Genomic DNA, 57,671 nt, shown 5'->3' on the forward strand with positions numbered 1-57,671 from the left:
ATAAGATGGGACGCTGTATGCGGTGAAAGTCGCACGTACAGTGTTAAGCGGGGGAAAAGATGGAGATAACTTCAAAGTCTTACCTATCGCAACGAATGATTTATACACAAGGAGCATGAAGAAGTAGCGCTCCTTGTGGGAAATGTAATCTATATTTTGTTTTGGGCTAAAATCTTAATATTCTCTGGAGGAATAATATCTTGAATTGTTTCTTTAAAGTCAATTTGAATCATTTCTTCAATATTGTCTAAGGAAACTTCAAAATTTGTACATTCCACAGTTTCAATATTTAATAAAGAATAATTTTCATTCTTTTTAAACACTAGATATTGTGTAGTATCTGTTTTCACTATACACCCTAACTGAATACCTAGTTTACGATTGTCTTCAAAATTCATAAATGTTTCTCCTTTTATATGTATTTCCGATAGATAGTTTACTACATAAATACATTAGTTCATATTGAGTACCCTTACATTAGTATTACAATTTTGTAAGGTTTCTGAGTATCTAGTGGACTAGTAATACAGAGAGTATAAAAAGGCTCAATTGAATATTTAATAAAATCCTTATTTAAAAACAAGAATCCCTAGAGTTAGGGCTCTAGGGATTCTTGTTTTGGTATATCTCACACGGTTTTATAAAAAGGATCGAACGTATTGAAGATAACATGTGAATGTTTCATAAATGTATCAAAAAAGTGAACAAAATTGCTATTGCAGAAATAGCAGAAATGAAGTTTCTAATAGTTAAGTACGTAAAAGGTGTTATTTCCAGTGGATAAAATGCGTGTGGGGCACCTAATCATTATTTTATCGGAGGAAAAGAATATGTTATGAACTTGGTTGAATGAAAAAATGAAAATTTTACTTTAAGCGAAGTTAATGAAATATATTTAGGGGTTATATCAATGATTGTTATCTCGATGGACACTTTAACTTTATAAAAGTCCTAGAAGAAAAACACAACTATGAGGAATAGTAAGCTATAAAAGTGAACAAAATCGTTATTTAAATAAAAGAAACCCCGATTGTCTGCGGGGCCTCTAAGGGTAATCGTCAAGTAATGACGTACTCGACTAATTAACCATATCATGAATTTTTTGGTAAAAACACTGGTAAATGTGTCCAAATATATGCGGCATCATTTTGAACAAAAACGCTATTTTATAAAAAAAGAACCCGCTAACTGCAACGAGTTCTAAAAAGGAGTTTAACTCAACTCTCAGGGAGTATTTCTTTTCTATAATGGTACAGACCTGATATCGATCCGAAAAGAAGTGAAATGGAAATTATCATGATGAGATACTGTCTTAAATAGATAGTATTTGTAGGCATCCATAGAATAAATATGGCTAATAAGACAAGTAGTGAAGTGCACATTGTATAAGATATTTGGTGCTTGAGTTTTAGTCTTTCTGTATCGTTGGTACCTATTTTCTTAAACGTTATAGAAAATAAGATAACAGACGCTAGAGAGAGAAGGGTTGTCATACCTACAAATAAATTAAAATGAAGAATATCACTAGATAGCCATGATTCTAGCCATTGGAAAATAACCATTTTATCATCCTTTCTTAAATGTCTAAAAAATCATTGTTGTTAATCTATGTATATATTAACATATTGTGGGTTTTGGAGGGGGGATAACAAAAATTTCATTTTGTAGTAATTTGAAACACCAAAAAGAGCACTAAATAAAGCGCTCTTTAAGGGAAAAGTGAGATATTGAAAAGTAAATTAGGGTTTTTGCTTCGAGATAATATATGAACATTTCATCATAATGTGACGATGAATCACAAAAGAGCAGCTAGCAAAAGCTAACTGCTCACCCAAGAAAAACAGAGGAAAGATAACCATGTGACTTTAGTATTTACGGAATATTGAGTTTTATTCAGGGGTAGATATATATTGTAAAAAAAATCAAGGTTAAACCCAATAAAAAATAAGCATTGCAGTAAAACAAGATAGAGTCGTCAACAAGGTAAACTTTGCTGCAACTTTCCATTGTTCACTTTTAATATTTGAAGAGGAAAAAATATATTTTCTAGCTCCAAAACCTAATAAACAACCTCCGCATACTAAAGTTAACAGTCCAATGAGAAATCGTGAAGTTGGAAAGCTAGTAGTAGGATCCATAGCGGTTAAAATCAACATTTTAAATGATAGATGGAGAACGAGTGTTAGAACAAAAAAGTAGCTAATAGCTAGTACCCATTTATTCATACTTTTCATAAAAGCGACCTCATTTCTTTGGGGTTAATAAAGTGAATTTTTTCTAATTGACTATATTATATCATCTGGGAACACTCGGCTTTGGGTATGTTTAAAACTTAATAAAATAATCCTTTGAATAGAAAGTGAGGTTAAAAGAATGGAAGAAAACTTAAAGCTATTAGGCGCAGATGGAATGTGGGGAATGGAGTTTAAAGGGAATAAGGTCAATGTGTATGACGATGAAGGATACGTATTGGAAAGTATGACAAAAAGGGAGCATGTTCAGGAAGCTATCGATTTCCTTGAAGAATGTAAAGAACAAATGGAATAGAAAGTGAGGTTAGGAGAAATGTCTAAATTAAAGAAAAAGAAAACCAGAAAAGCTATTGCTCGACGTGCGAAATCCTTTGAAAAATATAGAGTTAAAAACGCTTGGAGAAATATTTTTGTACAAGCTGGTATTTTAAAGTGAAAAGAAACTGAATATAGTCCGGCTAGAAAACTAGAGGACACCAATTTTTAGAGCAGCAATCAAGCTGTTTTAAGAAATGGTGTCCTCTTTATTTTTGAAAGGGGATGTAGAGAATGAAGAACTTAAAAGATCAAATACGTGAATGGAAAAAGCAATCTAAGGAAGTAAAGAAGAAACATAAGAAAAAGAAAGAAGAGAAGCTAACCACTCGTGAAATTGAAGATTTAATGGGGATTCATAGACCTTGTTATGAGCGTAGACGTGGGGCTTTAAGACAAAAGTAATTTAAAAATAAAAAGGAGTGGTCTTACATGACTAAACAATTATCTTTCTTACCGAAAATTGATAGAACGGCAACGCAGAAAAAATTAGAAGGTGTTCTCGAAAATGTACGTTTATATAGACAGTTTGGAATGATGCGTGAAGAAATGAAAGTCACTCCTTCTTATGAAATTAGATATCACGGACCTACAAATGATGTAGGAAATCCATTAGAAGATGTAGCGATGGCTAATATACAACAAAGTGAACGAGAAGAGTGGATTAAAAAAACGTCATTTCGTATTGATCAGTTCCTTAGTCGCTTGGGCAATGGGCGTGCAGGAAAGGATCAAAGAAACATCATCATTAAGCGTTATTTAGAAGATGAAGAGGTATGTGATTATATGGTTTATAACGAGATTGGCATGAGTGAGCGTACTTATCGACGCGTTAAGGCTAGAGTGTTTTATAAACTTGCTTTTGCTCTTAGATTAGAAGTTTACGAGACAGAAGAGACTGGAGGTAATGAATAATGAATTTTGTTCAGCCAATACGTGATCCAGAAGAAATACAGCAGCTAAAAGAGTATTTTAAGGAGAAGAGTGTACGAAATTATATTTTATTCATTATGGGAATCAATACAGGCCTGAGAATCTCTGATATTTTAAAATTGAAGGTAGGAGATGTCAAAGGGAGTCATATCTCTATGAGAGAAAAGAAAACAGGAAAACAAAAACGTATTCAAATTACTGTAGCATTAAAAAGAGAACTTAAATGGTTTATAGAAGAAAGAGAAAATCATGAGTATTTGTTGCAAAGTAGACAAGGGAGTAATCGTCCTATTGGTCGTAGCATGGCATATAAGATATTAAGTATAGCTGCAGCAGAGTTTGGGTTAGATGAAATAGGAACACATACGTTGAGAAAGACGTACGGGTATCACATGTACATGCAAACCAAAAACATAGCATTACTCATGGAGATATTCAATCACTCGTCAGAGAAGGTCACGTTACGTTATATAGGTGTAAACCAAGATGCAATGGATAAAGCAATGACTAGGTTTAAAATCTAATCATTGCTTTTTCTTTTTAAATGTATACAGTTACTCATAAATTTCGTACTGTGTAACTCAAAAGAGAAAGTTAAATGAAATCAATGATAGCAAGGGATTCAGCGAAGGGGTCAGTTACACACAATATAAGATATGGGTAAGTCAATTATTTGTATGTTAAGATTATGCTATAAAAAAAGAAAGTAGTGATTGTGATGAGTGAAAGATGTCCGGTTTGTCAAAACTCTATTGTGGAACAACAATTAGTGGGAGTGGGAGGAGGACGTGTAGAGCAATATAAATGTGAGAATTGTGGTACATTTTCCATGGCTGAAGAAGCGAGATTTGAATTAAATGTAGAGCAGAAGAGAAAACTTTCTGCAATTTTAAGAAAGAGAACCATTAGAGGGATGGGGAAAATAATGATTTTTCTTAATCGACCAGATAAAAATCTTTCAGAATTTCCGTATCCTATTTATCTTTTAGAGGATCTATTAAGTGAATATCCAGATAGTGCTTCTGATAGGTTGGATGAGTCATTAATAAACTTAGCTAAATTGTCCAAATTTCCAGGTGACCCAGTATATATTCGTGAATCAGATAAATCTATATTTTTTGTACAGAGTATTCACTTGTTGGAAATGAAATATATAGCGAACCAACTATTTCAGGACGAACTGATTGAGATATCTAAGCTATCGGCAGCAGATTTCCCTGCACATATTACAGTTACAGCGAAAGGGTGGAATCGCATTGCAGAATTAGAAAAAGGAAGAGAAGCGGATACTAAGCAGGTTTTTGTCGCGATGTCGTTTAGTCCAAAAATGGATAGTCCATATAAGAATGCAATCACAAAAGCTATAAAAGAGGCAGGATACCAGCCTATCAGAATTGATGAAGCGGAACATAATAATGATATAACTGATGAAATAATAGTCAAAATAAGACAAAGTAAATTTGTAATTGCAGATTTTACCGGACACAGAGGTGGAGTTTATTTCGAAGCTGGTTATGCGGTGGGACTAGGTAAGACTGTTATATGGACATGTAAAGATGACGATTTTAAAGATATTAATTTTGATACTAGACAATTTAGTCATATTAAGTGGTCAACAGAAAACGAATTATACCAAAAATTATTAAACAGAATTAAAGCAACAATTAATTAAAAACATGGCAGAGTCGTGACCGCTTTTTGGCAGTAAATGTGCCGGTTGTTTTGGAGTTAACGTGATATATTTGTATTGTGAGAAGTGGCGGAAAACACAACTCACAAAGATTCCTTTATATTTTGTCTAAACGATCTATAATGATGGCAGATAAAATCCGAAACCAGCAGATGGTAGTGATTGAATGATACCGTTATTAAGGAGAGCTTTTGCTCTTCTTTCAGTTACTTAATAGTGTTGTATGTGCAGGTTAATGTAACGACATTAGGTAGCTGAAAGAAGATTAAAACTTCATTTACCGTAATTGAAGTGTAAATAAATAATTGATCTTAAAGCATCCATTCGGGTGCTTTTTATTTTGGAGGAGGATGAAGGATGAGTGAACATAAATTAACAATAGAAAAGAAAGATAGCATTTACTTTAGACCAACATTCCCTCATAAGATTGACGGGAGCAAAATCAAATCGTTAGAAGATGTAATTAAGATTTTAAAGTTAATGGATATTCGTTTGGATGATAAAGCGGTAAAGGGTCTTGAGCATTTGATTGAAGAGGAGGAATAATTTTGAAAATGCCATTAACAAAGCATTGGTGCATGAACAAAGGTTGTGGATTTGAAGAAACTTCTCATAAGATACGTGATGGATGGCAATGCCCTAAATGCAATGGACCAATAAGGAATCAAGTTGTTAAGAAAGATAAGAGGTGAGGATAGTTCATGCGACCTCTAACAATACAAGAGATTAATAAACTATATGAGCAAGATAACATCATTAAGTTCTATAAGCATCCTTATTGGAGAAGGAGCATTAGGATTAAGGCATTAGAGAGAGACAACAGTGAGTGTCAGGAGTGCAAGCGCAAAGGTAAGTATAGCAAAGGTCGTAACGTCCATCATATCAAGGAGTTACGTGACAGACCAGACTTAGCATACATACTAAGCAACCTAGAAACGCTATGCATTCAATGCCATAACAAAGAACATAACAAAGAGAAGAACATAGTGAAGAAGCGATGCACGATAGTAGATGAAGAGAGGTGGTAAGTGTGGACAGCTTAACGATACAAGGTAACACATATGACTTGTCCATTATCAATAAGCTAATAGATGTTGGAATAGTTGAATCTACTGCATCTGAAGCCGAGATATACAAACGATTTAGAGAAGATATCTATACAACATACAAACAGATACGTCACATATGTAATCCAAGAGCATGTGAGAAGACTACACTTGAAACAGTAAAGAAAAGTCTACGTGAACATTGGTTAGAACATTATTTAAATATGAATTTAACAGAAGCTCACATTGTTATTGAATATGCTGAGCTATTCTTTGGTTTAGCTATAAAATAATTTAAGATAAATTTCCTGAGACACCCCCCGGGTAAAATATAGAAACAATTTTGCTGGGGGACCGAGCAACGCGGGGGGGAGATTTGTCTTTTTATTTTTTGCTTTTCACGCGCGGAACAGAAAAAAGTGCAAAAAAACATGTTATCTCGATGTCTAAATTAACAAATGAAAGTGTGGTGATACCGTGACAATCAAGAAAAAAAACTACGATTTGGCTTTTGAAGATTATAAAAATGGCATGTCATACGCTGATATTGCTACAAAATATGGCGTTGCTGAAACTACTGTCCGTGATACCTGGCGTAAGCGACATTGGAACGAAGCATTAAAAGAACATACTAACTTACGAGATAAGATCCGTGACGATTTACTAGGTCAAATGAGGTCAAACGGTGTCATTCACGGACATTTTCTTGATTTAGTCGAAGATTACATGGCAATGTGGGATATCAAAAACAATTTGATTGCTGATATCGAAGAACGTGGTGTATCTGTACTAGGTGCTAATGGATTTATGAAGAAAAACGATAGCATTAATGAGTTGAATAAGACTAATACGCAAATGTTAAAGATTCTTAATGAACTTGGACTTAAAGCGGTAAGTGAAGAGGTGGACGACGATGATGCAGAAGTCTAATCTTCCTTATAAATATCACCCGTACATTAGTGAGTATATGGAGTCTGTGGAAAGCGGGGCTATTCGTTCCTGTAATGAACAGAAACAATTAATGGCCTTAGTTCGAAAAACTTTAGATGATCCAAATGTTTATATTGATGTAAAAGCTATTGAGGATAGTGTTAAAATTCCAGAGCCATATTTCCCTTTCAAACTTTACGCTTGGCAAAGATTTGTTAATGCTTGCGTATATGGAGTTAGATACAAAGATAATGACCGTTTAATTTGGAATCAGATTTTAATTTTAATGGGTCGTGGTGGCGGTAAAAATGGTTATGGTGGTTGGCATAATTTTTATATGCTGTCCAAACAGTTCGGAATTGATAATTATCATATCGAATGGATAGCAACTTCTGAACAACAAGCAAAAACTACATTTCAAGATGTTCGGAATGTAATTGACAACCCTAAAAATAGTGTTTTGAAGAAGTCTTTCAATACAACTAAAGTGTTAATTGAACATAAAAAAAACAGATCACATTTAAAATACAATACTTCTAATGCTAGAACAAAAGATGGTTTGCGTCCTGGATCAGTTTGGTTCGATGAAATTCACGAATATGAAGACTATGCATCAATTAAAGTATTCCGTTCGGCGCTCGGTAAAGTTAAAGATGGCCGAACTTTCTATTTAACAACGGATGGATATGTCCGTGGCGGCGTTTTGGATGATTTGAAAGAAAAGGCACGAATGGTTCTAAGTGGAGAAGTTGAAAACAGTAAGATTTTCCCCTTCATCTGCAAATTAGACTCTGAAGAAGAAGTCGAAGATATTGCGAACTGGGAAAAAGCCAATCCTTCCATTCGAGATAACACAGAATTATTCGAAACGATGAAAGAGGAATGGGCTGATTGTCAGACAAACATCCCGATGCATGTTGAGTTTTTGACAAAAAGGATGAACATTCCAAAGCAGTTATTTCAACACAAGATTGCTACCTATGAGGATATTCTTGCTACAGATCAACCTTTACCTGATGATTTACACAAATATGAATGCATTGGTGGTGTGGATTACGCAGAATTACGCGACTTCTGCAGCGTCGGTTTGTTATTTAAGCGACAGGGGAAACGTTATTGGATTCAACACACTTTTATTTGGCATCAGGCATTAAAAATGCAGGATATTAATCAAGATATTATCGATATCGGTGTGGAAAAAGGACTCTTCACCATCGTCTACGATAAAGAAATCGAGCCAAAACGTGTTATCAATTGGTTTTTAGAAAAAGCGAAAACATACGACATTAAGCGTATCGCGATTGATAAATTCCGTTCTGTAGTCTTGAAACCTTTATTAGAAGAAGCTGGTTTTAACGAAAGAGTTGATATAGTGAGGCGTGGTCAGTATGTTCACGCGATGTTAGACCCATTAATCCAACATCTATTCATCAACAATAATATTGTTTTTCATGACGATCCTGTTATGCGTTGGTATTGTGGCAATATCTATGTGGATGAATTAGGAAATGGCTCAAAAGAATATAAAAAAATCGACCCTGTCAAAAGAAAAACTGACGGGTTTTTTGCATTCACACACGCCCTCAATTTCGATGGTGATCTTGAAAACTATGCAGTCGATTTAAACGATATGCAAGTATGGTCATTCTAAGAAAGGGGGTGAAAAAATGGGAATTCGTAATGTTTTAAAAACCTTTTTAGGTACAAGTGATAATGGAACGACTCCGGATGTTGATTGTGGCGTAATAACACTTAAAGCCGAAATTGCTTATAAAAAGTTATATGTTAACGCTGCTATTGATTTAATCGCTCGTAGTTTAGTAGCTTGTGACTTTGAATCTTATCGAAGCGGTAAGTTAAAGAGAAGTTTGAACTACTATCAATTGAATGTATCACCAAATAAAAACGAAAATGCTCATGAATTTTGGTGTAAGTTTGTTCATCAGTTAATTTACGAAAATGAAGCGTTAATTTTGCCTATAGGTGAAGAATTGTGGATAGCTGAATCGTTTCATCGTGAAACTACGAATGGTTTTAATGAGTATGTTTACAAAAATGTTTCGATTAACAATCATCTTTTAACAAAGGAATATAGAGAACAAGACGTTCTATATTTGAAGATTTCTGAAGAGTCGATAAACAGTGTTATTGACAGTCTTTATAACTCGTATGGATTACTACTTGCTAAAGCTATGTCTGATTATAAAGGCAATGGAAGAAGACGTTTCTTGATGAAAGGACAATTTATGAGCTCATTAACCGATGAAGCAGGAAAAGCGGCGCAAGAACTGTTCGAGGAAAAAATGAAAGGTTATTCTGATTCAGAAAAACAAACTGCTGTTTTATTCCTTCCTAATAACGTAACAATGGAAGATCAAAGCAAGGACCCACGTAATTTAGATACGAGGGACATTAAAAATCTTGCAAAAGATATGTTAGATTTCGTGGCAACTGCTTTCCATATTCCGCCCTCTTTATTAAGTGGAATAAGTGAAGGTGGTATTTCAACTTCTGGAAATCCAACAGGAGATTTAGATAATTTCATATTATTTGTTGTTCGTCCTATCGGTGACATGATTGCAAATGAATACAATAAGAAAATGTTTACACGTGACGAATATTTGAATAAAACATACGTTAAATTCAGCATGGACAACTTCAAATTGTTCGATCTTACTAAGTTTGCTAATTCGGTTGACAAGTTATTTGCAGTCGGTGGTATGAGCATAAACGATGTGTTAGAACGATTAGGAAAAGAACAAATAGAAGAAGATTGGGCTAACGAACGTTATGTTACTAAGAACTATGAGAGAGCAAGGATAAGTGGAACTATGGAAGGGGGTGAAAATGATGGAAATGGAAAAGATTCAACCGAAGTTCCTAATGATGGACAACAAACAGGACAATAATAAATCAGTTGTTTACATGTATGGAAACGTTGGTAAAGCCCCTTTCGGTGATATTTCATCTCAAGGCGTACGAGAAATGTTAGACGGCGTTACGAACGATATCGAAATCCATATCAATTCAAATGGTGGCGACGCATTCGAAGGTATTGCTATTTGCAACTACTTAAAAACCCACCCTTCAAATGTAACGGCTGTTATTGATGCTATGGGAGCTTCTTCCGCTTCTTTAATCGCTATGGGCGCTAACAAAATTGTAATGCCATCTAACGCTATTATGATGGTTCATAGGGCTTCAACGTACTCATACGGAAATGCTGATTCGCTAGAAAAACAAGCAAAAATGTTACGTGACGTAGATTCAGCTTTAATTCAATCATACAAGAATCGTTTTAATGGTGAGTTCTTTGAACTAGAAGCGCTATTAGACAATGAAACTTACATGACTGCCGAAAAAGCTAAATCTTACGGTCTTTGTGACGAGATTGTAGATTCAATAGAAAGTGTGGACAACGAAGAACCAGTTATTGAGGAACCTGAAGAAGAAGCACCTATCGAAAACGAAGGTGACAAACGTATTCAAAATGCTGAAAAATCAGCAAAATTTATGGCTTCATTATTAAAATCTATCAAACTATAGGAGGTACTTTACAATGGGTAAAGATTTAGAAACTAAAATTGACAATCAGAAAAATTTAAGCGAGGTTTTAGCGTCAGGGACACCTGAACAAGTAGATAACGCTTTAGTACAATTCGCACAAGGTATTCAAAATGAAATTTTAGATCAAGCATCTGTTCAATCTAGCGACCAAGCTGTTTTGGCCGCTCGTGGTGGGCGTGCTTTAACTAGCCAAGAAACAAAATATTACAATCAAGTAATCGCTGGTAACTCATTCGCTGGAACTGAAGCATTAGTGCCACCAACTGTTATCGAACGAGTATTTGAAGACTTAGTTCAATCTCACGAATTATTATCTAAGATTAACTTTGTAAACGTAGGCGCTTTAACTGAATGGATTCTTAAAAAGGGCGATATTCAAACAGCGTTCTGGGGCAAATTATGTGCTGCTCATAAAGAACTTTTGGATGAAGGGTTCGAAACAATTAACATCAGCCAATATAAATTATCTGCATTTATGCCAGTTTGTAAGGCGATGCTTGATTTAGGGCCAACTTGGTTAGACCGTTATGTTCGCACTGTATTAGTTGAGTCTTTAAAAATCGCTTTAGAACTAGCTATCGTTCGCGGTACTGGTAAAGATCAACCAATCGGTATGATGAAAGATTTATTAAATGTTACTAACGGAGAAAATGCTGATAAAGCTGTAACAGCTGTTCTGAAAGATCTTTCTCCTTACACATTAGGAAACATCATGGCTTTACTTACTCGTGATGGTAAACGTAACCCGGACAATGTAATGCTAATTGTGAATCCAGTTGATTACTGGGCTAAAATTTATGGTTACACTACACGTCCTAATGCTGATGGAACTTATGCTTACAATGTTCTTCCGATTCCAGGTTCAATCGTTAAATCTAACGCTGTTCCAAAAGGAAAAATGGTTGTAGGTATGGCGAAAGACTACTTCTTAGGATTAGGTGGAGCGCAACGTTTAGATGTGTACGATCAAACTCGCGCTATCGAAGATGAAGATTTATACATTGCTAAAATGTACGCTAACGGTCGTGCTGACCGCAATGATTCATTCTTAGTTTACGATATTGCTGGTTTAGTTGATCCGAACGCACCTGTTACTCCACCAGCTGCAAAATAAGGAGTGATAACGTATGGAAAATGAGCAATCAAAGGTGACTTTAGTGTCGCCTTTCGATTTGCTTGATGATGTGAAAGAAGCACTAGCAATCACATGGGACGAGGAAGACAATAACATCATAAAGCTGATAGATCGTTCTGTTTACTATATTAATGATTTAGTAGGCGTTGAACTTGATCTGAAAATCAACTTATCCGCACGTGAGTTAGTTATCAACCGCATCCGATACGAGTATAATAACGCTCTCGATCAATATGAATCTAACTTTTACCAACCACTATCACGACTGATTTTACACGCTGCCTTAAAAGAGAGGGAAGCTTAATGGCAATCGAACAACATAGAAAAACTTACAATGACGGGTTTGTAAGTGTCATAGAGAAGAAAACCATTCGAAATGCCACTAAGAAAGTAATTGGATATGAAAATGTCGAAATTATCAAACTTAGATTTGCAGAACTTTCTTGTCGTGAGATTGATATACAGCTAGTAAATAGTGTGGGTAAACAGTTAGATATGAAGATTGAAACGTTGTATGCTCCTATATTTAAGAAAAAAGATGTGGACAGCCTAACTCTCAAATTGCGTGGTGTTTCTTATAGCATCATTAAAGCTGATCGTTTTAAGAATAATATGTTCTTATACTTACAAAAGGTTGGTGGTCTTGATGACACTAAATGAATTAATTGAGAAATATAATATTAGACTGGTTGAACACCTAGAATCATTCTTCAGTGGCGCTCAAGTTTACCAGGACATTGTACAAGAAGATGAAGCTAATCTATCCACAATAAATCATGTGGTGTTCGAAACAGGTGGATTCGAAAGAACAGGCGCTAAAAATTACAGCCAAGAAGTTACTGTTTATTTCTTCTCGGAAAATAGAGAAGACTTGGACATTCTACAATTGGAATTCATGGGTAGCCTTGCTAAAACTGGCCATACTTGCAATAAATCGCTCAAAGATAAGATGAAAAAGAAAGATACTGAATTCTTTGTGGACGTACTCACATTTGAATTGACGAGGAACATCAAAATTGTCTGCTAAGTTCAGTGTTGATTCGTCACAATTCGAAGCCTATCAAAGAAATATTGAGCGATTGCCAAACGTTGCAGAGAGAGTTATTAACGAAGGATTAAAAAAGAAAGTATCGCCTATCATGGTTAATTCGATTCTTGGTTTAATCCCGATTTCGGATAGAAAGAAACTTCACGCCAAACTTTCGAAATCAATTCAAGGTACGTTGAAAGAAAACCTGACTTTAACTTTAAAACCAAAACCTAAATTTGCTTACTTAGTTTTTCCTGATTTGGGTGTTGGTAAAAGTAAGGGGAACAAGCCTGAAGATTTCATGTTACATGGTGTGGATAGAGAAACAAATAAATCTGTCGAAGAGCTTAATAAGGCCTTGATAGAAGAAATCAATAAAACTTTAGGAGGAAATTAAATGCCAACAACTACAATTGATGTGTTTGATGCCGTCGAGATTAAGAACGCAAGTTTACTTTTTAAAAGTGAAGCAACAACAAGTCCTTTTGGCTGCATCGGTAAATTAGATGCAGAAACGGAAATCAAATCAATCGCAAAAATTTGCGGCGGTGTAACTAAAAAGAAAAAATCTAAACCAACACAATTAACTGTTAAAATTTCGGGACACATGGAATTAAAAGTTGCTCGTAAAATTTTCGGACTTAAAAACGAAGGTTTAATTGCTGACGTGTATTCGTACGGTATTGAAAGTGTGGGTGAAGACTTCTCATTTGTTGCTGAAGAATACGATACATTCGAAGATAATAACCGTTTAATCGCATTCCCTAATTGCTCTGCCGCTACTGGATTTGTTAAGAGTATCGAAAATGGAGCGGACGAGTTAGCTGAATTCGAAGTAGAAATTACAGCTTTACCTGATACTTATGGCGAATTCTATTATGAAGGCATTAACTTGCCAGCTGATGTTCAAAATAAATGGTTAACTAAATTCGATCCTGCTGAACTACGTAAGGTTACACCATAATAAAAAAATATGAAAATACTTAGGGCGCTCTAGTTAGCGCTCTTTAATTTTGTCTAAAAGGAGAGATTTATAATGACAAACGAAATTACATTAGCCGATGGTGAAGTAGTAAAAATCAACCCTAATTTAACTGCGTGGACGCTATTTAATCTAGAAAAAGAGGGCATTATTGGAAAATCGTTTTTAAGTACTTTATTAGATACACGGGGCGGCGCAGGGAACGTTGATTTGTTAGATACATTCCGTGTTGTTTATGCAGCTTATCGTCAAGCGAACGTTTCTGATTACATGAATTTTGAATCATTCATGAAACAATATGAAGTTGATATGACAGAAGCGTTCAAAATCTTTGGGTCTGTATTAAAAAAGCAAAAAGATAAAAACAACATGGCAAAAGGGTTCCAACAAAAAGCGGGAAAAAAGGCTTAAAACTTCCTGAATTTGAGATTGAATACGTTGTAGATTTGTATAGTTTGTACGTGTTCATTTTTAAAATTCCGGAAAGAGATTTCTGGCATCTACCTTTACGTGACGTTCAAAGGATAGCTGAAAATAAGAGTGCTTACGAAGGTTGGAAAGCTTACCTTCAAGAGAAGGGGAGTGAAAAATAGTGGCCGGACCTTCAAAAGAAACCGTAATAAAGTTTAAGGCTGACACCGCCGAATATAAAAATAAGATAGAGCAAATGAATACGTCTAATAAAGCGTTAAAGCAAGATTTAAAACTATTGCAGACGGAAATGAAGTTAACTGGAACAAATACGGAGAAATTAGCAACTTCATTATCTAGTTTGGAAAAACAATATGAACTAGCCAAAAAGAAGACTAAAGAAACTGCCGACCAACTCGAACGCACAAAAAAAGTGTGGGGAGAAAATTCTATAGAAACACAAAAGGCAGTTGCTGAATTACAACGTGCACAAATTGCCGAAGCCGAACTTTCTAATAAAATAAAAACAACTACCGAATCATTAAAACAAGCTAAGCAAGCGGAAGCGGAACGGAATAGTGAATCTGCGAAGTCAAAGCAAAAATTAAATGAATTACAACGTGCCGAATCTCTATTGGTTACAGAAACTAATAAATTGAAATCAGCTTTAGAAGAGGAACGTGTCGCGTTAGGTGATAGCATCTCTGAATCTGAAAAATTAGGCGTAAAACAAAGGCACTTACAACAACAACTAGAAATGAGTGCGCGATCAGTTGAAAATCTCGAACAACAATTAGAAGCTGCAAAAAGCGCATATGGAAAAAATTCAGCAGAAGTTAACAAATTAGAAACCAAGTTAAATGAAGCTAGAACCGCTGAAATGCATTTAAAAAATGAAGTCGAACAAACGAGTACATCATTAAGAGAACAGGCAAATATAGCCGAAAAAACAGGTAATAAATTAAAAGAAGTTGGCAATAAGACAAAGGAAATCGGTTCTAATTTAACAAGCACTGTAACTCCTGCTGTAGCCGGTGTAATGGGTATTACGGCTAAATGGGCATCTGATTTCGATTCATCGCAACGTCAAATTCAAGCAGCTTTAGGCTTAACAGCTAAAGGCGCTGAAAACATGGGTGGAATCGCGAAAGATGTTTTTTCTAAAGGTTGGGGCGAAAGTTTAGACGAGGTTAACAAAGCTGTAATTAGAGTGTATCAGAATATGGAAGATGTTCCTCATGAAGACTTACAAGCTGTTACAGAAGATGTTCTTGCTTTATCTAAAACGTTTGATGTTGATTTGAACGAAACAACTCGCGGCGCTTCACAATTAATAAAACAATACGGCATGACCGGTGAAGAAGCGATGGACTTCATTGCTACCGGTATGCAAAACGGATTAGATGTATCAAACGAATTCACTGACAACCTAGCCGAATACGTGCCGTTATATAAGCAAGCGGGCTTTGCCTCTGATCAGATGTTAACAATTCTAAAAAATGGGACTCGTGATGGCGCCTACAATCTCGACTATGTAAACGACCTAGTTAAGGAATATGGAGTTCGTATTCAAGATGGTTCAAAAACTACTTCTGATGCGATGGGGCAAATGTCACAAAGTACCCAAGACATGTGGGAAGAGTTTAAGAAGGGTGAGCGCCCGGCGGCTGATGTTTTCTATAAGATCATTAATGAGTTAAAAGGCATGGACGATCAAGTAACAGCTACGCAACTAGGTGTTTCACTATTCGGGGTTCATTTCGAGGATTTAGGAAATGAAGTTGTTTACAGTATGGGCGATGCTACTAACGCCTTAGGGGAAACAGCTGGCACGATGGATAAACTAAAAAAAGTCCAAGAGGAATCATTTGGGCAACGCGCACAAAAGTTATACCGTGAATTTAAAATCGCATTAGAACCTATAGGTAAAGTTTTCTTAGAACTAGCTGAACAAGTATTACCAATTGTGGAGAAAGCTATTAAAACGATGTCTGAAGCGTTTTCTAATCTTTCACCTGAAACACAAAAAACAATAGGTGTTATAGCGGCTCTCGCTGTAGTTCTCGGACCAATACTCATGTTGTTAGGTCCGATAATAACAACTATAGGAGGTCTTGTGACGTCTTTAGGAGGTTTAGGTACAGCGTTAGGATTGACCACAGCAAGTGTTGGAGCTGCCGGAGTCGCTACAGGAGGTTTAGGCGCGGCGTTAGGGGCGGCGGCGCTAGCTATAGCCCCTTGGTTAGTTGGAGCGGCAGCGATTGGAGCAGCTGGATACGGGATATACAAAGCTTTAAACGAAGAGGCTATACCGGCTGTAGATTTATTCAAAGATCGCGTAAATATAGCGGCAGACGGAACAGTACAGAGTGTGGATAAAATATCCGAAAGTACTAAGAAAGTCGTTGGCTCTTACATGGAGATGTCTCAACAAGCCGGAACTACTGCCTTGGAAATGTTCGCGCAACAACAAGTGATCACGGATGAAAATCTTCCTGTTATTATTCAAAAATATGAAGATATGAAAAATCAAGTTGTTGGTAAATTCGAAGAAAAGAAGAACGCTGAAATTCAAAAAACACAAGAAGCTTTCGCGGGAATGAAAACAATAACTGCGGAAGAACAAGCTAATATATCAAAGATGTATACAGATCATTACGAAATGGAAAAAGCGAAAACTCAAGTTGCTAACGATAAAATTGTAGAAATTTGGAATAGAGCGAAAGAAGAAAAACGCGCTTTGACAGCTGACGAAAACAAACAAATCCAAGGATTACGCGAAGTCGCTGACCAACAGGCTATATCGGCGCTATCTAAAAACAAAACGGAACAAGAAGTTATTATGAACAATCTAAAGAATAGCAAAGAGAGAGTTACCGCTGAAATGTTGAGTGACGCTGTTACAAAGATGGAAAAAGAAAAGAATGAAGTTATTGATAAAGCAAAAAAAACTCGAGATGACAGAGTCCGAGCGGCTGAAGAAATGAAACGAGAATTAGGAAGCGCTGCCGAAGGAACAGCGAACAAAATGATTGACGAAGCTAACAAAGAATATAGAGAAGTTAAAAGCAAAGCCGAAGCAACAAAAAGAGAAGGTATAGATAAATTAAAAAATTCTTATAAAGACTTAGAAGATCAAGTGGATACGAGTTCAGGAAAAATTCTTAGCGCTTGGGATAAAGTGAAAAGATGGTGGAATAGTTGGAGTATCCTTCCGAAAACGATGACAGTAGAGAAAAAAGAAGTTGGACCTGCGAGTTTCGGGATAGGTACAGCTTCAGCTTCTTCGCGTAGTTTAGCCGCACCGCGATCTTTAGTCCCAGAAACCGTGAGTCGTTTTAGTATGTTCAGTAGCGAAGATATCAGCCCTTTGTATAGTCCTGGTATACTCCAAGGTCTTCCTGAACTAGCAGGAACAACTCTTTCAACATCTTATTCAACAAGAGAGAAAGAACAGAAACCTCAACCACAAGAAATTAAAAACGAAGTCACTTTCCACACTGTTGTTAAAAATGATAGAGATTTAGACAGAACGTTTGAAAAAGCAGACGAATGGTTCGCTAAGAGAGGACAAGCGTTAAATATCGGTAAAGGAGGTTCTACACGTGCATGATATCCGGATAAACGATAAATTAGGGCGGAACTACCATCTTTGCATGGTAGACCGTCCTAAAATACCGACTGCTAAAAAGAAGATTGAATTTATTGAAGTTGACGGGAGAGAAAATGGGGCGTTAACAAAAGATAAAGGTTACGAAGATGTTGATTTTACAGTTGAGTTTAATTTACTCGAAGATGAAAATATCAAACCTTTATTAAGAAAAATAAAAGCGTGGATAATGAATGCTAAGGTTGTTTCATTTACTGACGACTATGTTTATAGAAAGATAAAGTCAGTTGAAATTGGAGATATAGATAACGAAATAGAGGAATACGGAAAGTTTCAAGTTACATTTAAAGCTGATCCATATGAGTACGCTATTGAACAGCCAATTACAATAACAAATCCCGTTACGATTATGAATCAAGGCACATTACATTCTTTACCGAAATTAACGATTTACGGAACAGGAAATATAACAATACAGATTAACGGTATTTCTTTCCAAGTAAAAGACGTTAATCCGTTTGTTATTGTTGATTCTGATTTAATGGAATGTTACTACAATACAACTCCTATGAATGACAAAATGATTGGGAAGTTCCCTACATTTAAAGAAGGAGAAAATACAATATCGTGGACGGGGAGTGTATCTAAAATCGATATAGAAACAAGGTGGCGATACATTTGATTACACTTTATAAGCCTAACGAAACAAACTTTACTCACAACGGTATAGGCATTCTTGATAATAATATTTATGAAGCTGAAATTGAGGAAATTTTAAACGGAGTTTATACACTAAGTTTTAAATATCCTCTTTTTTCTCCACACGGATTAGATATCATTGGGCAGTCATTAATTAAAGCGCCAACACCAGATGGGGATCAATTGTTCCGTGTAGCAAATCCGCATCCAACTGATGGTGAAGTACAAGTGTTTTGTTATCACATTTTCTATGATTTAGTAGATAACTTTATCGAGGATACAAACATCGTTGGTAAATCAGGTATGGGTGCTTTAGATCAAGTTAAAGGCGCTCTACAATATCCAACTATTTTTGATTTTTATAGCGATATTGAGAACATTGCGAACGCACGATTAGTTAGAAAAAACCCTGTAGAATTTTTATTGGATAACGGACAGGATAACTCATTCTTAAATCGTTGGGGCGGCGAATTACTACGCGACAATTTCAACGTTCGAATGTTAGCTAGACGCGGTAGGGATCGTGGTGTTGTAATCCAACATAAAAAGGATTTAATAGGATACGAAGCTGATATTGATTGGCAATCAGTAATTACAAAGATAATGCCACAAGGTGCAAATGAACTACTATTACCAGAAAAGTATGTTACTAGTCCACTGGTTAATAAGTATGTGAATCCTAAAATTAGAAAAATTGAGTTCCCGGAAGTTAAAGCAAAGCAAGGAGACGCTATAAACGATGATGATGCTTTACCATTGCCGGAAGCTTTAAATAAATTACGTGGACTTGCATTAGGGATGTTCAACAGTCAACATGTGGATCAACCACCGGCGACTTATAAAGTTAAATTCCAGGAGTTATCTCAAACGGAAGAATATAAAGATTTAGCTGTATTGCAACGTGTTTATATGGGCGATACAGTAACCGTTCAACATTTAGATGAAGGTATCGACATTAAAGCGAAAGTTGTATCTTACAAATACGATCCATTGAACGAAGAATATATTGATGTCACATTAGGAAACTATAAAGAGTCATTCACGGATGTTTCTAACAAAATAGATAGAATGCAAGATAATCTAAACGGTTTAGAAACTAGTTTTTTAGAAAAAGCAAAAGAACGCGCTACAGATTTAATTAATAGCGGGTTCGGTGGTTATGTTCGTGTCTATCCAGAAAGAATCCTAATCATGGATACAGATAAAGAATCGACAGCTAGAAAAGTATGGCAATGGAATATTAATGGTTTAGGTTATTCTAAAACTGGCATTAACGGACCATACGGACTAGCAATGACAATGGACGGTTCGATTGTAGCTGATTTTATAACGACAGGTAAATTAAATGCATCAATGGTTCAAACTGGTTTCAATGAATTTGGAAGCATCATCAAATTATTACCGGAGGGTTTAGAATCACGCGTTAATGGAAAAAGACGAATGCAATTAGATAATGTGGGAAGGCTTAATATATTTGATAATAATGAAACTATGATAGGTTTTCTCGGTTATCAAGGTAAGGCGAATAATCCGTCAATGAAAGGTGTATCTGTCGCGATACGTCCGAATAGATTTTTAAGTCTATCCGTTTACAATGAAGATACAGATTTCTATAATCCATATTTTGAAATTGTAGATAACCCTAATTTGTATGGTATGGCAGGGAATCACTTGTGGAAAGATTTAATGTTTAATAGGACAAAAGCTGTTTTTAATGATAGCGGCGACGGTGTAGCCCGTAATTTTATTCAAGAATTAACGTATATAGATAACACCAAAAGATTGGCGTTAATTTTTGATCAAGGCATCGACTTCGCGCGATTGAATGGAGACGCCAAAATAACTGTATCGGGTATTAGAGATGATTACTCTTATTCTCACGGTAGATTTTACGCTAATGGCGGCGTCGCACTTGATGGAATGGGAACAAACATCGTTAATAATGGTATTTTTAAAACAACTGGTTCTTCATTAGCAATAAGTAGCGCAACAAAAGTTATGTTAGCTTATACGGTTAACGGGAGTTTTTATGAAGTTTTCAGTGTAGCCGCTAAAAATAACTTAGATGCATTCGGTGAGTTGAACATGCATAACTGGTCGATTGTTAATACTTCTTTGAATAGAACTGTAGTTAATAACAATATAGATCAACCGGTGACTTTCGCTAGATCACTGTCATTAGCAAAAGTTAATGCAACTAAGAATATGTCTAGTGTAATGAGCTCTTCCGAAACTTTTACCCACATTGGAGAAGATGCAACTACGGATGGACAAGTTAAGATTGACTTGCCTATTTTCTTCCAAAACGAAACAAGCGATTATCATGTTTTTATTAGCAAATACGGTCGTGGTGACATCTGGGTTTCTGAACGTAATGCAAAATATTTCATTGTGGAAAGCGATAATGATATTTCATTCTCTTATGAAATTAAGATTGTAAAAGAAGAAGAATTATCAATACGACCTATGTTAGCTCGATCTGTAAAAAGAAGATCGAGTATCTTTGACATGGCTGGTGATATGCCAGAAGAAGTAACTGTGGACAATGAAATTAAAATTGATGAATCTGAGTACAAAGGAGTGGAATAGGTTATGAAAACCAGATTAATCCTTGATATCAACAAAACACAATACGCACAATTAAACTCCCTTGTCACTGGAAGGGTAGGTGATAAAGCTAGCAATACCGTTGATGTATATGTTGTTGACGGTTTTATTCCATATAATTTAACTGGAAGTGACGTATATTTCGAATGTGCTAAACCTGACAATACTTCCGTTAGAGATAAGAACGGAATCACTATGATAGATGCAGCTAAAGGGCATTTCGAATACACATTCCCAACACAAACTTTTGCATCTGTGGGGAAATCTAAACAAGCGTATTTCACTGTGGAGAAGAATGCAACTATAAAAGCTACAACTCAAGACTTTATTATTATTTCGTTACCAGATGCTTTAACTAATAGAATTCCATCTAAAACTTATATTTCTCAATTAGATCAATTAATTAAACAGTTAGAACAAATGCAATTAGATGTGTTGAATAGTGAAGCGTATAAAGAAGCTCATGACGCAAAGGAATTCGCTGAACAAGCTAAAATGATTTCCGAAAGTGTACAAGAACAATTGAATCAAATTGTTATAAATGGTTCGATTGATCCAGAGACAAAGCAAGCTAGAGTGGACGCTGAAGGAAAAGTTCACCCTAATTTAAAAGCGCGCATTGATTCTGATAGTGTGAAACTTGAATCTTTGATAAAAAAAACTGATTTTGAAATTTCGATAGAACAATACTCTCATCATGCGATAAGAGACAATGGAGGTAAAATCATTGATTGGCAACCGGCAATCATGAAAGCTATATCTGATTCCCCTGAAGGGACAACTATTAAGTTTTCGGGGAAAGATTATAATATTGCGCAAAATATAAATGTAGGTAATAAAAGTTTGTATCTAAAAGGGACTGGTAAAAAAACAAGATTTGTTTTGAATTCTACAGCTTTAACTGAGCCACTTTTAAAAATAGGATACACTTCGAATGAAGGGAATAAAGTACCATTAACAGCAAACGCTAATAAAGGGGACGATACTATAACAGTATCTTCTACTACAAACATTAGAACGGGTGACTATTTATTAATAGTATCAGATGAACCTTTCTCTGCTGCTCCTGACAAGGCTAACAGGTACAAGGGAGAGATTTTAAGAGTTCGAAGTACAACTACTACGACGATAGAATTCTATTCTAGGTTACAAGATAACTATAACTCGGCAACAGGTGGTGGTTATAAGAAGATTTCAATTGTTGATGGATTTTGTATTGAAAAAATATCTTTCTATAATCCTAATCCAAATCAAACGCTCACTCCTTTTTTATCAGTAAATAATACAGCTAATGTTGTAATCAGAGATATTCATATGAAAAACGGCGACGAATACGGTTGTGGCTTTAATAACGTTGTCGGTGGGGTAATTGACAACTTAGTTTGTGAGGACTTCATCAACAATGAAACAAGCTTACGGTATGGTTATGGTATAAATATTTTCCGTGCTACACAAAACATTTCTGTTTCAAATTGTCATTTTAAGCGTTGCAGACATGGTTTTACTGTTGATAATGAAGTGAATAATTACGGAGTTCCTAGACATATTGTTGTATCTAATTGCACAAGTGTAGATGGTTCGCAAGCTAACTTTGATACACATCAATGTGGTGAATTTATTACCTTCGTGAATTGTTCAGTTCAAGGAGCGAAAGTTGGATCTGATCCTTATGGAGGGACTTATAAAGATTCAATCGGTTTCCAAATACGATCCCAAAACACCAGATTAATTGGTTGTGAAGTAAATGGATCTGATGATGGAATATGGATAGATACTTTTGCAAATGGAATAAATATTAATAATTGTAGAATAGTCGATGTAAAAGGTGTAGGAATATATATAAAAGAGAATTTCACATCCAGTAACGGAAATGTAAAAGATGTAGTAATTCAAGGAACGACGATAATAAATTCCGGTGATCATGGAATACTTGTAAACGCAAGTTCTAAGAATATCACCATACAAGGTTGTTTCTTGGATGGTGCTAGTAAGGTATCATCTGGTAAACATGGTATTTACGTAGGTTCAAATGTAAATGTTGTTCGAATCAGTAATAACATTATAGTAGATACGTCTGCTACTCCTACCACTAGATACGGCATATATTTAGCTAGTGGTGCTACTAATTGTTATGTATTAATGAATTACATTAATAACATGGTAACTGGTCGTGTGCAGAATTTAGGGACAAGTAATTTCATCACCGAACTAGATAACAATGGTAATCTAGTTACTCCTAACATCTTTATAAACGGATACCTACAATTAGGTAAAGTAGCATCATTACCAGCGGCATCATCAATATATCGTGGATATAAAGTGAGAGTTGAAGGTGGTTCTGGTGTTGCAGACAAAGAATATATATGTATGAAAACAGCTGCAGATACTTATATTTGGGTACAAGCGACAACGGGATAATGAATATAACTATATAATATTTTTTAATATATTCCTTGCTGGGTTACCTACAGAAGTAGCGTTTTCTGGAACGTTTTTTAGTACCACGGCATTCGCACCAATTTTAGATTTGTCACCTATTTCAATATTACCGATTACTTTTGCACCTGAACAAATAACAACACCGTTACCTATTTTGGGTGGAGTATTGCCTTTCGTGTGTACAGACCCAATCGTTACTTGATGAAAAATAGTTACGTTTTCACCAATTATTGCATCAGGATGAATTATAATACCATTGATGCAATGTGGCAGTTTAAGTCCTTTGCCGATTTTACATTTAGCCGGAAGTTCTCCACTGCCAATAATTCGGACGAATATGGTATCAGATATCAAATAAAAAAACCATAGTATTTGACGGACAAGAGGAATTTTAACTTTATAGAATGTCCAATTTCCAAAACGATATGTAATTAATACTAATAGCGTGATTGGATTTCTATTATTCCTTTGAATATCAGTTATTAAATTTGACATGTGTACCCCCCAATATAATTAAATTAGTTATATTTTAATATATAGTAGTGTGAAAAGGTAATGTTTTTCTTAAAAAATGTGGATTTTACAATAAAACGAAGCGTGCTTATAGCATGCTTTTTTATTTTGAAAGGAGATGAACCGATGCAAGAAATTCAAGATTTAAAGCAAGAGATCCTCCAAATTAAGTCAGATCAAAAAGATATAAAGAATGACATTCGAAACTTAGAGTCTCGTACTTTGGGGAATGAAAAGGACATCATCAACATTAATAAACAGTTAGATAAAATCAGTGCCAATACTACATGGATTCTCCGAATCATCATTGGTGCGATTGTAACAGCACTAATTGGATTGTTATTGAAAGGAGGTGTATAAGATATGCCACTTACAAAAGAAAATATTCTAAAACGTTTGCGCAACTGGAAAACATGGGTTGCGCTCTTTTCATGCTTTGGACTGATTTTATCAGTGTTCGGAGTAACTGGATTTGAAGGTAATTTAGAAAAAGTACAGCAAGCTGTTTATTTATTTGGTATTGCGCTAGGTATTTGGACTAGTCATGGAGACGTTACTGATCAAAATGAAAAAGGAGATGTTGAATAATGGGACAAATTATCGATATTTCGAAATGGAATGCAGGTTCAATAAAATGGGATGTAATCGGTCCACAATTAGATTTATGTATTTGCCGTGTGCAATACGGTTCTAATATGATAGATCAATATTATAATGGATATGTAAAAGAATTAGAAAAACGAAATATCCCCCACGCCGCTTATGCATATGGTTGTTTTGTAAGTGTAAATGATGCGATCAAAGAAGCAGATGATTTTATGGCTCGTGTTAGTCCTAATGCTAAATTCTTAGTTTTAGATACTGAAGACGATACATTGAAATCATGTGGAGAGCAAAAGATAGCGGAAGCATCACAAGCCTTCATTAATCGTTGTAAGTCTAAAGGGTGGAAAGTTGGTTTTTATGTAAGTCACCACATGTACAATAAATACGGATTAAACAATGTAAAAGCTGATTTCCTTTGGATTCCGCGATATGGCGGGCCGAAACCTGCTTACAAATGTGATATTTGGCAATACGCAGACGGAGAAACAGGCGGATGGCTTGATGGAATTGGAAAGGTTGATTTAAATTCTTTAGTTGGTGATAAACCTTTATCTTGGTTTATCGGAAATGAGCAACCCGTTTCTAATGGCGGATATCAATATGTTAAATCTGGTGAATTCGGTACTAACTTAATTGAAGAAGCTATCCAAGCGATGAACGAAAGAGGAACAAAGGGGAAAGTGGTTGTTAATCCATTAACAGGTCTTGCTCATATTGAAACAGAGGTTTTACCTAATCCAGAATTAGACAAGATTACCTGGTGGATGGATACTAGACCTGGTGGTAAATGGTGGTATGAATATATTAAAGTGAATTAATCATTTTTTTAACAAAAGAATAGTTTTATGAACAAAAATTATTATCTGGTTCTATATGTAGATAATTATATATTGATTTTCATCTTTACAGATGTTAGTGTAAAGGTACCGTTTCTTATTTATCTATGAACCAGTATCTGTAGAACGAATAGATTAATTTGAAAAAAATCCCCTTTTGCACCTATATGCAGAAGGGGATTTTTGTTTTTATGAGATTTAAAATTTACTTTTAGATAATGCCTTTAATATAGGATTTATAATTTTAATCAACAAACGAAATGCGTTAAATATTGAACGAACGACCTTCATAAAGTTAGAGTTCTTTTTCATTTGGTATGTACCGTCCTTTAAATCTGATTATAGATCAGATATTTTTCTAACTTCTTTTTCCTTCGCTTTAAATTCCTTTTTATATTGCTTGAAATCTTGTTTATCCACTTTGAATTTTTCGCCAGTAGCAACATTCTTCACTAAGTATGTTTTAGTTATTGAGAAATAATAAATTAAAAATAATATACAAGATATTGAAAAAGTGGGGATGCCTAAGATTAATGCAATAATAAACAACGTTATATCTAATCCCGTAAACATGCGTTGCAAGACAATCCTCTTTCCAGCAATAGCTTCTGATTGCTGTAATTGTTGCATACGTTGTAAGGATGCGACTGTATCATAACTCATGAAATAACCTGATTGTTATATCGTTAGCTTACTTGATTAATATTCTTTGTCCACTTTTCGTAACTCTGACTGTGTAAGTCCATATGTCTCTGTTGTACAACCTGCTAACAACATAACAGGTAATGCTAAAGCTAACATTTTACGTTTTATTGTCACATAACCCTTTGAATACTTAGTTTTGTGCGTCTTTTATTTCATTTAACGTTAAAGCCATTGTATCTAAATACTCCATCATAGCATCTAAGTTTGCTTGGGCTTTTTCAGTATCATTTTCATTAAAAGCGATAAACGCTTGGTCTACTACCTGTTTGATTATTTTTGCATCGTCTCTTAACTGCACTTTGAAGTAATCGTAATCCTTAGGAGGTTCTATACTTGCTAACCTATCCATTCTTCCGCTGACTACACTTAATTGTCCCTTTAACTCTGATTTATTTGTTTGCATCGTTTTGTCTTTTTCAAGTAGTGATTTACTAGATTTTACTGCTGTTACTAACTCATTAGAAGTCTCCTCTACCTCTTCTTGATACTGTTCCAAAGGTGAATAGTGTCTAGACTCGTTATTTAACTTCTTATCTATATACGCTCGTTCTTCAGCTAGTGTTCTACCTCCTCCAATTACAGCTTCTTTTACTACTTCTTTGTTAGGTTCTTCTACCTTGTTTGATTTATCATCACTTGCTCGTTCTTCAGCTAATGTTCTATTTGCCTTTTCTTCTTCACTTGCTACCTTTTTAGTTTCTTCTTTAACTTCTTCTTTGACCTTTTTATCTTTATCTTTCATTTCTGACTCTGTTTCTTTTAGTGCTTTATCTAGTTCTTCATCCACAGTCTTCATGAAATCTTCTTCTCGTAGCTTTACTGTCTCCGATTCCTTCTTATCCTTTGACTCTGCATCTTTTAGGTTGTCAGTCTTTTTATAATCTTCAACTTTTACATTATCAGTTTTCTTCTCTTCAGCATTATCTTTAGAACATCCTACTCCTGCTACTAATATAAGCGGAAATGCTAAATATATTAGTTTCTTTGCTTTCATAATTCAAACCCCTTTAATATTAATAGTGTTATTATTTAGTTCAAACATACAAGTAGAGCCTTTTATTTCTTTGGTGTATAGTTAATTGATCCGTCTGTTGTACTTGATGTACCTTTTCCAAATGAATTATGATCCTGCTTAATAACATCTTGTTTGTTCTTAATTGCTTCTTTCAATGCATTAGGATCCTTATCGTTCATATCGGCAAAGAACGGTTGCCATGTATACATACCGCTATCTATCCCATCTAATGCATCTTCTACTTCGTCTTTTACTTTCTTTTTATCATTTCTAGGGTCTTCATACTTCTTAAAAGCTTTCTCTACCTTAGGTAAATAGTCTCTTATAGTTTCTATACCTTCTTTGATAATGTATTCATAGTCTGTATACTTTTTAGGTATTTCAACTCTTTCTAAACTATCTAATTGATTATGAATTTTTATGATAGTGTCCTTCGGTTCACCTTCATATCTAGCTATTGAGAATGCATCAGACTCTTTCTTTAAAGTTCGTATTGAATATTTAAGGTCTATTAATAAATCGAACATATAGTCAGGAAATTCTGTTGAAGATATAGGTATCGTATGCTTTTTGTTAGTCTTATCATTACCTGACTTAGTTTCTTTCGCACTAGAATTTTCTTTTTCCTTATCTACCTCTGTCTTGCTTTCTGATTTCTTATCAGACTTTTTCCCGCTTCTTTGTTCTTCTTCATATTCCAATTTTGCTAATGCACCTCTAAGTTGCCTTTCTATTTCTTCGTCTTTATAATGCATTCTTTTCATATCTTCTATCATTTTATCTGCTTTAAACTCTTTGTCTACTTTTCGAAATTCTGCTTGTGTAAGTCCGTATGTTTCTGTTGTACAAGCTGATAATAACATGATAGGTAAAGCTAACGTTACGATTCTCTTTGCTTTCATTTTTACATTACCCCTTAGTCAGTTGAATGATTATATATATAATTACAAGTTACTCTAATACAACTTCTTTATAGCTTTCATATACATGTCTGACCCTTGATTTATTAAGCTGAAACCATCATTAACCTCAGATTTATTCATATTATCTAGGTAAACGTATACGTCTTCTATCCCGTCACGCATAATTTTCAACGAACGTAAAATAAGTTCATGGATATCTTTTTGCCCATCACCAGGTGTTAGAGCATTGAATTTGTTTGTTACGTTTGCTACATTAGCTAATGCGTCTCTGAAACGCTGTTTTGATGTACTTAGCGTACTATCTTCATTAATTATCTTAGACATTTCACCCATAGAGGTTTCTAACTCTTTAGTTAAATCCATAACTTCAGTCTTATAAGCTTTTGCTGCTGGGCTTTCTTTAGCAGTTTCTTGTTTGTCTGATGCATCTAGAGATGTACTATCTTTTAAATGGTCTTTAGATACCTCACAACCTCCACTTACAAGCATGAGTGCAAGTGCGAGATATACTAGTTTCATTGCTTTCATTTTAGTGTATTCTCCTTGTGATATTATTTGTTTCTCTAGTGAGGGCTCTCTTCATTACTTAAGCCAACTCATGTAAGGTGTCTACTTTTGATAATGTCAATTCAACACCTTCACGCATAGTTTCCATTTTATGGATTAATATTACCTAAAGCGATAACCGCAGAAATATATTCTTCATTTAATCCTTTTCGAATTATAGCCATACATGTCCCAGACTCATCACCTAAGAATGCTGTTTCAGGAACGCTATTTTTCAATATTTCACTAGTGAATGTAATGATTTCTCTTTCTGGATCTTGAGTATCTGTATAACGCTCTTTCTCTATAGCATCGACTGGAAGTATATTTTTCACTTCTGTCATGACATCGGATAATGAGCGGCTTTGTTTTCCTGATTGGGAAAATTGAAGGGTGATATTATTTGCTCTACCTTCTAAAAACATTGCTAAAATATAATCGTTTGCAAATCTAGCGATTGAAGCGGACCCTTTATTTGAACCGTATTCTTTTACAAAGTTTTCTTCTGTATCACCTAGACCAGCTTTAACAGAAATTTTATTTGATTGTGTGGCTGGTAATTGTTTATCTTTATCTGGTGTAGATTCTTTCTTTTCTTTTTGTTGTTTCTCTTTTTCTTCAGCTTCTTTTTCAGCTTTCTGGTATGCTTCATCCTGTTTGCTTTTTTCTTCAGCTGCCTTTTTCTCTTCTTTAGCTTGTTCTTCTTTTTCCTGTGCTTTTTTCTCTTGCTCGTTAGCTTTCTTCTCTTTTTCCTTTTCAACTTTTTCTTTTTCTTGGTTTTCTTTTAATACTTTTTCTTCAGCTCTTTTTTTATCAATTGCAACTCGTTCTTCTGGAGTTATCGACTTGCTAGCAAACAAACTTGCTAAAATAAACGAAATGAATAATACCGGCAAGAAAATTAATATAACTCGACCTCTTGTTTTTGTGTTGCCAAAACGAACGACCTTTCCTGGTTTGATCAGACCTATAATTAGTGCAATTACCGATAGTATTGACGCTAATAAAAACAAAAACATTAATGCAGTAAACAAATAAAAACCTCCTTATATATGTAAATCAAAATATAATTATAACAGGAATAAATGGTTGGGTTACATAATTATTGTAAAAAATCTAATGTATACTTTCTTAAGCTCGCATAAACCCACATTCAAAAAACTTGTCCATCAAGCTACTTACAATCCCTTTGGATGAGTTATTGTATTAATGAAGAGCCTGATAGACATGTATGGAAATGAAAATAAATTTACAGTCTGCGAAATGGATATATAATAGAAGAAAAAAGAAATATTTATATTGTCATCACCCTGTTGGCGTCAACCTAATGCGCCTAATGGCTACAAAAGACATCTACTTCGTACCATTCGGCCAAGATGCACCAGAGAAAAAACCGAACTCAATGGTAGCTCGTATGGAGTTACTTGAAGATACAGTATTAGAAGCGCTACAAGGAAAACAATTACAACCTGTTGTTGTAGAAAAATTCAGATATATGAGTTAAAAAACGAAAAAAACGTACGATTTTTGTTGAAACCATCATTCTTACTGTAGAATATGATAAAATTAACGTTATTAAGATTAGAGGGGGCATTGTAAGCTCCTTCTAATTCTAAGTTATAGAAGGATTGGTATCTAGAAAGGGGCATAGTGATGGAAAAGCAAAAAACTTTTCATGTCGCTGTAGTTGGAGCAACCGGCGCAGTTGGTGAACAAATGTTAAATACTTTAGAGAAACGAGAATTTCCAATTGGGAAGTTAACGTTACTTTCATCTAAACGATCTGCAGGTAAGAAACTTGTATTTAAAGGCGAAGAATTTACAGTTCAAGAGGCAACTCCTGAAAGTTTTGAAGGAGTAGATATTGCACTATTTAGTGCAGGTGGATCTGTATCGAAACAATTAGCGCCAGAAGCAGCAAAGCGCGGTGCAATTGTTGTTGATAATACAAGTGCATTCCGTATGACAGAAAACGTGCCACTTGTTGTACCTGAAGTAAATGAAAATGATTTAAAAGAACATAATGGTATTATTGCAAATCCAAACTGTTCTACAATTCAAATGGTAGTAGCTCTTGAGCCAGTTCGCCAGCAATATGGTTTAAAACGAGTAATCGTTTCCACATATCAAGCTGTATCAGGTGCTGGTGCGGCAGCTATTGAAGAACTTCATGAACAATCACAAGCAATCTTAAATGGCGAAGAAGTAAAGGCGAATGTTTTACCTGTATCAGGTGACGAAAAGCATTTCCAAATCGCTTTTAATGCTATTCCACAGATTGATAAATTCCAAGATAATGGATTTACATTCGAAGAAATGAAAATGATTAATGAAACGAAAAAAATTATGCATATGCCTGAATTAGAAGTAGCTGCGACATGTGTACGTTTACCAGTTGTATCGGGTCATTCCGAGTCTGTGTACATTGAAGTAGATAAAGAAGGCGTAACAGTAGAAGAAATGAAAAACTTACTTGCAAATGCAGAAGGTATTGTACTGCAAGATAATCCAGCAGAGCAGTTATATCCAATGCCAGCTACTGCAGTAGGTAAAAATGAAGTATTCGTTGGAAGAATCCGTAAAGATTTAAATAATGATAAAGGATTCCACCTTTGGGTCGTATCTGATAACTTATTAAAAGGCGCTGCATGGAATTCTGTTCAAATTGCAGAGCGCTTAGTAAAATTACAATTAGTGTAAACGGCTAAGAGAAGGTGCAAAATATGAAAATTATTGTTCAAAAATTTGGTGGTACATCAGTACGTGATGACAATGGGCGCAAGCATGCGCTTCACCATATAAAAAAATCGTTAGCTGCTGGTTATAAAGTAGTTACTGTCGTATCAGCAATGGGCCGTAAAGGTGAACCGTATGCAACTGATACGTTATTAAGTCTTGTAAATCAAGAGGAATCTAATATTTCTAAACGTGAGCAAGATTTATTATTATCATGCGGAGAATTAATCTCAGCAATTGTTTTCTCTAACATGTTGAATGAGAATGGTATAAAAGCAGCAGCATTAAATGGTGCGCAAGCTGGTTTTGTAACGAATAATGACTTTACGAATGCTAAGATTATTGAAATGAATTGCGATCGTATACATGAAGAGTTACAAAATGTAGATGTTATCGTCGTGACGGGATTCCAAGGTCAAACGAAAAATGGAGATACGACAACACTTGGACGCGGAGGTAGTGATACCTCAGCTTCAGCATTAGGTGTTGCGCTTCATGCTGAATATATCGATATCTTCACAGATGTTGAAGGTGTTATGACTGCGGATCCTCGTATCGTAAAAGATGCACGTCATCTTCAAACTGTAACATATAACGAGATTTGTAACATGGCTTATCAGGGTGCGAAGGTTGTTCATCCGCGTGCGGTTGAAATTGCGATGCATGCAAAAGTACCACTTCGTGTACGTTCTACGTATTCGGATAGTGAAGGTACGCTTATTGCGGCATATGATGGTGCTACAAAAGGGCAGGATGTAGAAGAACGTCCTGTTACAGGGATTGCCCATGTGTCAAACGTAACGCAAATTAAGGTGCTTGCAAAAGAAACTGCATATGATTTACAACAACACGTGTTTAAAGAAATGGCTAATGAAGGGATTAGTGTGGACTTAATTAACATTTCTCCTACCGGTGTAGCTTACACAGTAAAGGATAGTGTATCAGCGCGTGCGGTTGAGGTTTTAAAGCAACTTGGATATGATCCAGTTGTGACAGAGCATTGTGCGAAGGTTTCTATCGTTGGTGCTGGAATGGCAGGTATTCCAGGGGTTACAGCGAAAATTGTCACAGCTTTAGCGGGAAAAGGTATTCAAATTCTGCAATCAGCAGATAGTCATACGACAATTTGGGTTCTTGTAAAAGAAGCCGATTTAGTGGAGGCTGTGAATGCATTACATAGTGCATTTGAGCTTTCAAAAGAAAAGCAACTGGAACAATAAGGAGTGAGATCATGATAGATTTTGGGACAATTGCAACCGCGATGGTAACACCGTTTGATAAAAATGGTAATATCGATTTTGCAAAGACAACGAAATTGGTAAATTATTTAATTGATAACGGTACAACAGCAATCGTGGTAGGAGGGACGACTGGAGAATCTCCTACATTAACATCAGAAGAAAAAGTAGCGTTATATCGCCATGTCGTATCTGTTGTCGATAAAAGGGTGCCCGTCATCGCTGGAACAGGTAGCAATAATACGCATGCTTCTGTTGATTTAACAAAAAAGGCAACTGAAGTTGGTGTTGATGCAGTTATGCTAGTGGCACCGTATTATAATAAACCGAGTCAAGAAGGGATGTACCAGCACTTTAAAACAATCGCTGAAAGCACTCCGCTTCCGGTAATGCTATATAATGTTCCAGGACGATCTATTGTACAAATCTCCGTTGATACAGTTGTTCGTTTATCAGAAATCGAAAACATTGTTGCGATTAAAGATGCAGGCGGCGATGTATTAACAATGACAGAAATCATTGAAAAAACAGCGGACGACTTTGCAGTATACAGCGGTGATGATGGTTTAACATTACCAGCTATGGCAATTGGAGCAAAAGGTATTGTTTCTGTAGCATCTCATGTTATCGGGAATGAAATGCAAGAAATGATTGCTGCATTCCAAGCTGGAGAGTTCAAAAAAGCGCAGAAATTACATCAATTACTAGTAAAAGTAACGGATGCACTATTTATGGCGCCGAGCCCAACACCAGTAAAAACAGCATTACAAATGGTGGGATTAGATGTAGGTTCTGTACGTTTGCCACTTCTTCCATTAACGGAAGAAGAAAGAATAACGTTACAATCCGTAATGCAATCTATTCCTCGTTAATAAAAATGACCTAGTGTGAAACTAGGTCATTTTTATTTTGACTAACTATATGTAAGTGATGAAAATTAGCTATAGTTAATAGGCTGTAATAAGAAGGGGATGGCAGGGGGGAGAATTAGTAAGAAACTGATTACAGAGATAAGATTTTTTTAGTGAATATCGTTTCATGTTTATGTAAAGAATTTACATGAATATTTTTCCATCAAACTCTTATTACGTAGGGAAAATAGTAAAACCGATATGAATTTTGCCCTCTTAAATTATAATCTCATTTTAGTGTCTTCTCTTGTCTTTCGTATAATTTAACTTGTGTTCTATTTCTTGTATCAGTTATAATATGGCTAAGTAGCTTAGTACGGGTATGCTTAGCAAAATTGGTAAAAATTACGATTTAATGAAATTTTCATATCATATCGAATAAGATATTTGATTTATATAATGAAAGAGAGGTGAAACCTGGTTTAAAAAATTAACAAGGACATGATATCGCATAACGGTAAGGACATTCGTCTTGGACGGTGAATATATGGTGGTTGTAGAGTTTCCCCTGGTGTCTCTGCAATTTTAGTGAAATCAGTGTTTGCAAGATTTTTAAACCAGGCAACAACATGAAGAGAAAAGAGAATGAGTCTGTTAAAGTATTTGCTCTTGGCGGAGTAGGTGAAATCGGTAAAAACATGTACTGTGTTGAAATTGATTCTGAAATCTTTATTGTAGATGCAGGATTGATGTTCCCGGGAGATGAAATGTTTGGGATTGATATTGTTATTCCTGACATTACATATTTAGTAGAAAATCAAGAGCGAGTAAAAGGACTATTTATTACCCATGGTCATGAAGATCATATTGGTGGAATTGTTTATGTGCTTCGTAAATTATCTATTCCAGTATATGCGACGAAATTAACGGTAGGACTTATACAAGAAAAGCTTGGCGAAGCAGGAATGTTAGGCCGTGTAGACTTAAAAACAATTGACTCGAATTCAACAGTAGAGTTTAATTCAACAACTGTGTCATTCTTCGGAACGACACATAGTATTCCGGATTCTGTGGGTGTTTGTTTCCATACATCAAAAGGTGCTGTAGTATATACAGGAGACTTTAAATTTGATCAAACTCCAATCGGAAATAGTGGAGCAGATCTTGGGAAAATGGCGCAAATTGGAAATGAAGGCGTACTTTGCTTGTTATCTGATAGTACAAACGCTGAACGTCCTGGTTATACAGGTTCGGAAAAAGAAGTTGGTATAGAGATTTCTAAAGTATTCTATAGTTCAGAAGGGCGTATTATTGTTGCTTCATTTGCCTCCAATGTACATCGTATTCAACAAGTGTTTGATGCAGCTGCTGAAACTGGAAGGAAAGTAGCGGTAGTAGGACGTAGCATGGTGAAAGTGGTAGATATTGCAAGACGTCTTGGTTATTTAGATGTTCCAGAAGGTATGGTTATTTCATTACAAGAAATAGACAATTTCCCGGAAAAAAAGGTAGCTATCTTAACGACTGGTAGTCAAGGGGAACCGATGGCAGCCCTTTCTAGAATGGCGAAGCAAGCTCATAAACAAATTTCAATTCGTAAAGGTGATACTGTTATTATTGCAGCTTCTCCAATTCCAGGGAATGAAATATCTGTATCAAAAATTATTGACTTGTTATTTAGATCTGGTGCTGAGGTTATTTATTACGGTGAAAGAAAAGTTCACGTTTCAGGTCATGGTAGCCAAGAAGAATTAAAGCTGATGATAAATTTAATGAAGCCGAAGTATTTTGTACCCGTACATGGTGAGTTCCGTATGCAAAAAGCACATGCGTATTTAGCGGAAGATGTAGGTATTAAGAGAGAAAATATCTTTATCGTAGAAAAAGGCGATGTAATTGCTTTTGGTGACGATGAAGCAAAATTAGCTGGTAAAGTGCAAGCTGGTAATGTTTTAATTGATGGATTAGGTGTAGGTGACGTCGGTAACATCGTTCTTCGAGATAGAAAGATGTTATCTCAAGATGGAATTTTAGTTGTTGTTGTAACACTAGGTAAGGATGAAAAGAAAATAATCTCTGGTCCAGAAATTATTTCACGCGGCTTTGTATATGTTCGTGAATCAGAAGCATTAATCGAACGATCCACAGATATTGTACGTATGATTGTTGAACAATCAATTAAAGAATATACAATTGAATGGTCTATGTTGAAACAAAATATTCGTGAATTATTAGGGCAGTTCTTGTACGAAGAAACGAAGAGAAAGCCAATGATTTTACCGATTATTATGGAAGTATAAAGAAGGTCACCTTTACAGGTGATCTTTTTCTTTTTTAACCCTATCGAATGAAATTCATAACTTAAGAAATAATAGTTATATACGAGTGAAAGGGGATGCGATATGACAGAACGTGATCGTTATACAAATGAAGAAAAAGAAGCTGAGCCGAAAGAAGTTCCAAAAGAGGCTTCTATAGTGGAGAAAATTCAGCAACTTGGACAGACAAATGTACCACAAATGAATGAATCGCGTATTCATTGCTTAACAATTGTTGGGCAGGTGGAAGGTCATATTCAGTTGCCACCACAAAATAAAACAACAAAATATGAACACATCATTCCGCAAATTGTCGCGATTGAACAAAATCCAAAAATTGAAGGCTTACTGTTAATATTAAATACAGTTGGGGGTGACGTTGAAGCTGGATTAGCGATTTCTGAAATGGTGGCTTCGCTTTCAAAGCCAACTGTATCTCTTGTTTTAGGAGGAGGGCATTCAATCGGTGTACCGATTGCGGTCTCAACTGATTATTCATTTATTGCCGAAACAGCGACGATGACAATTCATCCGATTCGTTTAACAGGTCTTGTTATAGGTGTGCCACAAACATTTGAGTATTTGGATAAAATGCAAGAAAGAGTCATTCGATTTGTGACAAAGCATTCGAAAGTAACGGAAGATCGTTTTAAAGAGCTTATGTTTGCAAAAGGGAATTTGACGCGAGATATTGGGACGAATGTAATAGGTGGAGATGCAGTGAAGTATGGTCTTATAGATGGTGTCGGTGGTATTGGTAGCGCACTTCGAAAATTAAACGAATTAATTGATGAACACAAGGATAATAGTACAGAAGGGACAATGCTACAATGATTTTATATACAATTATGCCAGAGCAACTTGTGTATCCGGCCGATTATTCACAATGCGAAAGCCAAAAAGTTGTGAATATAAATGGCGTGGAATTAGTGGTTTCTGAGGAGGATAATCAATGTTACTCTATTGTACGTGTATTAAGTACGAATCCGTCTCACTACCTAGAGTTTGAGCCTGGACAGAAAATTACCTTTTAGCAAAAAGAAGGATTTTGTTTAGGAGCTATGGTATAATATAAAAAACAAGACGGTTGAGCAGCCATGAGTAGGCTGCTTTCTTCTGTTTATTTAACATTTTACAAGAAGTGTAAAAATAGAAGATATAAAGACCTGAAAAATAGAGAGAAAGACATGTAAGTAGAGCTTTTTTATAAGAAAGTTGTATTTAATTTTTAGAACACGAGGTGAAGAAATGGCAAAACAAAAGCAAAGAGGGACGAAGGCTAAGGCAAGACGTACGATAAAGCCAACTTTGTATTATGAAATCGTCGGGTTGACTCTTTTTGCACTTTCGATTATTACGATTTTACAGCTAGGTGTTGTAGGGAAATCGTTTGTGTTATTTTTTCGCTTCTTCTTTGGTGAGTGGTACATAATTGGTGTATTAGGTGTAATAGCTTTATCTGTTGCGTTTGTAATAAAGCGGGGATGGCCCAACCTTTTAAATAAACGGCTAATAGGTGTTTATTTAATTGTACTAGCAATATTAATGTTTAGTCATATTACATTATTTAACCTGCTTACGAAAGATGGAGCTGTGCAAAATACTTCTGTAATTGTTAGTACAAAAGATTACTTCTTCCTTGAAATGAAAAAGGGCCCGGATAGTGTTCATTTAGGTGGTGGTATGTTCGGTGCACTGATGTTCGCAACGTGCTACTTCTTATTTGACGAAGTAGGGGCATATATCATTGGAATTATTTTAGTTATTCTTGGAATACTTTGTATAACAAATAAACATATTGGAGAAGTACTTGCTCCGGTAGGGAGAATTCTTAGAAGTCAGTTTCAAGTCATGCAAGGGGATTATAAAGATTGGAAATCTCAAAGGGTCGCCGAGCAAACTGAAAAGAAAAAAACAACAAGAAGCAAGAGGCGTGAACGTGTTGCTGAACAAGAAGAAGCTATTGAGCCAGTAGAAGAAATAGAAATTGGTCCACCAATTATTTCGAATTTTACTGAGAATTATCCAGTACGTGAAGAGACGGAAAAGCAGATAGAAGAAAATGATTTAATCACTCCTCCGTTTATTGAAGAGGCAGTTCCGCCTGCGCCAGAAGAACAACCTCACAAGAAACGAGGAGAAAAAATCGTTGAATCGCTAGAAGGTGAAACGAAAGCACCTCCTATGCAATTTTCTAATGTGGAAAATAAAGATTATAAGCTTCCTTCGCTTGATATATTAAAGTTTCCCCAAAATAAGCAAGTTACAAATGAAAATGCGGAAATTTATGAAAATGCTCGTAAATTGGAACGTACATTCCAAAGTTTTGGTGTGAAAGCGAAAGTAACAAAAGTACATAGAGGTCCTGCAGTTACGAAATATGAAGTGTATCCTGATATGGGAGTAAAGGTAAGTAAAATTGTTAGTTTAAGTGATGATTTAGCGCTTGCTTTAGCAGCGAAAGACATTCGTATTGAAGCACCTATTCCCGGGAAATCAGCTGTAGGGATTGAGGTTCCGAATTCAGAAGTTTCTATGGTAACGCTGAGAGAAGTTCTTGATTCAAAGGCGAATAACCACCCAGAAGAGAAGTTATTAATCGGTCTTGGACGTGATGTTACAGGAGAGGCTGTATTGGCACGTTTAAATAAAATGCCCCATTTATTAGTAGCTGGTGCGACTGGTAGTGGAAAGAGTGTATGTATTAATGGAATTATTGTAAGTATTTTAATGCGTGCAAAACCGCATGAAGTAAAATTAATGATGATTGATCCGAAAATGGTAGAGTTAAATGTATATAACGGTGTTCCGCACTTATTAACACCAGTCGTAACTGATCCGAAAAAAGCATCACAGGCTTTGAAGAAAGTTGTGAGTGAAATGGAGCGTCGTTATGAATTATTCGCGCATAGCGGTACGCGTAACATTGAAGGATATAATGATTATATTAAAGAACATAATAGCCAATCGGAAGCGAAACAACCTGAATTACCATATATTGTAGTAATTGTGGACGAGTTAGCTGATTTAATGATGGTTGCTTCTTCGGATGTAGAAGATGCGATTATGCGTTTAGCGCAAATGGCACGTGCTGCTGGTATTCATTTAATTATTGCGACTCAGCGCCCGTCAGTTGATGTTATCACAGGTGTTATTAAAGCGAATATTCCATCGCGTATTGCATTTGCTGTATCTTCCCAAATAGATTCTCGAACGATTCTTGACGGTGGTGGTGCAGAAAAGTTGCTAGGTCGTGGAGATATGTTATTCATACCAATTGGTGCATCGAAACCTGTTCGTGTACAAGGGGCGTTTTTATCAGATGATGAAGTTGAGAGAGTCGTAGAATCTGTTATTGCGCAGCAAAAAGCGCAATATCAAGAGGATATGATTCCACAAGATGTTCCTGAAACAAAGCAGGAAGTAGAAGATGAATTATATGATGAAGCGGTTCAGCTTGTAGTAGAAATGCAAACAGCATCTGTTTCTATGTTACAACGTAGATTTAGAGTAGGATATACGCGAGCAGCTCGTTTAATTGATGCCATGGAAATGAATGGTGTAGTAGGTCCTTATGAAGGTAGTAAACCAAGGGGAGTACTCATTAAAGATGTACAAGAAAAAAGTTCTTAAAAAAAGCCTAATTGTTTTACAATTAGGCTTTTTTATATGCTGTTTTTGTTATATACTATATTCAACAGGAAAGAAAGTGCTTACATAACAGGGAGCTCTTTAGAATACGAATGCTTATCGTTTTGGTTTTCAAAACGTTCGATATTTAATGTAGAAAAATGTTGAATTCTGTTGACACATATGGGAGCAAGTGGTAAGATTACTTCGAAAAGAATCACTGCCTCATATAATCTTGGAGATAAGGTCCATAAGTTTCTACCTGGCAACCATGAATTGCTAGACTATGAGGGGAAAAGTGTGTAACAAAGGATGTAAGGAATCTTTGTGCCGAACTTTTTCTCTATATGAGAAATGTTTATGGTACAAAGTTTTTTTTATGGGATAAAGTGTGAAAATTTCATCTTGAAAAATTATTAATATTTATTCGATAATTACGCTTATTTTTAGTATTTAGTAATTTATACTATGTTGTAAGTTGAAAAAAGAGAAAAGAAGTCTTACATCAGAGGTCGAATAATTGAAATGCGGGGGAGTCTTATGTCAGTAAAATCCGATAGTCGTCACCTATATTTGCGGGTGATTGATCACATCAAAGGAAAAATTAAAGATGGGGCTTACAAAGAAAAACAAAAGTTACCTTCAGAGTTTGATCTAGCGAAAGAACTTGGTGTAAGTAGGGCAACTTTAAGGGAAGCACTACGTATTTTAGAAGAAGAAAATGTTGTTATTCGTAGACATGGTGTAGGGACATTTGTAAATGCGAAGCCGTTATTTTCTTCTGGAATAGAGCAACTTTCTAGTATTACAGATATGATTTCTAGTGTGGGGAAAACACCAGGAACAATCTTTTTATCATCATCTACAACAACTTTAACAGAAGAAGAAAAAGAGAAATTTAATTGTGAAGATGCTTTTAGCGCAGTAATGATTGAACGTGTTCGTACAGCGGATGGGGAACCAGTTGTATATTGCATTGATAAACTGGCAAAAGAGATATTACCAGATTTATCGGGATACAATGAGGAATCGCTGCTTACAGTAATACATAATAATACGCACAAGCGTATCACATACGCAGTTGCTCACATTGAACCGATTGGTTATCACCCGAAAATTTCACCGATTTTAGAATGTGAACCTGAAACGGCACTGCTAGTTTTAAAACAAATGCACTATGATCAAAATGATGAGCCAATCTTATATTCTATTAATTACTTTAGAGCTGATAAGTTTAGCTTCCACGTATTAAGAAAACGTATGTAGGGAAGTTCCTTTTTAGGGAGGTGACAGCAAGAAGTAAGGGACAGCAGCGTATGAATCATTAGACAAAACATTTCAGGAGGGGTTTCTAGTATGAAGAAAAAAACAGGTCTTTTATTATCGTTAACGTTAGCAGCAAGTACAGTGTTAGGTGCATGTGGTAACTCGGATAAAGCGGATAGTGACAAAAAAGGGGATAAAGAGTTTAAGGTTGGTATGGTTACAGATGTTGGGGGCGTTGATGACAAATCATTTAACCAATCAGCTTGGGAAGGTTTAACGAAATTTGGTAAAGACAACGATTTAAAGAAAAATGAAGGATATCGTTACCTTCAATCAAGTAAAGATGCTGATTACATTCCAAATTTAACGAAATTTGCGAAAGATAATTATAACACAACATTTGGTATTGGATACTTAATGGAGAAATCAATTGAAAAGGTGGCTGAACAGTATCCAAAAGAGCAATTTGCGATTGTAGATACAGTTGTAAAGAAGCCGAACGTAACAAGTATTACATTTAAAGACCATGAAGGTTCATTCCTAGTTGGAGCTGTAGCAGCGATGACAACAAAATCAAATAAAGTTGGTTTTGTTGGTGGTGTGAAGAGCCCGTTAATTACAAAATTCGAATCAGGTTTTAAAGCTGGTGCAAAAGCAGTAAATCCAAATATCGAAATTGTATCACAATATGCTGATGCATTTGATAAGCCAGAAAAAGGATCGGTATTAGCTTCAGCAATGTACGGTCAAGGCGTTGACGTAATTTACCATGCTTCAGGTGCAACTGGTAACGGTGTATTCACAGAAGCGAAAAACCGTAAGAAAAAAGGTGAAAATGTTTGGGTAATCGGTGTTGACCGTGACCAAAATCAAGAAGGCATGCCTGAAAACGTAACTTTAACTTCAATGGTAAAACGTGTTGATGTTGCAGTAGCAAAAGTAGCGCAAGAAGCGAAAGATGGTAAGTTAAAAGGCGGTAAAGTAGAAGAGTTCGGCTTAAAAGATGATGGCGTTGGTATTGCGAAAACAACTGATAATGTGAAAAAAGTAAACCCAGAAATTTTAACAAAAATAGAAGAGTTTGAGAAGAAAATCACTGCTGGTGAAATTAAAGTACCTGCGACTGATGATGAATATAAAGCATACGAAGCTGCTCTAAAGAAATAATGATAGAGCAATAGCAAAGGTTAGTTCTTAGAACTAACCTTTGCATATATAAAAATACTTTTAATAGAGTGTAATTAGGGAGTGTTCCCTGCTAGAAGGAGGAACAAAATGGAATACGTAATTGAGATGAACAATATTACAAAAGTATTCCCAGGCATTGTAGCGAATGATGATATTACGCTGCAAGTAAAACAGGGAGAGATACACGCTTTACTTGGAGAAAATGGTGCAGGGAAATCAACGTTGATGAATGTACTGTTCGGTTTGTATCAACCAGAACAGGGCGAAATTAAAATTAAAGGAAACCCTGTAAAAATTACAAATCCGAATATTGCAAATGACCTTGGAATTGGGATGGTCCATCAGCACTTTATGCTTGTTCATAATTTTACAGTTACAGAGAATATCATTCTTGGAAATGAGCCGAAGAGAAAAGGGAAAATAGCTGTTGAAGAGGCTGCAAAAGAAATTAAACAATTATCTGAACAGTACGGTTTAGCTGTTGATCCAAATGCAAAGATTGAAGATATTTCGGTTGGGATGCAGCAAAGGGTTGAAATATTAAAGACGCTTTATCGTGGTGCGGAGATTTTAATATTCGATGAACCGACTGCAGTGTTAACTCCTCAAGAAATTCATGAGTTGATTCAAATTATGAAAAAGCTTGTGCAAGAAGGGAAATCTATCATTCTTATTACACATAAATTAAAAGAAATTATGGAAGTTTGCGATCGTTGCACAATTATTCGTAAAGGTAAAGGAATTGGTACAGTTGACGTTGCGGAAATGGATGAACATAAACTTGCAGAATTAATGGTCGGACGTCAAGTGAATTTTAAAACAGAAAAAATAGGGGCCAAACCGAAAGAGGAGGTTCTGTCTGTTGCGAATCTTGTCGTTCATGATGCACGCCAATTACCTGCTGTAAAAGGCCTTGACTTAACTGTTCGTGCAGGAGAAATCGTTGGTATTGCAGGGATTGATGGAAATGGTCAAAGTGAATTAATAGAGGCGATTACTGGTTTACGAAAAGTTGAGTCAGGTTCTATTGCAATTAAAGGAAAAGAAATAACGAATTGGCCTGTTCGAAGAATTACAGAGGAAGGAATAGGTCATATTCCAGAAGACCGTCATAAACACGGGCTAGTTCTTGATTTTTCTGTTAAAGACAATATAGTTTTGCAAACATACTATAAAAATCCATTTTCAAAGAAGGGGATTTTAAACTTTAGCAAAATCACAGAGAAAGCAAAGGCGCTTATTGAACAGTTTGATGTACGTACACCTAGTGAACAAACATTAGCACGTGCTCTATCAGGTGGAAATCAGCAGAAAGCTATCATTGCACGTGAAGTAGATCGTAATCCAGATTTATTAATTGCAGCACAACCAACACGTGGTTTAGATGTAGGTGCAATTGAATTTATTCATAAAAAATTAATCGAGCAGAGAGATAACGGGAAAGCGGTATTACTTCTATCGTTAGAACTGGATGAAATTTTAAATGTAAGTGATCGAGTTGCTGTTATATATGAAGGGAAAATTGTAGCAATTGTCGATGCGAAAGAAACAAATGAACAACAGCTTGGTTTGTTGATGGCTGGCGGAACGGAGAAAGAGAAGGTGAATACAAATGGCTAAAAAATTTTTAACGGAGCGAACAATTAACATTTTAGTTCCTGTATTATCCGTTATTTTTGGTTTACTTGTTGGTGCCATTGTAATGTTAGTTAGTGGATATGATCCAATTGTTGGGTATGCAGCGCTTTGGGAAGGAATGGTTGGAAATCCGCAGGCTATCGGTGAGACGCTACGTACGATGATTCCACTCGTGTTAGCTGGTCTGTCTGTTGCATTTGCGTTTCGTACAGGTCTCTTTAACATTGGGGTAGAAGGACAATTATTAGTTGGATGGCTTGCCGCTGTCTGGTTTGGATATGCAGTATCGTTACCAGCATTTTTGCATATTCCGTTATCTATTTTAGTAGCCGCGATTGCCGGTGGTTTATGGGGATTTATACCTGGATATTTAAAAGGAAAGCTTAAAGTAAATGAAGTAATTGTCACAATTATGATGAACTACATTGCACTTTATGTTACGTATGATCTTATTAAACGTTTTATACATGAAGGTAATGAGAAATCTTATGATGTACAAGCGAGTGCTTCATTAGCTTCTGATTGGCTATCTTCATTGACAGATGGATCTCGTTTGCACTGGGGAATTGTTGTAGCTATTTTAATTGCTATTGTAATGTGGTTCGTATTAGATAGAACTACGTTAGGATATGAGTTAAAATCGGTTGGTTTTAACCAAAATGCATCGCAATATGCAGGGATGAAAGTCTCTCGTAATGTTGTATTATCAATGACAATTGCTGGCGCTTTTGCTGGAATTGGTGGGGCAATGGAAGGTCTAGGAACATTCCAAAGTATGACGGCAATGACATCGTTTACTGGTATTGGATTCGATGGGATTGCGGTAGCTCTTCTTGGAGGAAATAATCCGTTTGGTATATTATTATCGGCTTTACTGTTCGGTGGTTTGAAAAGTGCAGCCCCGCAAATGAATTTTGAAGCAGATGTACCTTCTGAGTTAATTAATGTTATTATCGCATGTATTATTTTCTTTGTTGCTTGCAGTTATGTTTTACGCTGGGCACTTACACGCATGAGCAAGGAGGGGAAATAAATGAGCTTTATAGATATTTTAGCCATTCTTGTGACTGGTACGTTATATACGGCAGCGCCACTTATTTTTACGGCGTTAGGTGGAGTGTTCAGTGAACGTTCTGGGGTTGTAAATATAGCCTTAGAAGGTTTAATGTTATTTGGTGCATTTACTGGTATCGTTACAACGTTATTAATGGGTGATACGTGGGGAGCAATGACTCCTTGGATTGCACTATTATTTGCAGCTATTGGTAGTGGATTATTTGCACTTCTTCACGCAGTAGCGTCCATTACATTCCGCGCGGATCAAGTAGTAAGCGGGGTAGCGATTAACTTTTTGGCGCTCGGTTTAACAGTATTTGCGATTAAGAAAATCTTTGGTAAAGGACAGACTGATTTTATTCAATACCGAATTGAAAAAATCGATGTTCCAGGACTTTCGGATATTCCGGTAATCGGGAAAATCTTTTTCTCAAATGTACCGTTAACATCGTATATTGCCATTATTTTAGCATTTGTTGTTTGGTACATTATTTATAAAACACCGTTCGGTCTTCGTCTTCGTGCTGTTGGTGAACATCCAATGGCAGCAGATACGATGGGAATTAATGTATATAAAATGCGTTATATTGCAGTTTGTATATCTGGAATGTTTGCAGGAGTGGGTGGTGCGGTCTTCGCAATGTCGATTTCTGGTAACTTCTCAGGTGCTACAATTACTGGACAAGGTTTCTTGGCACTAGCAGCTATGATCTTTGGTAAATGGAATCCACTTGGTGCTCTTGGAGCAGCGCTGTTCTTCGGATTTGCTCAATCACTTGGGATAACAGGTGGTACAATTCCTATATTAAAAGAAATTCCAAGTGTATTCTTAACGATATTACCGTATGTATTTACAATATTAGCACTCGTTGGTTTTGTAGGCCGATCTGAAGCTCCGAAAGCATTAGGAACGCCTTATGAAAAAGGAAAACGATGAGTATTTAGAAAGTATAAAAAAAGCTCGCACATTAGTGCGGGCTTTTTTACATAGAATATATTTAATACGGAATTTTACTATGTTCCTTACATATTAAAGTTTTTAGAAAGACTCAAATGTAAGCATAATAAGGAAGAAAAGTTGATTTTTTATTTCTAAAAACTGTATATTGAAGAGGAATATTCCTACATACGTAAAGGAGGGCTATTAATGAAACTAATGGAACAGCAACTGCATGAATTAGGTGGCTTGCGAGTACATATTATTCCGACTGATAAATTTAAAACAAATACCTTTGTATTTCGTTTTAAAGCACCTTTAAATGAGGAGACGGTGACAGAGCGTGCCCTATTGCCGTACGTATTGCAAAGTGCGACAGAAAAACTGCCTTCTGTAATTCGTCTTCGTCAATATTTAGAAGAATTATATGGATCTTCTTTAGCGGTAGATGTAAGTAAAAAAGGGGAAGACCATATCATCTCTATTTATGTAGACATTGCAAATGAAACATATTTACGCGATGCACCACCGTTATTTGAAAAAGCGCTTTTTATGTTATCTGATATTGTTTTACATCCAGCAACAGAAGGGGACGGTTTTCTATCTTCTATTGTAGAAAGTGAGAAACGAGCACTCTTGCAACGAATTGAAGCTACTTATGATGATAAAATGCGTTATGCAAACGAGCGTTTAATTGCAGAAATGTGCAAAGTAGAACCATATCGCTTAAGTGCAAATGGAAAAAAAGAAAGTGTTGCTTCTATTACAAATGAAAGTTTGTATCAATATTATCAAAAAGTGTTAGCTGAAGATGAAATGGATTTATATATCATTGGTGACATTTCAGAAGATGCTGTGGAGCTTGTAAATAAGTATTTTTCGATTTCACCTCGCGCTATGAAAGAGAGAAATGTACTTCTTCATAAACGAAATAATGAAGAAAAAGAAATTGTTGAAAAACAAGAACTAAAGCAAAGTAAATTAAATATCGGCTATCGCACATTCATTACGTATAAAGATGAAGATTATTTTGCATTACAATTGTTTAACGGATTATTTGGAGGGTTTTCTCATTCGAAGTTATTCGTAAATGTCCGTGAAAAAAATAGTTTAGCGTACTATGCAGCATCGAGATTTGAAAGTCATAAAGGTTTGCTCTTCGTTATGTCTGGAATTGAAGCGAAGAACTTTGAAAAAGCTGTTGAAATTATTAAAGAACAAATGAAAGCAATGCAAAACGGTGATTTTTCAGAGGAAGAGATTAAGCAAACGAAAAGTGTAATTCAAAATCAAATCTTAGAGGCAATTGATACACCACGTGGTTTTGTTGAAATGCTTTATCACGGGGTGATCTCAGAGCGTACGCGTCCAGTTGAAGAATGGCTAACGGGCATAGAAAGCGTGACGAAAGAAGAGATTGTGAAAGTTGCTAATAATATTGAACTAGATACAATTTACTTTTTACATGGAACGGAGGGAGAATAAATGGAGAAAATTGTGTATGAGCAATTAAAAGAGACGCTATATTATGAAAAACTTCCGAATGGATTAGACGTATATATCTTACCGAAACAAGGCTTCAACAAAACATTTGCAACATTTACGACGAAGTACGGTTCTGTTGATAATACATTTGTACCGCTTGGAAAAGAAGACATGACTCGTGTACCAGATGGAATTGCTCATTTCCTTGAGCATAAATTGTTTGAAAAAGAGGACCATGACGCGTTTCAATTGTTTAGTAAACAAGGTGCTTCAGCGAACGCTTTTACATCTTTTACAAGAACCGCTTATCTCTTTTCCTGTACATCAAATGTAGAGAGAAATTTAAATACGTTGTTAGACTTTGTACAAGAACCGTATTTCTCTGAAAAAACGGTTGAAAAAGAAAAAGGTATTATCGGTCAAGAAATTCAAATGTACCAAGATAACCCAGACTGGCGTTTATACTTTGGGTTAATCGATAGTTTGTTTGTGAAACATCCAATTAAAATTGATATTGCAGGGACGATTGAGTCTATTAGTAAAATTACAAAAGACCTACTGTATGAATGTTATGAGACTTTTTACCATCCGAGCAACATGTTATTATTTGTTGTGGGAGCGATTGATCCTGAAAAAACAATGGATTTAGTTCGTGAAAATCAAGCGAAAAAAGATTACGAAAATCAACCAGAAATCGTTCGCTCTTTTGAAGAGGAACCAGAAGAAGTAAATGAAAAGAAAAAGATTATTTCAATGCCTGTTCAAACTCCAAAATGTTTAGTTGGTATTAAGGCAACGAATTTAAAAGAAAAAGGGCAAGCTCTGTTAAAACAAGAAATTGCACTTACATTACTTTTAGATTATTTATTTGGAAAAGGGTCAGTTCATTACGAATCTTTATATAATGAAGGTCTTATTGATGATTCGTTCTCGTATGACTATACAGAAGAAAATAACTTCGGTTTTGCAATGGTTGGTGGAGATACGAAGCACCCTGATGAATTGGCAGAGCGATTAAAAGGTATTTTACTACAAACAAATTATGATCAGTTAGATGAGAGTGCGCTGGAACGGGTGAAGAAAAAGAAAATTGGTGGATTTTTACGATCGTTGAATTCACCTGAATATATTGCAAATCAGTTTACACGATATGCGTTTAATGAATCTAGTTTATTTGATGCTCTTACAGTGTTAGAAGGATTAACTGTTCAAGACTTACAACAAGCAGCAAAAACATTATTAATTGAAGAGAAAATGAGCGTCTGCCAAGTGTTACCAAAAAAATGAAGTAATATGTGAATAAAAAACGCAGTATCTATATCCCTCATCTAACGTTTGGTTATTGCCAAATGGTAAGATGAGGGTATTATTTATTTATACATAAAAAGATAAGAGAGGGAATTTATGAAAAAGTATGCATTAGTAACTGGAGGAAGCGGAGGGATTGGCTCTGCTATTTCGAAGCAGTTAATCGAGGATGGTTATACAGTCTATATTCATTACAATAAAAGCGAAGAGAAGATAAGGGGGTTACAAAAGGAGTTTGATGCAGTGATTCCTGTGCAAGCAAATTTAGCTTCTATCGATGGAGCAGAGAAATTGTGGGGACAAATCGAACATCCTATTGATGTTATTGTATACGCAGCTGGAAAGAGTATATTTGGATTAGTAACAGATGTTACTAATGAAGAATTAAATTATATGGTGGAGCTTCAAGTGAAGAGTGTATATAGACTTTTATCGATGGCGCTTCCACCGATGATCGGGCGGAGAAGGGGTAATGTTGTTGTTATTTCATCCATTTGGGGGCAAATAGGAGCGTCTTGTGAGGTGCTGTACTCAATGGTGAAAGGTGCACAAAATTCATATGTGAAGGCTTTAGCGAAAGAAGTTTCTCTAAGTGGATTGCGCGTTAATGCGGTAGCGCCAGGTGCAATCGAAACAGAAATGTTAAATGTATTTTCAGAAGATGATAAAAATGAAATTGCTGAAGATATTCCATTAGGTAGAATAGGACTACCCGAAGAGGTAGCAAAAACAGTCTCCTTCCTCGTTTCGCCAGAAGCTTCTTATATTACGGGGCAAATTATCGGAGTGAATGGCGGCTGGCATTGCTAAAAAATTCTTACATAAAAAACAAGAAATTGTACAAATTAAGCATGATTCTATTACTAAAATAGTGAGGTGCTTAAACATGTCAGTGTTAGATAATTTTGATCAGTGGAAGAGCTTTTTAGGAGAACGTTTAGAACAAGCGGGGGGAAAAGGGCTTGATGGTGGTGCCGTATCAGATATGGCATTTCGTGTTGGTGATTATTTAGCAAATGAAGTAGAAGCGCGCAACGATCAAGAAAAATTATTGTCTGAGCTTTGGAAAGTTGCTGATGAACAAGAGCAACATACAATTGCAAATTTAATGGTGAAGTTTGTACAACATAAGTAAAAGTAGAGAGGAGAAGCTCCTCTCTACTTTTTTTGTATAGTAATTAGGAGGAATAGATTATACATTTAGCTTCCCTATTAAGATGAAATCATATAATATAGTACGTAGGTGTAAAGTAAGCGTAGGGGAGTGATCTTGGATGATTGAATGGTATTTTGAATATGAAATACATAAAAACCGACCTGGCTTACTTGGTGACGTTTCTTCGTTAATCGGTATGCTTGGCATCAATATTGTCACAATTAATGGTGTAGATAATGCACGACGTGGACTTTTGCTTATGTGTGATAATCAAGAACAAATCTCTAGACTTGAATCAATTTTAAATACGATGGATAATATAACGGTAACGAAATATCGTCCGCCAAAGCTTAGAGATAAGCTAGCAGTTAGACATGGTAGGTACATACAACGAGATGCAGATGATAAGAAAACATTTCGATTTGTGCGTGATGAATTAGGATTGCTTGTAGACTTTATGGCGGAGATAATGAAAAAAGAAGGTCATAAATTAATTGGGATACGAGGAATGCCTCGTGTCGGAAAAACAGAATCTATTGTTGCCGCAAGTGTTTGTGCAAATAAGAGATGGTTATTCGTATCATCTACTCTCATTAAGCAAACTGTTCGTAGCCAATTGATTGAAGATGAGTATAGCGACGATAATATTTTCATACTAGATGGAATTGTGTCGACAAAGCGTGCAAATGAAAGACACTGGCAGCTCGTTCGTGAAATCATGAGATTGCCTGCAACGAAAGTTGTGGAACATCCGGATGTGTTTGTGAGTCAGTCAGAATACACATTGGATGATTTTGATTATATTATCGAATTGCGTAACGATTATGATGAAGAAATTCAATATAATTTAGTAGATGAAATTGAGCAAGGTACGCAAAACAATTTCTCTATGTTCGACTTTTAAAGAAATATTGAGGTGTTAGTAGTGACGGAATTAGGACAAAAGCTGACAGAAGCAAGAGAAGCGAAAGGCTTATCTATTGATCAGCTGCATGAGATTACAAAAATTCAAAAACGCCATTTAGTAGCGATTGAAGAAGGCAATTATGATGTGTTGCCAGGAGCTTTTTATGCGCGTGCATTCATTAAACAATATGCAGATGCTGTTGGATTAAATGGAGAGGAACTGCTTGTAGAATATCAGAGTACGATACCACAGTCTGAAAAACGTGAAGTTCCACAAGTATCAACTGGACAAAAAACACAAGAAACAATGCAAAAATCTTCATCATGGCCAATTGCGGATCATATGCCCAAAATTTTGATTGCGTTGTTAGTAATCGCATTTGGAGTGGTAGTCTGGTTTGTTATTCAAGCGTTAACTGGAAAAGATGATAGGCAAGTTCCAAATGCTCAAAGTGAGAAAATTGAGGTTCAAAAAGCAAAAAATTCTCCACTAGATACAAAGAAAGATGAAGCGAAAGCGGAAGAACCAAAGAAAGAAGAACCAAAAAAAGAAGAGCCAAAGAAAGAGGAACAACCAGCACAACCAACTGGACAGCAAGAGATAAAAGTAGTTGGAACAACTGGTAAGGTATCTACTTTGGAAATTCATAATAATAAAACATTAGAACTGGAAATATCGGGTAAAGGTGCGAGTTATGTAGATGTTAAAGATGATGCTGGGAACGAAATTCTAAACACTACAGTACAAGGTGGCCAAATAGAAAAACGTGATTTATCAACAGTAAAAGAAGTGCGACTTAATATTGGAAATGCAACGAATGTTGAAGTTAAACTGAATGGTCAAGTGGTTGCTTTCCCATTGGATCCAGCAAAAGAACTTCACCAAAGATTGGTGATAAAAAACCAAGGGATAGGGCAAGCTGCGCAATAACAGTCATCGCTTCGATGACTTTTTTCAATGAACAAATGTTTTTGACATGATGGAGGAATAGCTGTGAATTTACCAAATAAAATTACAATATCTAGAATCTTCTTAATTCCAATTTTTATGGTAATTATGTTAGCGCCCTTTGAGTGGGGCTCATTTATAATTGGTGATGTAGAGTTACCAATTCAACATTTAGTAGGGGCACTTATCTTTATTATTGCTTCGGCTACAGATTGGATTGATGGACATTATGCAAGAAAGTATAATCTTGTAACGAATTTAGGGAAATTCCTTGACCCGTTAGCAGATAAATTACTTGTTTCGGCAGCACTTATCACATTGGTAGAAATGCAATATGTACCTGCTTGGATCGTTATTGTAATTATAAGCCGTGAGTTTGCAGTAACAGGTTTACGCCTTGTACTTGCTGGGACAGGGGAAGTAGTTGCAGCAAATCAGCTAGGGAAAATTAAGACATGGACACAAATTATTGCGATTGCAGCATACTTATTACATGATGTACCGTTAAATTTACTTCATATTCCAGTTGCAGATATTTTCATATGGATTGCATTATTCTTTACCGTTATTTCAGGATGGGATTATTTCTGGAAAAATAAAGATGCTTTTGTAAACTCAAAATAGAAGTTTATGGGGGAATTGGGATGAATGCTGAAATTATTGCGGTTGGAACGGAATTATTACTTGGACAAATTGCAAATACAAATGCCCAGTTTTTATCTGAAAAGTTAGCTTCAATCGGAATTAACGTGTACTACCATACTGTTGTTGGGGATAATAACAAGCGATTACAGAAGGCAATTGAATTGGCTGAAGAACGAGCTGATATGCTCATTTTTACAGGTGGATTAGGACCGACAAAAGATGATTTAACGAAAGAAACAATAGCGTCTAGTTTAGATGAAGAGCTTGTGTATGATGAAAAGGCATTAACATCGATAAGCAATTATTTTAAGCGTACAGGCCGTGAATTTACGGAGAATAATAAAAAGCAGGCGCTCGTTTTAAATGGATCGACTGTATTTGCGAATGATCACGGTATGGCGCCTGGTATGGGATTAAATACGAACGGAAAAGTTTATATTTTATTACCAGGACCACCAAAAGAAATGAAGCCGATGTATATAAGTTACGTAGAGCCTTTTTTATGTAAGTTTACAACGGGGGAAAATATTTATTCTCGTGTTCTTCGTTTTTTTGGTATTGGGGAATCTCAATTAGAGGTGAAAGTTCAAGATTTAATTGATGGGCAAACGAACCCAACCATTGCACCACTCGCAAATGATGGCGAAGTGACATTACGTTTAACTGCCAAACATCATGATGCTGATGAGGCGGAGAAACTGATTCAGCATGTGGAAGATTTGATTTTAGAAAGAGTAGGAGAATTTTTCTACGGATATGACCAAGATTTCCTTCATTACAAGGCAATAAGGCTATTGAAGGAAAAAGGGTTAACTTTAGCGTGTGCAGAAAGTTTAACAGGTGGTCTTTTTGGAAATCAAGTAACAGAAAATGCTGGTGTTTCATCTGTATTTAAAGGCGGTGTCATTTGTTATCAAAATGATGTGAAGCAACAAATTTTACATGTACCTGAAGAAGTGTTACGTACTGATGGCGCGGTTAGTAAACAGTGTGCTCGCTATCTTGCTGAAAATGTAAAGGAACTGTTAAAAGCAGATATCGGAATTAGTTTCACTGGGGTGGCAGGACCGGATGCTTCAGAGCATAAAGAACCAGGAACAGTATTTATTGGATTGGTGATTAAAGATGAACCAGCTGTAGTCTTCTCGCTTAATTTAAGTGGAAGTCGTCAACAAATTAGAGAACGCTCTACAAAATATGGATTTTATCATTTATTTAAAAAGCTAGAAGAGATATAAATTTCTTCTAGTTTTTTTTGTTGGAAAACCTAGTTTTATTCGATATAAAATAAAAAAACGAATAAATGTTCGATTTTTGTTGGCAAATTGAATTGAAAATAGGTATAATAAGATTAGCAATTTAGTTAAGGAGGAATTTTGAATGAGCGATCGTCAAGCGGCATTAGATATGGCGTTAAAACAAATAGAGAAGCAATTCGGTAAAGGTTCAATTATGAAATTAGGAGAACAAGCGGAGCGTAGAATTTCTACAATTTCAAGTGGTTCTTTAGCACTTGATGTGGCACTAGGGGTAGGCGGATACCCACGTGGCCGTGTTATTGAAATTTATGGACCTGAAAGTTCAGGTAAAACAACAGTTTCATTACACGCAATCGCGGAAGTACAGCGTCAAGGTGGACAAGCAGCGTTCATTGATGCGGAGCATGCAATGGATCCTGTATATGCACAAAAATTAGGTGTTAACATAGATGAATTACTATTATCACAGCCTGATACAGGGGAGCAAGGACTAGAAATCGCAGAAGCACTTGTACGAAGTGGAGCGGTTGATATTATCGTAATTGACTCTGTGGCAGCTCTTGTACCGAAAGCTGAGATCGAAGGGGACATGGGTGACTCTCACGTTGGTTTACAAGCACGTTTAATGTCACAAGCACTTCGTAAACTTTCAGGTGCAATCAACAAATCAAAAACAATCGCAATCTTTATCAACCAAATTCGTGAAAAAGTTGGGGTTATGTTCGGGAACCCAGAAACAACTCCAGGTGGTCGTGCGTTGAAATTCTATTCAACTGTCCGTCTTGAAGTACGTCGTGCTGAGCAGTTAAAGCAAGGTAACGATATTGTTGGTAATAAAACGAAAGTAAAAGTAGTTAAAAATAAAGTAGCACCGCCATTCCGTGTTGCTGAAGTTGATATTATGTACGGAGAAGGTATTTCAAGAGAAGGTGAAATCTTAGATATGGCTTCTGAACTTGATATCGTTCAAAAGAGCGGTGCTTGGTACTCTTATAATGAAGAACGCTTAGGACAAGGTCGTGAAAATTCGAAGCAATTCTTAAAAGAGAATACGGATTTAAGAGAAGAAATTGCCTTCTTTGTTCGTGAACATCACGGAATTGGTGAAAACTCTGGTGTTGAAGACACGGAAGATTCAACTCGTCAAGATTAAAAAATAAAAGACACGGTCCCGTGTCTTTTATTTTTTAATCCACTATGAAAGCGTTGTATATAGCTGGAGATAAAATATTTATTCTATCCAAAAGGCTATGTGTAAAGGGGAATATTCATATATTTTAAGTGAATGAATTGGGATTTTCTAAGGTTTTCCAGGATAATATGCCATCTGTTTTTTTAATCCATATAAGATTCAGGGCTGAAGGTAAAGAAAGTAAAAGTAGACAACGCTTGACAATGAAAATTGCGATAGATACAATGAGAATGTATATTTTTTCTTATATACGATATACTCTTCTCAAGAAGAGAAGTAATATTCGGAGTAAGACTTAAATCTTGCCGAAATAATAATATGACATTTTAATTGTGAAATGAAGAAAGTCCCTTAAAAAAGCGGGACGACGGTCTTTGCTGTACGTTGTAATTCAATGTACATGCCGACAGTCTTTTTTCATTCATAGCAAGGGGAGGTGAAATCATGAGTAGTACAGTTTGGATACTCATCTCCATTTTGCTTGCAACAGTCGGTGCAGTTGTTGGCTTTTTTGTTCGAAAGTCTATTGCTGAAGCGAAGATTAATGGTGCAGCTAATGAAGCAAAACGTATTCTAGACGAAGCGAATCGTGATGCTGAAGCACTTAAGAAAGAAGCGCTTTTAGAAGCAAAGGATGAAATTCATACACTTCGTACAGAAGCTGAATTAGAAATTCGTGACCGTAGAAGCGAATTACAAAAACAAGAAAATCGTTTAATGCAAAAAGAAGAGAACCTTGATCGTAAAGACGAAACGCTCGATAAGCGCGAGCAACAGTTAGAAAAGAAAGAGGAATCTCTTGTAGCGAAACAACAACAGATTGAAGAGTTGGAAAGCAAAGTGGGAGAGTTAGTTCAAAAGCAACAAACAGAATTAGAGCGCATTTCCAATCTGACCCGCGAACAAGCGAAAGCAATTATTCTTGGTAAAGTGGAAAGTGAAGTTTCTCATGAAATTGCCGTTATGGTAAAAGAAAGTGAAGTTCGCGCGAAAGAAGAAGCGGATAAGAAGGCAAAAGAGATTTTATCTCTTGCAATGCAAAGATGTGCAGCTGATCATGTTGCTGAAACAACCGTTTCGGTTGTAAATCTTCCAAATGACGAAATGAAGGGACGTATTATCGGACGTGAAGGTCGTAACATTCGTACGTTAGAAACGTTAACAGGTATTGACCTTATTATCGATGATACACCAGAAGCGGTAATTCTATCTGGATTTGACCCGATTCGTCGTGAAACAGCTCGTATCGCTCTTGATAAACTAGTACAGGACGGACGTATTCACCCAGCGCGTATTGAAGAGATGGTCGAAAAATCAAGACGTGAAGTGGACGAGTATATTCGTGAAGTCGGAGAGCAAACAACGTTTGAAGTGGGTGTTCATGGCTTACATCCAGATTTAATTAAAATTTTAGGTCGTTTAAAATACCGTACAAGTTACGGGCAAAACGTCTTAAAACACTCTATGGAAGTTGCATACTTAACTGGACTTATGGCAGCGGAGCTTGGTGAGGATGAAAAACTAGCAAGACGTGCTGGTCTATTACATGATATCGGAAAAGCAATCGATCATGAAGTAGAAGGTAGCCACGTTGAAATTGGTGTTGAACTCGCAACGAAATATAAAGAGCATCCTGTTGTAATAAACAGTATCGCATCTCACCATGGTGACACAGAACCAACTTCTATCATTGCAGTTCTAGTTGCTGCAGCAGATGCTTTATCAGCTGCAAGACCGGGAGCTCGTAGTGAAACGCTTGAGAATTACATTCGTCGTCTTGAAAAGTTAGAAGAAATTTCAGAGTCTTATGAAGGCGTAGAAAAATCTTTCGCAATTCAAGCAGGACGTGAAGTTCGTATTCTGGTAAAACCAGATACAATTGATGATTTAGAAGCTCATCGTTTAGCTCGTGATATTCGAAAACGTATTGAAAATGAACTGGATTATCCAGGACATATTAAAGTAACTGTTATTCGTGAAACACGTGCAGTGGAATACGCAAAATAAAGTGGTGAAACACCACTTTATTTTTTTGTGTTGGAATTGGGTAAAATAAAGAAAATTATTTATCCCGCGTTAACGGGCAGTAAAACTCCCACCTCAAAATTCGGCTTGAGCAAAGAAATTAGGTGGGGGATAAACTGCCCGTAAACGCCCGATTGGTGAAGGCTAATAATCATTGGGGGATGAACAAAACCCCCAATGATTATAGTTTCACTTTATGAGCAGTATGCAAGTGAAAGAAACTTATAATAGATAAATTGTAACTGTTGTAAGGAAATAGCTTTAAGTTATAGTATGGTAATAAAAAATGTAGTACATAGAAAGGGTAAGACATATGAGAATATTATTTGTTGGGGATGTAGTAGGATCTCCTGGTAGAGACATGATTCAACAGTACGTACCGGCATTAAAGAAGAAATATACACCGACAGTAACAATTATTAATGGAGAAAATGCTGCGGGTGGACGTGGAATTACGGAAAAAATATATCGAAACTTTTTAGAGTGCGGGGCACAAGCGGTTACGCTTGGAAACCACGCTTGGGATAACCGTGAAGTATTTGAATTTATCGATGATGCAAAATATCTTGCAAGACCAGCTAACTTCCCAGAAGGAACGCCGGGTAAAGGGCTTATCTTTGTAAATTGTAATGGAACAGAAGTTGCAGTTATTAACTTACAAGGACGTACTTTCCTTCCTCCAATTGATTGTCCATTCCGTAAAGTGGATGAGTTAATCAGTATTGCAAAAAAACGTACAAACATTATCTTTGTTGATTTTCATGCTGAAACAACAAGTGAGAAGCAGGCGTTAGGTTGGTATGTAGACGGTCGTGCTACAGCGGTAGTAGGTACACATACACACGTTCCTACAGCTGATAATCGTATTTTACCAAGCGGAACAGCTTATATTACAGATGTTGGTATGACAGGCCCATATGATGGGGTTTTAGGTATGGATCGCGAAGCGGTATTGAAGAAGTTTTTAACGAACTTACCAGTGCGTTTTGAAGTGACGAATGGTAGAACACAATTAAGTGCAGTGTTAATTGATGTGGATCCTAATACAGGGAAAGCGAAGAAAATTGAGCGCATTTTAATTAATGATGACCAGCCATT

58 protein-coding genes, 1 pseudogene and 1 riboswitch (1 of these 60 running past the window's edge) are annotated in these 57,671 nt (G+C 35.9%); of the genes and pseudogenes, 51 read left to right on the forward strand and 8 right to left on the reverse strand.

The features are described 5' to 3' along the window. Positions 1-149 precede the first annotated feature (149 nt). Positions 150-398 carry a hypothetical protein gene (locus ABH960_RS20170; RefSeq protein WP_001008434.1) on the reverse strand — a complete coding sequence of 83 codons (249 nt, stop codon included), beginning with the start codon at positions 396-398 and terminating at the stop codon, positions 150-152. A gap of 1,530 nt (positions 399-1,928) precedes the next feature. Next, positions 1,929-2,234 carry a hypothetical protein gene (locus tag ABH960_RS20175; protein WP_147740495.1) on the reverse strand — a complete coding sequence of 102 codons (306 nt, stop codon included), beginning with the start codon at positions 2,232-2,234 and terminating at the stop codon, positions 1,929-1,931. 139 nt (positions 2,235-2,373) lie between these two features. Here ABH960_RS20175 and ABH960_RS20180 point away from each other — a divergent pair, with 139 nt between their 5' ends. The 24 genes from ABH960_RS20180 to ABH960_RS20295 all read left to right on the forward strand — a co-directional run bounded on the left by ABH960_RS20180 (position 2,374) and on the right by ABH960_RS20295 (position 23,625). Beyond that, positions 2,374-2,547 carry a hypothetical protein gene (locus ABH960_RS20180; RefSeq protein WP_179957889.1) on the forward strand — a complete coding sequence of 58 codons (174 nt, stop codon included), beginning with the start codon at positions 2,374-2,376 and terminating at the stop codon, positions 2,545-2,547. A gap of 18 nt (positions 2,548-2,565) precedes the next feature. Then, positions 2,566-2,688 (forward strand): DUF3983 domain-containing protein, encoded by a 123-nt coding sequence (locus ABH960_RS20185; RefSeq protein ID WP_002010097.1) that lies wholly within the window; start codon positions 2,566-2,568, stop codon positions 2,686-2,688. A 113-nt stretch (positions 2,689-2,801) separates the two neighbouring features. After that, a complete protein-coding gene (locus tag ABH960_RS20190) occupies positions 2,802-2,972 on the forward strand; it encodes a hypothetical protein (protein WP_215598701.1) in 171 nt (56 codons plus the stop codon). Between the two features lie 27 nt (positions 2,973-2,999). Continuing rightward, the gene (locus ABH960_RS20195; protein WP_404447880.1) at positions 3,000-3,482 is read left to right on the forward strand and encodes an ArpU family phage packaging/lysis transcriptional regulator; all 483 of its coding nucleotides are present in this window, start codon (positions 3,000-3,002) and stop codon (positions 3,480-3,482) included. Continuing rightward, positions 3,482-4,024 (forward strand): site-specific integrase, encoded by a 543-nt coding sequence (locus ABH960_RS20200; RefSeq protein ID WP_404447883.1) that lies wholly within the window; start codon positions 3,482-3,484, stop codon positions 4,022-4,024. The genes ABH960_RS20195 and ABH960_RS20200 overlap by 1 nt, the downstream gene beginning before the upstream one ends. A gap of 194 nt (positions 4,025-4,218) precedes the next feature. Beyond that, positions 4,219-5,172 (forward strand): nucleoside 2-deoxyribosyltransferase, encoded by a 954-nt coding sequence (locus ABH960_RS20205; RefSeq protein WP_404448105.1) that lies wholly within the window; start codon positions 4,219-4,221, stop codon positions 5,170-5,172. A gap of 375 nt (positions 5,173-5,547) precedes the next feature. Beyond that, positions 5,548-5,736, forward strand: coding sequence for a hypothetical protein (locus ABH960_RS20210; protein ID WP_404447886.1), 189 nt, complete (start codon positions 5,548-5,550; stop codon positions 5,734-5,736). A gap of 155 nt (positions 5,737-5,891) precedes the next feature. Beyond that, on the forward strand, positions 5,892-6,218 hold the full coding sequence (locus tag ABH960_RS20215; RefSeq protein ID WP_404447889.1) for an HNH endonuclease signature motif containing protein: 327 nt from the start codon (positions 5,892-5,894) through the stop codon (positions 6,216-6,218). A gap of 2 nt (positions 6,219-6,220) precedes the next feature. Next, positions 6,221-6,529 carry a hypothetical protein gene (locus tag ABH960_RS20220; protein WP_404447892.1) on the forward strand — a complete coding sequence of 103 codons (309 nt, stop codon included), beginning with the start codon at positions 6,221-6,223 and terminating at the stop codon, positions 6,527-6,529. A 184-nt stretch (positions 6,530-6,713) separates the two neighbouring features. Next, the gene (locus ABH960_RS20225; protein ID WP_404447895.1) at positions 6,714-7,166 is read left to right on the forward strand and encodes a P27 family phage terminase small subunit; all 453 of its coding nucleotides are present in this window, start codon (positions 6,714-6,716) and stop codon (positions 7,164-7,166) included. After that, positions 7,150-8,817, forward strand: a complete 1,668-nt coding sequence (locus ABH960_RS20230) for a terminase TerL endonuclease subunit (RefSeq protein ID WP_404447898.1) — start codon at positions 7,150-7,152, stop codon at positions 8,815-8,817. Before ABH960_RS20225 ends, ABH960_RS20230 begins: the two co-directional genes overlap by 17 nt. 16 nt (positions 8,818-8,833) lie before the next feature. Further along, positions 8,834-10,075, forward strand: a complete 1,242-nt coding sequence (locus ABH960_RS20235) for a phage portal protein (protein ID WP_404447901.1) — start codon at positions 8,834-8,836, stop codon at positions 10,073-10,075. 16 nt (positions 10,076-10,091) lie between these two features. Beyond that, on the forward strand, positions 10,092-10,712 hold the full coding sequence (locus ABH960_RS20240) for a head maturation protease, ClpP-related (RefSeq protein ID WP_404448108.1): 621 nt from the start codon (positions 10,092-10,094) through the stop codon (positions 10,710-10,712). Between the two features lie 13 nt (positions 10,713-10,725). Then, entirely contained in the window at positions 10,726-11,847 is a 1,122-nt protein-coding gene (locus ABH960_RS20245; RefSeq protein WP_404447904.1) for a phage major capsid protein, read from the forward strand. Between the two features lie 13 nt (positions 11,848-11,860). Beyond that, on the forward strand, positions 11,861-12,172 hold the full coding sequence (locus tag ABH960_RS20250) for a hypothetical protein (protein WP_404447907.1): 312 nt from the start codon (positions 11,861-11,863) through the stop codon (positions 12,170-12,172). Beyond that, positions 12,172-12,528, forward strand: coding sequence for a phage head-tail adapter protein (locus ABH960_RS20255; RefSeq protein ID WP_404447910.1), 357 nt, complete (start codon positions 12,172-12,174; stop codon positions 12,526-12,528). Before ABH960_RS20250 ends, ABH960_RS20255 begins: the two co-directional genes overlap by 1 nt. Continuing rightward, positions 12,515-12,895 carry a hypothetical protein gene (locus ABH960_RS20260; RefSeq protein ID WP_404447914.1) on the forward strand — a complete coding sequence of 127 codons (381 nt, stop codon included), beginning with the start codon at positions 12,515-12,517 and terminating at the stop codon, positions 12,893-12,895. The genes ABH960_RS20255 and ABH960_RS20260 overlap by 14 nt, the downstream gene beginning before the upstream one ends. After that, on the forward strand, positions 12,885-13,295 hold the full coding sequence (locus ABH960_RS20265; RefSeq protein ID WP_404447917.1) for a hypothetical protein: 411 nt from the start codon (positions 12,885-12,887) through the stop codon (positions 13,293-13,295). The genes ABH960_RS20260 and ABH960_RS20265 overlap by 11 nt, the downstream gene beginning before the upstream one ends. Continuing rightward, entirely contained in the window at positions 13,296-13,862 is a 567-nt protein-coding gene (locus tag ABH960_RS20270) for a phage tail protein (RefSeq protein WP_289405277.1), read from the forward strand. Between the two features lie 72 nt (positions 13,863-13,934). Next, positions 13,935-14,291: a hypothetical protein gene (locus ABH960_RS20275; protein ID WP_404447920.1), complete on the forward strand. Its 357-nt coding sequence runs from the start codon at positions 13,935-13,937 to the stop codon at positions 14,289-14,291. A gap of 181 nt (positions 14,292-14,472) precedes the next feature. Next, on the forward strand, positions 14,473-17,904 hold the full coding sequence (locus ABH960_RS20280; protein WP_404447923.1) for a phage tail tape measure protein: 3,432 nt from the start codon (positions 14,473-14,475) through the stop codon (positions 17,902-17,904). Continuing rightward, positions 17,897-18,583 carry a phage tail protein gene (locus ABH960_RS20285; RefSeq protein ID WP_404447925.1) on the forward strand — a complete coding sequence of 229 codons (687 nt, stop codon included), beginning with the start codon at positions 17,897-17,899 and terminating at the stop codon, positions 18,581-18,583. Before ABH960_RS20280 ends, ABH960_RS20285 begins: the two co-directional genes overlap by 8 nt. Next, entirely contained in the window at positions 18,580-21,189 is a 2,610-nt protein-coding gene (locus ABH960_RS20290) for a phage tail spike protein (RefSeq protein ID WP_404447927.1), read from the forward strand. Before ABH960_RS20285 ends, ABH960_RS20290 begins: the two co-directional genes overlap by 4 nt. Before the next feature lie 3 nt (positions 21,190-21,192). Further along, entirely contained in the window at positions 21,193-23,625 is a 2,433-nt protein-coding gene (locus tag ABH960_RS20295; RefSeq protein ID WP_404447930.1) for a BppU family phage baseplate upper protein, read from the forward strand. 9 nt (positions 23,626-23,634) lie between these two features. Here the strand turns inward: ABH960_RS20295 and ABH960_RS20300 are convergent, their stop codons facing one another. After that, on the reverse strand, positions 23,635-24,141 hold the full coding sequence (locus tag ABH960_RS20300) for a serine O-acetyltransferase (RefSeq protein ID WP_404447933.1): 507 nt from the start codon (positions 24,139-24,141) through the stop codon (positions 23,635-23,637). Positions 24,142-24,285: 144 nt separating this feature from the next. Here ABH960_RS20300 and ABH960_RS20305 point away from each other — a divergent pair, with 144 nt between their 5' ends. Genes ABH960_RS20305 through ABH960_RS20315 form a run of 3 tightly spaced genes read left to right on the forward strand, consistent with a single transcriptional unit; the run spans position 24,286 to position 25,583 of the window. Further along, positions 24,286-24,519 (forward strand): hemolysin XhlA family protein, encoded by a 234-nt coding sequence (locus ABH960_RS20305; protein ID WP_328019999.1) that lies wholly within the window; start codon positions 24,286-24,288, stop codon positions 24,517-24,519. Between the two features lie 3 nt (positions 24,520-24,522). Continuing rightward, positions 24,523-24,747, forward strand: coding sequence for a hypothetical protein (locus tag ABH960_RS20310; RefSeq protein ID WP_001131591.1), 225 nt, complete (start codon positions 24,523-24,525; stop codon positions 24,745-24,747). Then, a complete protein-coding gene (locus ABH960_RS20315; RefSeq protein ID WP_404447937.1) occupies positions 24,747-25,583 on the forward strand; it encodes a GH25 family lysozyme in 837 nt (278 codons plus the stop codon). The genes ABH960_RS20310 and ABH960_RS20315 overlap by 1 nt, the downstream gene beginning before the upstream one ends. A 357-nt stretch (positions 25,584-25,940) precedes the next feature. Here ABH960_RS20315 and ABH960_RS20320 read toward each other — a convergent pair whose 3' ends face one another. The 5 genes from ABH960_RS20320 to ABH960_RS20340 all read right to left on the reverse strand — a co-directional run bounded on the left by ABH960_RS20320 (position 25,941) and on the right by ABH960_RS20340 (position 29,824). Then, positions 25,941-26,264 (reverse strand): hypothetical protein, encoded by a 324-nt coding sequence (locus tag ABH960_RS20320; RefSeq protein ID WP_404447940.1) that lies wholly within the window; start codon positions 26,262-26,264, stop codon positions 25,941-25,943. Between the two features lie 172 nt (positions 26,265-26,436). Beyond that, the gene (locus tag ABH960_RS20325; protein ID WP_404447943.1) at positions 26,437-27,300 is read right to left on the reverse strand and encodes a hypothetical protein; all 864 of its coding nucleotides are present in this window, start codon (positions 27,298-27,300) and stop codon (positions 26,437-26,439) included. Positions 27,301-27,362: 62 nt separating this feature from the next. Then, positions 27,363-28,223, reverse strand: coding sequence for a hypothetical protein (locus tag ABH960_RS20330; RefSeq protein ID WP_212590290.1), 861 nt, complete (start codon positions 28,221-28,223; stop codon positions 27,363-27,365). A 54-nt stretch (positions 28,224-28,277) separates the two neighbouring features. Then, on the reverse strand, positions 28,278-28,772 hold the full coding sequence (locus ABH960_RS20335) for a hypothetical protein (RefSeq protein ID WP_400518398.1): 495 nt from the start codon (positions 28,770-28,772) through the stop codon (positions 28,278-28,280). A 128-nt stretch (positions 28,773-28,900) separates the two neighbouring features. After that, on the reverse strand, positions 28,901-29,824 hold the full coding sequence (locus ABH960_RS20340) for a hypothetical protein (protein WP_404447947.1): 924 nt from the start codon (positions 29,822-29,824) through the stop codon (positions 28,901-28,903). Between the two features lie 281 nt (positions 29,825-30,105). Here ABH960_RS20340 and spoVFB point away from each other — a divergent pair. From spoVFB to ABH960_RS20460, 24 genes and pseudogenes are all read left to right on the forward strand, one after another. Next, a pseudogene (spoVFB, locus tag ABH960_RS20345) lies at positions 30,106-30,294 on the forward strand (dipicolinate synthase subunit B); the annotation flags it as partial. Between the two features lie 149 nt (positions 30,295-30,443). After that, entirely contained in the window at positions 30,444-31,490 is a 1,047-nt protein-coding gene (gene asd / locus ABH960_RS20350; protein WP_002014577.1) for an aspartate-semialdehyde dehydrogenase, read from the forward strand. Between the two features lie 23 nt (positions 31,491-31,513). Continuing rightward, the gene (gene dapG, locus ABH960_RS20355; RefSeq protein WP_404447951.1) at positions 31,514-32,746 is read left to right on the forward strand and encodes an aspartate kinase; all 1,233 of its coding nucleotides are present in this window, start codon (positions 31,514-31,516) and stop codon (positions 32,744-32,746) included. A gap of 11 nt (positions 32,747-32,757) precedes the next feature. Beyond that, positions 32,758-33,636: a 4-hydroxy-tetrahydrodipicolinate synthase gene (dapA, locus tag ABH960_RS20360; protein WP_002014579.1), complete on the forward strand. Its 879-nt coding sequence runs from the start codon at positions 32,758-32,760 to the stop codon at positions 33,634-33,636. A 608-nt stretch (positions 33,637-34,244) separates the two neighbouring features. Continuing rightward, complete coding sequence (locus tag ABH960_RS20365; RefSeq protein ID WP_404447954.1) at positions 34,245-35,915, forward strand: ribonuclease J; 1,671 nt, start codon at positions 34,245-34,247, stop codon at positions 35,913-35,915. Positions 35,916-36,017: 102 nt separating this feature from the next. Then, positions 36,018-36,767 (forward strand): translocation-enhancing protein TepA, encoded by a 750-nt coding sequence (gene tepA, locus ABH960_RS20370; protein WP_113936839.1) that lies wholly within the window; start codon positions 36,018-36,020, stop codon positions 36,765-36,767. Further along, entirely contained in the window at positions 36,764-36,967 is a 204-nt protein-coding gene (locus ABH960_RS20375) for a YlzJ-like family protein (RefSeq protein WP_002088064.1), read from the forward strand. Before tepA ends, ABH960_RS20375 begins: the two co-directional genes overlap by 4 nt. Before the next feature lie 214 nt (positions 36,968-37,181). Next, entirely contained in the window at positions 37,182-39,566 is a 2,385-nt protein-coding gene (locus ABH960_RS20380; RefSeq protein ID WP_002014584.1) for a DNA translocase FtsK, read from the forward strand. Between the two features lie 202 nt (positions 39,567-39,768). Further along, positions 39,769-39,870: riboswitch (purine riboswitch) on the forward strand. A 233-nt stretch (positions 39,871-40,103) separates the two neighbouring features. Beyond that, on the forward strand, positions 40,104-40,829 hold the full coding sequence (locus tag ABH960_RS20385) for a GntR family transcriptional regulator (RefSeq protein WP_002088063.1): 726 nt from the start codon (positions 40,104-40,106) through the stop codon (positions 40,827-40,829). Positions 40,830-40,919: 90 nt separating this feature from the next. Next, entirely contained in the window at positions 40,920-41,996 is a 1,077-nt protein-coding gene (locus ABH960_RS20390) for a BMP family lipoprotein (protein WP_002066754.1), read from the forward strand. Between the two features lie 108 nt (positions 41,997-42,104). Further along, positions 42,105-43,637, forward strand: a complete 1,533-nt coding sequence (locus ABH960_RS20395) for an ABC transporter ATP-binding protein (protein ID WP_002066755.1) — start codon at positions 42,105-42,107, stop codon at positions 43,635-43,637. Then, entirely contained in the window at positions 43,630-44,688 is a 1,059-nt protein-coding gene (locus ABH960_RS20400) for an ABC transporter permease (protein WP_002088061.1), read from the forward strand. The genes ABH960_RS20395 and ABH960_RS20400 overlap by 8 nt, the downstream gene beginning before the upstream one ends. Beyond that, positions 44,689-45,648, forward strand: coding sequence for an ABC transporter permease (locus ABH960_RS20405; RefSeq protein ID WP_002066758.1), 960 nt, complete (start codon positions 44,689-44,691; stop codon positions 45,646-45,648). A 210-nt stretch (positions 45,649-45,858) separates the two neighbouring features. After that, positions 45,859-47,133 (forward strand): EF-P 5-aminopentanol modification-associated protein YfmF, encoded by a 1,275-nt coding sequence (gene yfmF, locus ABH960_RS20410; protein ID WP_404447962.1) that lies wholly within the window; start codon positions 45,859-45,861, stop codon positions 47,131-47,133. Beyond that, complete coding sequence (gene yfmH / locus ABH960_RS20415) at positions 47,134-48,420, forward strand: EF-P 5-aminopentanol modification-associated protein YfmH (RefSeq protein WP_404447964.1); 1,287 nt, start codon at positions 47,134-47,136, stop codon at positions 48,418-48,420. Positions 48,421-48,537: 117 nt separating this feature from the next. Beyond that, positions 48,538-49,251 carry an elongation factor P 5-aminopentanone reductase gene (gene ymfI, locus ABH960_RS20420; RefSeq protein WP_404447967.1) on the forward strand — a complete coding sequence of 238 codons (714 nt, stop codon included), beginning with the start codon at positions 48,538-48,540 and terminating at the stop codon, positions 49,249-49,251. 76 nt (positions 49,252-49,327) lie between these two features. Continuing rightward, positions 49,328-49,576 carry a DUF3243 domain-containing protein gene (locus tag ABH960_RS20425; protein ID WP_000114449.1) on the forward strand — a complete coding sequence of 83 codons (249 nt, stop codon included), beginning with the start codon at positions 49,328-49,330 and terminating at the stop codon, positions 49,574-49,576. A 139-nt stretch (positions 49,577-49,715) separates the two neighbouring features. After that, positions 49,716-50,501: a DUF3388 domain-containing protein gene (locus ABH960_RS20430; protein ID WP_000574107.1), complete on the forward strand. Its 786-nt coding sequence runs from the start codon at positions 49,716-49,718 to the stop codon at positions 50,499-50,501. Between the two features lie 21 nt (positions 50,502-50,522). After that, a complete protein-coding gene (locus ABH960_RS20435; RefSeq protein WP_002088056.1) occupies positions 50,523-51,434 on the forward strand; it encodes a helix-turn-helix domain-containing protein in 912 nt (303 codons plus the stop codon). Positions 51,435-51,497: 63 nt separating this feature from the next. Continuing rightward, positions 51,498-52,076 carry a CDP-diacylglycerol--glycerol-3-phosphate 3-phosphatidyltransferase gene (gene pgsA / locus ABH960_RS20440; protein ID WP_002014596.1) on the forward strand — a complete coding sequence of 193 codons (579 nt, stop codon included), beginning with the start codon at positions 51,498-51,500 and terminating at the stop codon, positions 52,074-52,076. 20 nt (positions 52,077-52,096) lie between these two features. Then, entirely contained in the window at positions 52,097-53,335 is a 1,239-nt protein-coding gene (locus ABH960_RS20445; RefSeq protein ID WP_404447973.1) for a competence/damage-inducible protein A, read from the forward strand. Positions 53,336-53,477: 142 nt separating this feature from the next. Beyond that, entirely contained in the window at positions 53,478-54,509 is a 1,032-nt protein-coding gene (gene recA / locus ABH960_RS20450; protein WP_002014599.1) for a recombinase RecA, read from the forward strand. Positions 54,510-54,992: 483 nt separating this feature from the next. Beyond that, the gene (gene rny / locus ABH960_RS20455; RefSeq protein ID WP_002111330.1) at positions 54,993-56,555 is read left to right on the forward strand and encodes a ribonuclease Y; all 1,563 of its coding nucleotides are present in this window, start codon (positions 54,993-54,995) and stop codon (positions 56,553-56,555) included. 331 nt (positions 56,556-56,886) lie between these two features. Further along, positions 56,887-57,671: the 5' portion of a TIGR00282 family metallophosphoesterase gene (locus tag ABH960_RS20460; RefSeq protein ID WP_404447978.1), read on the forward strand. Its footprint extends 10 nt past the window's final position; the window shows 785 of its 795 coding nt (coding positions 1-785); the start codon lies at positions 56,887-56,889; its stop codon lies off the right edge, out of view.

Origin of the sequence: Bacillus sp. RC252 (assembly GCF_044909215.1) — a bacterium.
Lineage (GTDB): Bacteria > Bacillota > Bacilli > Bacillales > Bacillaceae_G > Bacillus_A > Bacillus_A mycoides.

Coding starts and splice junctions, on each gene's coding strand:
- ABH960_RS20170 (WP_001008434.1), bottom strand. CDS start 398: ATGAATTTTGAAGACAATCGTAAACTAGGTATTCAGTTAGGGTGTATA.
- ABH960_RS20175 (WP_147740495.1), bottom strand. CDS start 2,234: ATGAAAAGTATGAATAAATGGGTACTAGCTATTAGCTACTTTTTTGTT.
- ABH960_RS20180 (WP_179957889.1), top strand. CDS start 2,374: ATGGAAGAAAACTTAAAGCTATTAGGCGCAGATGGAATGTGGGGAATG.
- ABH960_RS20185 (WP_002010097.1), top strand. CDS start 2,566: ATGTCTAAATTAAAGAAAAAGAAAACCAGAAAAGCTATTGCTCGACGT.
- ABH960_RS20190 (WP_215598701.1), top strand. CDS start 2,802: ATGAAGAACTTAAAAGATCAAATACGTGAATGGAAAAAGCAATCTAAG.
- ABH960_RS20195 (WP_404447880.1), top strand. CDS start 3,000: ATGACTAAACAATTATCTTTCTTACCGAAAATTGATAGAACGGCAACG.
- ABH960_RS20200 (WP_404447883.1), top strand. CDS start 3,482: ATGAATTTTGTTCAGCCAATACGTGATCCAGAAGAAATACAGCAGCTA.
- ABH960_RS20205 (WP_404448105.1), top strand. CDS start 4,219: ATGAGTGAAAGATGTCCGGTTTGTCAAAACTCTATTGTGGAACAACAA.
- ABH960_RS20210 (WP_404447886.1), top strand. CDS start 5,548: ATGAGTGAACATAAATTAACAATAGAAAAGAAAGATAGCATTTACTTT.
- ABH960_RS20215 (WP_404447889.1), top strand. CDS start 5,892: ATGCGACCTCTAACAATACAAGAGATTAATAAACTATATGAGCAAGAT.
- ABH960_RS20230 (WP_404447898.1), top strand. CDS start 7,150: ATGATGCAGAAGTCTAATCTTCCTTATAAATATCACCCGTACATTAGT.
- ABH960_RS20235 (WP_404447901.1), top strand. CDS start 8,834: ATGGGAATTCGTAATGTTTTAAAAACCTTTTTAGGTACAAGTGATAAT.
- ABH960_RS20240 (WP_404448108.1), top strand. CDS start 10,092: ATGTATGGAAACGTTGGTAAAGCCCCTTTCGGTGATATTTCATCTCAA.
- ABH960_RS20245 (WP_404447904.1), top strand. CDS start 10,726: ATGGGTAAAGATTTAGAAACTAAAATTGACAATCAGAAAAATTTAAGC.
- ABH960_RS20250 (WP_404447907.1), top strand. CDS start 11,861: ATGGAAAATGAGCAATCAAAGGTGACTTTAGTGTCGCCTTTCGATTTG.
- ABH960_RS20255 (WP_404447910.1), top strand. CDS start 12,172: ATGGCAATCGAACAACATAGAAAAACTTACAATGACGGGTTTGTAAGT.
- ABH960_RS20260 (WP_404447914.1), top strand. CDS start 12,515: ATGACACTAAATGAATTAATTGAGAAATATAATATTAGACTGGTTGAA.
- ABH960_RS20270 (WP_289405277.1), top strand. CDS start 13,296: ATGCCAACAACTACAATTGATGTGTTTGATGCCGTCGAGATTAAGAAC.
- ABH960_RS20275 (WP_404447920.1), top strand. CDS start 13,935: ATGACAAACGAAATTACATTAGCCGATGGTGAAGTAGTAAAAATCAAC.
- ABH960_RS20295 (WP_404447930.1), top strand. CDS start 21,193: ATGAAAACCAGATTAATCCTTGATATCAACAAAACACAATACGCACAA.
- ABH960_RS20300 (WP_404447933.1), bottom strand. CDS start 24,141: ATGTCAAATTTAATAACTGATATTCAAAGGAATAATAGAAATCCAATC.
- ABH960_RS20305 (WP_328019999.1), top strand. CDS start 24,286: ATGCAAGAAATTCAAGATTTAAAGCAAGAGATCCTCCAAATTAAGTCA.
- ABH960_RS20310 (WP_001131591.1), top strand. CDS start 24,523: ATGCCACTTACAAAAGAAAATATTCTAAAACGTTTGCGCAACTGGAAA.
- ABH960_RS20315 (WP_404447937.1), top strand. CDS start 24,747: ATGGGACAAATTATCGATATTTCGAAATGGAATGCAGGTTCAATAAAA.
- ABH960_RS20320 (WP_404447940.1), bottom strand. CDS start 26,264: ATGAGTTATGATACAGTCGCATCCTTACAACGTATGCAACAATTACAG.
- ABH960_RS20325 (WP_404447943.1), bottom strand. CDS start 27,300: ATGAAAGCAAAGAAACTAATATATTTAGCATTTCCGCTTATATTAGTA.
- ABH960_RS20330 (WP_212590290.1), bottom strand. CDS start 28,223: ATGAAAGCAAAGAGAATCGTAACGTTAGCTTTACCTATCATGTTATTA.
- ABH960_RS20335 (WP_400518398.1), bottom strand. CDS start 28,772: ATGAAAGCAATGAAACTAGTATATCTCGCACTTGCACTCATGCTTGTA.
- asd (WP_002014577.1), top strand. CDS start 30,444: ATGGAAAAGCAAAAAACTTTTCATGTCGCTGTAGTTGGAGCAACCGGC.
- dapG (WP_404447951.1), top strand. CDS start 31,514: ATGAAAATTATTGTTCAAAAATTTGGTGGTACATCAGTACGTGATGAC.
- dapA (WP_002014579.1), top strand. CDS start 32,758: ATGATAGATTTTGGGACAATTGCAACCGCGATGGTAACACCGTTTGAT.
- ABH960_RS20365 (WP_404447954.1), top strand. CDS start 34,245: ATGAAGAGAAAAGAGAATGAGTCTGTTAAAGTATTTGCTCTTGGCGGA.
- tepA (WP_113936839.1), top strand. CDS start 36,018: ATGACAGAACGTGATCGTTATACAAATGAAGAAAAAGAAGCTGAGCCG.
- ABH960_RS20375 (WP_002088064.1), top strand. CDS start 36,764: ATGATTTTATATACAATTATGCCAGAGCAACTTGTGTATCCGGCCGAT.
- ABH960_RS20380 (WP_002014584.1), top strand. CDS start 37,182: ATGGCAAAACAAAAGCAAAGAGGGACGAAGGCTAAGGCAAGACGTACG.
- ABH960_RS20385 (WP_002088063.1), top strand. CDS start 40,104: ATGTCAGTAAAATCCGATAGTCGTCACCTATATTTGCGGGTGATTGAT.
- ABH960_RS20390 (WP_002066754.1), top strand. CDS start 40,920: ATGAAGAAAAAAACAGGTCTTTTATTATCGTTAACGTTAGCAGCAAGT.
- ABH960_RS20395 (WP_002066755.1), top strand. CDS start 42,105: ATGGAATACGTAATTGAGATGAACAATATTACAAAAGTATTCCCAGGC.
- ABH960_RS20400 (WP_002088061.1), top strand. CDS start 43,630: ATGGCTAAAAAATTTTTAACGGAGCGAACAATTAACATTTTAGTTCCT.
- ABH960_RS20405 (WP_002066758.1), top strand. CDS start 44,689: ATGAGCTTTATAGATATTTTAGCCATTCTTGTGACTGGTACGTTATAT.
- yfmF (WP_404447962.1), top strand. CDS start 45,859: ATGAAACTAATGGAACAGCAACTGCATGAATTAGGTGGCTTGCGAGTA.
- yfmH (WP_404447964.1), top strand. CDS start 47,134: ATGGAGAAAATTGTGTATGAGCAATTAAAAGAGACGCTATATTATGAA.
- ymfI (WP_404447967.1), top strand. CDS start 48,538: ATGAAAAAGTATGCATTAGTAACTGGAGGAAGCGGAGGGATTGGCTCT.
- ABH960_RS20425 (WP_000114449.1), top strand. CDS start 49,328: ATGTCAGTGTTAGATAATTTTGATCAGTGGAAGAGCTTTTTAGGAGAA.
- ABH960_RS20430 (WP_000574107.1), top strand. CDS start 49,716: ATGATTGAATGGTATTTTGAATATGAAATACATAAAAACCGACCTGGC.
- ABH960_RS20445 (WP_404447973.1), top strand. CDS start 52,097: ATGAATGCTGAAATTATTGCGGTTGGAACGGAATTATTACTTGGACAA.
- recA (WP_002014599.1), top strand. CDS start 53,478: ATGAGCGATCGTCAAGCGGCATTAGATATGGCGTTAAAACAAATAGAG.
- rny (WP_002111330.1), top strand. CDS start 54,993: ATGAGTAGTACAGTTTGGATACTCATCTCCATTTTGCTTGCAACAGTC.